49 protein-coding genes and 1 riboswitch (2 of these 50 running past the window's edge) are annotated in these 55,912 nt (G+C 68.5%); of the genes, 28 read left to right on the plus strand and 21 right to left on the minus strand.

The features are described from left to right. Positions 1 to 308: the end of a tripartite tricarboxylate transporter substrate binding protein gene (locus tag IB269_RS04745; protein WP_013801717.1), read on the plus strand. It extends 688 nt beyond the left edge of the window; only the last 308 of its 996 coding nucleotides appear in the window; the start codon falls outside the window, past its left edge; it ends in the stop codon at positions 306 to 308. 25 nt (positions 309 to 333) lie between these two features. Here IB269_RS04745 and IB269_RS04750 read toward each other — a convergent pair whose 3' ends face one another. Then, on the minus strand, positions 334 to 1,965 hold the full coding sequence (locus IB269_RS04750; protein WP_043822809.1) for a gamma-glutamyltransferase family protein: 1,632 nt from the start codon (positions 1,963 to 1,965) through the stop codon (positions 334 to 336). A gap of 13 nt (positions 1,966 to 1,978) precedes the next feature. Further along, complete coding sequence (locus tag IB269_RS04755; RefSeq protein ID WP_013801719.1) at positions 1,979 to 2,968, minus strand: Bug family tripartite tricarboxylate transporter substrate binding protein; 990 nt, start codon at positions 2,966 to 2,968, stop codon at positions 1,979 to 1,981. Between the two features lie 132 nt (positions 2,969 to 3,100). On the opposite strand from IB269_RS04755, the gene IB269_RS04760 reads away from it, so the two are divergent. Then, positions 3,101 to 3,985, plus strand: a complete 885-nt coding sequence (locus IB269_RS04760; RefSeq protein ID WP_043822811.1) for a LysR family transcriptional regulator — start codon at positions 3,101 to 3,103, stop codon at positions 3,983 to 3,985. A gap of 36 nt (positions 3,986 to 4,021) precedes the next feature. On the opposite strand, the gene IB269_RS04765 is transcribed toward IB269_RS04760, so the two are convergent. Further along, positions 4,022 to 4,405, minus strand: a complete 384-nt coding sequence (locus IB269_RS04765) for a tautomerase family protein (RefSeq protein ID WP_034395446.1) — start codon at positions 4,403 to 4,405, stop codon at positions 4,022 to 4,024. Between the two features lie 110 nt (positions 4,406 to 4,515). On the opposite strand from IB269_RS04765, the gene IB269_RS04770 reads away from it, so the two are divergent. The 3 genes from IB269_RS04770 (at position 4,516) to IB269_RS04780 (ending at position 7,820) form a co-directional block, all read left to right on the plus strand. Beyond that, a complete protein-coding gene (locus IB269_RS04770; RefSeq protein WP_192366508.1) occupies positions 4,516 to 5,373 on the plus strand; it encodes a LysR family transcriptional regulator in 858 nt (285 codons plus the stop codon). 411 nt (positions 5,374 to 5,784) lie between these two features. Next, entirely contained in the window at positions 5,785 to 6,639 is an 855-nt protein-coding gene (locus IB269_RS04775) for an RNA ligase family protein (protein WP_012206358.1), read from the plus strand. Between the two features lie 35 nt (positions 6,640 to 6,674). Further along, positions 6,675 to 7,820, plus strand: a complete 1,146-nt coding sequence (locus IB269_RS04780) for an AAA family ATPase (RefSeq protein WP_192366509.1) — start codon at positions 6,675 to 6,677, stop codon at positions 7,818 to 7,820. 31 nt (positions 7,821 to 7,851) lie between these two features. Here IB269_RS04780 and IB269_RS04785 read toward each other — a convergent pair whose 3' ends face one another. After that, positions 7,852 to 8,835, minus strand: coding sequence for a Bug family tripartite tricarboxylate transporter substrate binding protein (locus tag IB269_RS04785; protein ID WP_192366510.1), 984 nt, complete (start codon positions 8,833 to 8,835; stop codon positions 7,852 to 7,854). Between the two features lie 57 nt (positions 8,836 to 8,892). Beyond that, entirely contained in the window at positions 8,893 to 9,897 is a 1,005-nt protein-coding gene (locus tag IB269_RS04790; protein WP_192366511.1) for a Bug family tripartite tricarboxylate transporter substrate binding protein, read from the minus strand. A gap of 97 nt (positions 9,898 to 9,994) precedes the next feature. Here IB269_RS04790 and IB269_RS04795 point away from each other — a divergent pair, with 97 nt between their 5' ends. The 4 genes from IB269_RS04795 to IB269_RS04810 are packed head-to-tail and all read left to right on the plus strand — an operon-like array spanning position 9,995 to position 15,470. After that, entirely contained in the window at positions 9,995 to 12,610 is a 2,616-nt protein-coding gene (locus IB269_RS04795; protein ID WP_192366512.1) for an aconitate hydratase AcnA, read from the plus strand. A 25-nt stretch (positions 12,611 to 12,635) separates the two neighbouring features. Beyond that, positions 12,636 to 13,601, plus strand: a complete 966-nt coding sequence (locus IB269_RS04800) for a GntR family transcriptional regulator (RefSeq protein WP_192366513.1) — start codon at positions 12,636 to 12,638, stop codon at positions 13,599 to 13,601. Between the two features lie 19 nt (positions 13,602 to 13,620). After that, entirely contained in the window at positions 13,621 to 14,364 is a 744-nt protein-coding gene (locus IB269_RS04805; protein WP_012206352.1) for an ABC transporter substrate-binding protein, read from the plus strand. Beyond that, positions 14,361 to 15,470 (plus strand): lactonase family protein, encoded by a 1,110-nt coding sequence (locus tag IB269_RS04810; protein ID WP_192366514.1) that lies wholly within the window; start codon positions 14,361 to 14,363, stop codon positions 15,468 to 15,470. Before IB269_RS04805 ends, IB269_RS04810 begins: the two co-directional genes overlap by 4 nt. 27 nt (positions 15,471 to 15,497) lie before the next feature. Here IB269_RS04810 and IB269_RS04815 read toward each other — a convergent pair whose 3' ends face one another. After that, complete coding sequence (locus IB269_RS04815; RefSeq protein WP_063325958.1) at positions 15,498 to 16,664, minus strand: metallophosphoesterase; 1,167 nt, start codon at positions 16,662 to 16,664, stop codon at positions 15,498 to 15,500. A gap of 214 nt (positions 16,665 to 16,878) precedes the next feature. Between IB269_RS04815 and hrpA the strand changes: the two genes are divergently transcribed. The 4 genes from hrpA (at position 16,879) to IB269_RS04835 (ending at position 23,344) form a co-directional block, all read left to right on the plus strand. Next, complete coding sequence (hrpA, locus tag IB269_RS04820; protein WP_192366515.1) at positions 16,879 to 20,958, plus strand: ATP-dependent RNA helicase HrpA; 4,080 nt, start codon at positions 16,879 to 16,881, stop codon at positions 20,956 to 20,958. A gap of 265 nt (positions 20,959 to 21,223) precedes the next feature. After that, positions 21,224 to 21,874, plus strand: a complete 651-nt coding sequence (locus tag IB269_RS04825; protein ID WP_192366516.1) for a cysteine hydrolase family protein — start codon at positions 21,224 to 21,226, stop codon at positions 21,872 to 21,874. A gap of 61 nt (positions 21,875 to 21,935) precedes the next feature. Continuing rightward, positions 21,936 to 22,838 carry a LysR family transcriptional regulator gene (locus IB269_RS04830; RefSeq protein WP_192366517.1) on the plus strand — a complete coding sequence of 301 codons (903 nt, stop codon included), beginning with the start codon at positions 21,936 to 21,938 and terminating at the stop codon, positions 22,836 to 22,838. A 2-nt stretch (positions 22,839 to 22,840) separates the two neighbouring features. After that, positions 22,841 to 23,344 (plus strand): hypothetical protein, encoded by a 504-nt coding sequence (locus IB269_RS04835; RefSeq protein WP_065345108.1) that lies wholly within the window; start codon positions 22,841 to 22,843, stop codon positions 23,342 to 23,344. A 1-nt stretch (position 23,345) separates the two neighbouring features. Here IB269_RS04835 and IB269_RS04840 read toward each other — a convergent pair whose 3' ends face one another. Then, on the minus strand, positions 23,346 to 23,867 hold the full coding sequence (locus IB269_RS04840) for a pyridoxamine 5'-phosphate oxidase family protein (protein WP_192366909.1): 522 nt from the start codon (positions 23,865 to 23,867) through the stop codon (positions 23,346 to 23,348). A 254-nt stretch (positions 23,868 to 24,121) separates the two neighbouring features. Between IB269_RS04840 and IB269_RS04845 the strand changes: the two genes are divergently transcribed. The 4 genes from IB269_RS04845 to IB269_RS04860 all read left to right on the plus strand — a co-directional run bounded on the left by IB269_RS04845 (position 24,122) and on the right by IB269_RS04860 (position 27,436). Then, positions 24,122 to 25,819 carry a long-chain fatty acid--CoA ligase gene (locus IB269_RS04845; RefSeq protein ID WP_192366518.1) on the plus strand — a complete coding sequence of 566 codons (1,698 nt, stop codon included), beginning with the start codon at positions 24,122 to 24,124 and terminating at the stop codon, positions 25,817 to 25,819. Between the two features lie 24 nt (positions 25,820 to 25,843). Beyond that, on the plus strand, positions 25,844 to 26,269 hold the full coding sequence (locus IB269_RS04850; RefSeq protein ID WP_225613955.1) for a GNAT family N-acetyltransferase: 426 nt from the start codon (positions 25,844 to 25,846) through the stop codon (positions 26,267 to 26,269). 61 nt (positions 26,270 to 26,330) lie between these two features. Next, positions 26,331 to 27,134 (plus strand): class D beta-lactamase, encoded by an 804-nt coding sequence (gene blaOXA / locus IB269_RS04855; RefSeq protein WP_192366519.1) that lies wholly within the window; start codon positions 26,331 to 26,333, stop codon positions 27,132 to 27,134. Between the two features lie 83 nt (positions 27,135 to 27,217). After that, the gene (locus IB269_RS04860) at positions 27,218 to 27,436 is read left to right on the plus strand and encodes a hypothetical protein (protein WP_013801743.1); all 219 of its coding nucleotides are present in this window, start codon (positions 27,218 to 27,220) and stop codon (positions 27,434 to 27,436) included. Positions 27,437 to 27,509: 73 nt separating this feature from the next. On the opposite strand, the gene IB269_RS04865 is transcribed toward IB269_RS04860, so the two are convergent. From IB269_RS04865 to IB269_RS04905, 9 genes are all read right to left on the minus strand, one after another. After that, positions 27,510 to 29,159 (minus strand): PepSY-associated TM helix domain-containing protein, encoded by a 1,650-nt coding sequence (locus tag IB269_RS04865; RefSeq protein ID WP_192366520.1) that lies wholly within the window; start codon positions 29,157 to 29,159, stop codon positions 27,510 to 27,512. Continuing rightward, positions 29,156 to 29,494: a hypothetical protein gene (locus IB269_RS04870; protein ID WP_192366521.1), complete on the minus strand. Its 339-nt coding sequence runs from the start codon at positions 29,492 to 29,494 to the stop codon at positions 29,156 to 29,158. Before IB269_RS04870 ends, IB269_RS04865 begins: the two co-directional genes overlap by 4 nt. After that, positions 29,475 to 29,747 (minus strand): hypothetical protein, encoded by a 273-nt coding sequence (locus tag IB269_RS04875; RefSeq protein ID WP_013801746.1) that lies wholly within the window; start codon positions 29,745 to 29,747, stop codon positions 29,475 to 29,477. Before IB269_RS04875 ends, IB269_RS04870 begins: the two co-directional genes overlap by 20 nt. A 79-nt stretch (positions 29,748 to 29,826) precedes the next feature. Beyond that, entirely contained in the window at positions 29,827 to 31,992 is a 2,166-nt protein-coding gene (locus IB269_RS04880) for a TonB-dependent receptor (RefSeq protein ID WP_192366522.1), read from the minus strand. A 213-nt stretch (positions 31,993 to 32,205) separates the two neighbouring features. Continuing rightward, complete coding sequence (locus IB269_RS04885; protein WP_192366523.1) at positions 32,206 to 33,105, minus strand: NAD(P)/FAD-dependent oxidoreductase; 900 nt, start codon at positions 33,103 to 33,105, stop codon at positions 32,206 to 32,208. Then, positions 33,092 to 33,577, minus strand: a complete 486-nt coding sequence (locus IB269_RS04890; RefSeq protein ID WP_063325713.1) for an Rrf2 family transcriptional regulator — start codon at positions 33,575 to 33,577, stop codon at positions 33,092 to 33,094. The genes IB269_RS04885 and IB269_RS04890 overlap by 14 nt, the downstream gene beginning before the upstream one ends. 66 nt (positions 33,578 to 33,643) lie before the next feature. Continuing rightward, positions 33,644 to 34,636 (minus strand): tripartite tricarboxylate transporter substrate-binding protein, encoded by a 993-nt coding sequence (locus tag IB269_RS04895; RefSeq protein WP_034395494.1) that lies wholly within the window; start codon positions 34,634 to 34,636, stop codon positions 33,644 to 33,646. Positions 34,637 to 34,685: 49 nt separating this feature from the next. Beyond that, entirely contained in the window at positions 34,686 to 35,834 is a 1,149-nt protein-coding gene (locus IB269_RS04900; RefSeq protein WP_123695144.1) for a porin, read from the minus strand. A gap of 183 nt (positions 35,835 to 36,017) precedes the next feature. Further along, entirely contained in the window at positions 36,018 to 37,727 is a 1,710-nt protein-coding gene (locus tag IB269_RS04905; RefSeq protein WP_192366524.1) for a tannase/feruloyl esterase family alpha/beta hydrolase, read from the minus strand. Positions 37,728 to 37,922: 195 nt separating this feature from the next. Here IB269_RS04905 and IB269_RS04910 point away from each other — a divergent pair, with 195 nt between their 5' ends. Further along, complete coding sequence (locus IB269_RS04910) at positions 37,923 to 38,810, plus strand: 4-hydroxyphenyl-beta-ketoacyl-CoA hydrolase (RefSeq protein WP_013801753.1); 888 nt, start codon at positions 37,923 to 37,925, stop codon at positions 38,808 to 38,810. 6 nt (positions 38,811 to 38,816) lie between these two features. Here the strand turns inward: IB269_RS04910 and IB269_RS04915 are convergent, their stop codons facing one another. Together IB269_RS04915 and IB269_RS04920 are read right to left on the minus strand one after the other, a co-directional pair. Next, positions 38,817 to 39,317: a MarR family winged helix-turn-helix transcriptional regulator gene (locus tag IB269_RS04915; RefSeq protein WP_012206335.1), complete on the minus strand. Its 501-nt coding sequence runs from the start codon at positions 39,315 to 39,317 to the stop codon at positions 38,817 to 38,819. 81 nt (positions 39,318 to 39,398) lie between these two features. Continuing rightward, entirely contained in the window at positions 39,399 to 39,695 is a 297-nt protein-coding gene (locus IB269_RS04920) for a zf-TFIIB domain-containing protein (RefSeq protein WP_065345116.1), read from the minus strand. 358 nt (positions 39,696 to 40,053) lie between these two features. Between IB269_RS04920 and IB269_RS04925 the strand changes: the two genes are divergently transcribed. From IB269_RS04925 to IB269_RS04970, 10 genes are all read left to right on the plus strand, one after another. Then, positions 40,054 to 41,883, plus strand: coding sequence for a CocE/NonD family hydrolase (locus tag IB269_RS04925; protein ID WP_192366525.1), 1,830 nt, complete (start codon positions 40,054 to 40,056; stop codon positions 41,881 to 41,883). Between the two features lie 51 nt (positions 41,884 to 41,934). Next, positions 41,935 to 42,561 carry a TetR/AcrR family transcriptional regulator gene (locus tag IB269_RS04930; protein ID WP_063325956.1) on the plus strand — a complete coding sequence of 209 codons (627 nt, stop codon included), beginning with the start codon at positions 41,935 to 41,937 and terminating at the stop codon, positions 42,559 to 42,561. Next, a complete protein-coding gene (locus IB269_RS04935; protein ID WP_192366526.1) occupies positions 42,558 to 43,607 on the plus strand; it encodes a DUF418 domain-containing protein in 1,050 nt (349 codons plus the stop codon). The genes IB269_RS04930 and IB269_RS04935 overlap by 4 nt, the downstream gene beginning before the upstream one ends. Before the next feature lie 100 nt (positions 43,608 to 43,707). Further along, positions 43,708 to 45,456, plus strand: coding sequence for a YncE family protein (locus IB269_RS04940; protein WP_192366527.1), 1,749 nt, complete (start codon positions 43,708 to 43,710; stop codon positions 45,454 to 45,456). 28 nt (positions 45,457 to 45,484) lie between these two features. Further along, a riboswitch (TPP riboswitch) is annotated at positions 45,485 to 45,576 on the plus strand. Between the two features lie 67 nt (positions 45,577 to 45,643). Continuing rightward, positions 45,644 to 46,762, plus strand: a complete 1,119-nt coding sequence (locus IB269_RS04945) for a hypothetical protein (protein WP_016453240.1) — start codon at positions 45,644 to 45,646, stop codon at positions 46,760 to 46,762. After that, positions 46,759 to 48,255 (plus strand): acyl-CoA reductase, encoded by a 1,497-nt coding sequence (locus IB269_RS04950; RefSeq protein ID WP_192366528.1) that lies wholly within the window; start codon positions 46,759 to 46,761, stop codon positions 48,253 to 48,255. Before IB269_RS04945 ends, IB269_RS04950 begins: the two co-directional genes overlap by 4 nt. Before the next feature lie 35 nt (positions 48,256 to 48,290). Then, positions 48,291 to 49,067 carry an ABC transporter ATP-binding protein gene (locus IB269_RS04955; RefSeq protein ID WP_192366911.1) on the plus strand — a complete coding sequence of 259 codons (777 nt, stop codon included), beginning with the start codon at positions 48,291 to 48,293 and terminating at the stop codon, positions 49,065 to 49,067. Next, positions 49,064 to 49,825: an ABC transporter permease gene (locus IB269_RS04960; RefSeq protein ID WP_016450562.1), complete on the plus strand. Its 762-nt coding sequence runs from the start codon at positions 49,064 to 49,066 to the stop codon at positions 49,823 to 49,825. Before IB269_RS04955 ends, IB269_RS04960 begins: the two co-directional genes overlap by 4 nt. A gap of 38 nt (positions 49,826 to 49,863) precedes the next feature. Further along, complete coding sequence (locus IB269_RS04965) at positions 49,864 to 50,874, plus strand: ABC transporter substrate-binding protein (protein ID WP_126312081.1); 1,011 nt, start codon at positions 49,864 to 49,866, stop codon at positions 50,872 to 50,874. A gap of 1 nt (position 50,875) precedes the next feature. Next, a complete protein-coding gene (locus IB269_RS04970) occupies positions 50,876 to 51,673 on the plus strand; it encodes an SDR family oxidoreductase (RefSeq protein WP_192366529.1) in 798 nt (265 codons plus the stop codon). Positions 51,674 to 51,680: 7 nt separating this feature from the next. Here the strand turns inward: IB269_RS04970 and IB269_RS04975 are convergent, their stop codons facing one another. From IB269_RS04975 to IB269_RS04985, 3 genes are all read right to left on the minus strand, one after another. Continuing rightward, positions 51,681 to 53,429, minus strand: a complete 1,749-nt coding sequence (locus tag IB269_RS04975; RefSeq protein ID WP_192366530.1) for a methyl-accepting chemotaxis protein — start codon at positions 53,427 to 53,429, stop codon at positions 51,681 to 51,683. A 69-nt stretch (positions 53,430 to 53,498) separates the two neighbouring features. Further along, positions 53,499 to 54,983, minus strand: coding sequence for a helix-turn-helix domain-containing protein (locus tag IB269_RS04980; RefSeq protein ID WP_225613956.1), 1,485 nt, complete (start codon positions 54,981 to 54,983; stop codon positions 53,499 to 53,501). 308 nt (positions 54,984 to 55,291) lie between these two features. Continuing rightward, a protein-coding gene (locus tag IB269_RS04985) for a porin (protein ID WP_192366531.1) crosses the window boundary here: on the minus strand, positions 55,292 to 55,912 show its 3' portion. The gene runs 465 nt beyond the window's last position; 621 of the gene's 1,086 nt are visible here — the last part of the coding sequence; the start codon falls outside the window, past its right edge — the gene reads right to left on this strand; the stop codon is at positions 55,292 to 55,294.

The raw sequence follows: 55,912 nt of genomic DNA on the forward strand, positions 1-55,912 counted from the left end.
TCGTGCTGGGGCCGCGCGCCGGGGGCGGGCTGGCCGATGTGCCCGACCTGGCCCAGCTGGGCCTGCCGGTGTTCGATGCCACCACCTTCGTGGGCGTGTTCGCGCCCAAGGGTGCGCCCACGGCCAGCGTGGACAGCCTGTATGGCTGGATCTCCCAGTCTGTGGCCGACCCGGAGTTCAGCCGCCTGATCCGCGAGCTGGGCAGCGAGCCCTTCCCGGCCAGCGCGGCCGTGCTGCAGCGCCTGGTCAGCGAAGAGGCCGCGCTGGCGGCGCGGCTGACCCGGCAGGGGCGTCTGCGCGCGGAGTAGCCGCCGCGCGCACTTTCCCTTTCCTCTAGTACCCGGCCGCCAGCCCGTCGCGGCGCGGGTCGCTGGCGATCTGGTAGCCCTCCACGGCGGGATCGCCCATGCGCCAGATGAACTGGCCGGCGCCGAAGTCCTGGTAGGGGTCGTGGATGACCTCCACCTGGTGGCCCAGCGCCTGCAGGCCGGCGATGGTGGCCGGCTCCATGCCGCCTTCCACGTTGATGGCCAGGCCTTCGTTGACGCGCCAGCGCGGCGCATCGCAGGCCGCCTGGGGCGACTGGCGGTAGTCCAGCATGCGCACCACAGTCTGCATGTGGCCCTGGGGCTGCATGTTGCCGCCCATGACGCCGAAGCTCATCACGGGCTGGCCGTCGCGGGTCAGGAAGGCCGGAATGATGGTGTGGAAGGGGCGCTTGCCCGGGCCCACCAGGTTGGCGCGGTTGGGGTGCTGGGGGTCGGTGCCGAAGCCGTGGCCGCGGTTTTGCAGGCTGATGCCGAAGGTCGGCTCCACCACGCCAGAGCCAAAGCCCGAGAAGTTGCTCTGGATGAAGCTGACCATCATGCCGTTCTCGTCGGCCGCAGTCAGGTAGATGGTGCCGCCGCGCACGGGGTTGCCGGCCTTGAAGTCCTGCGCACGGCGCGGATCGATGAGCCTGGCGCGCGAGGCCAGGTAGGCGTCGTCGAGCATCTGTGCGGGCGTCACCTCCATGTCCGCGTCGGCCACGTAGCGGTAGATGTCGGCAAAGGCCAGCTTCATGGCCTCGATCTGCAGATGCTGGGAGGCCACGCCATCCACGGGCAGGCTGGCCAGGTCGAAGTTGGACAGAATGCCCAGCGCGATCTGCGCGGCAATGCCTTGCCCGCCCGGCGGGATCTCGTGCAGCGTGTGGCCGCGGTAGTCCTTGGCCAGCGGCTGCACCCATTGCACCTCGTGCGCGGCCATGTCGGCCATGCCCAGGCAGCCGCCGTGCTGCTGCACGAACGAGGTCACGGCCCGGGCAATCTCGCCTTCATAAAAGGCCTTGCCGCGCGTGGCGCCAATGGCGCGCAGGGCGCGCGCTGCGGCGGGAAAGCGGAACAGCTCGCCCACTTCCGGCGCGCGGCCTCGGGGCAGGAAGCTTTCCCTGAACCCCGGCTGCGACTGCAGCTCGGGCGCGCCTGCGGCCCATTTCTGCTGGACCACGGGCGGCACCAGGTAGCCGCGCTCGGCGATCTCGGCGGCCGGCTCCATCAGCGCGTCAAAGGGCAGCTTGCCGAAGCGCTCGTGCAGGGCCACCCAGGCGCTGACGGCGCCCGGCACGGTGATGGAGTCCACGCCCCGGCGCGGCGGCTTGTCCTGGCGGCCATAGCGCTGGTGGAAGTACTCGGGCGCCCAGCCCTGCGGCGCGCGGCCGCTGGCGTTGAGCCCGTGCAGCTCCTTGCCATCCCAGAGGATGCAGAAGGCGTCCGAGCCCAGGCCGTTGCTCACCGGCTCGACGATGGTCATGGCCGCCGCCGCCGCAATGGCCGCGTCCACCGCGTTGCCGCCTGCCCACAGCATGCGCAGGCCGGCCTGCGCCGCCAGCGGGTGGGAGGTGGACACGGCATTGCGCGCGAACACGGGCACCCGCCTGGAGTCGTAGGGGTTGCCGGGAGTGAAGGGAGAGGAAGAGGCGTGCATGAAAGAACCTGCCTCAGTCGGCGGTGATGCCCATGGTCTTCACGTCACGGCTCCAGCGTGTCAGCTCGCGGTCGATCTGCTGCTTGAAGGACTTGGGGTCGCTGGTCTCGGGGTCCAGGCCCTGGGCCTCGAACTGGGCCTGCACTTCGGGGCGCTCCATGATCTTGCGCACTTCCTGGGCCAGCCGCTCGACGATGGCCGGGTCCGTGCCGCCCGTGGTGAACAGGCCGTACCAGGACGTGAAGGCATAGCCGGGCAGGCCGGCCTCGGCGACTGTGGGCACGTTGGGCAGGTTCTTGACGCGCTGCTTCGTGGTCACGGCCAGGATGCGGGTCTGGCCGGTCTTGGCCGAGGTGATGGCGGGCGGAATGCCCGAGAAAATGGCCTGCACCTGGCCGCCCGATACATCGGTGATGGCCGGGCCATTGCCTCGGTAGGGCACGTGAACCAGGTTCACGCCGGCCTGCTGCGCGAACAGCGCGCCGGCCAGGTGCAGGGTGGAGCCGTTGCCCGACGATGCGTAGTTGATGCTGCCCGGTGCCTTGCGCGCGGCCTCGATCATTTCCTGCACCGTCTTGTAGGGCAGGGCGGCGTTCACCAGCAGCGCGTTGCCGGACTCGGCCACCAGGGTGATGGGCTCCAGGTCCTTGCGCGGGTCGAACGACAGCTTCTTGGCCAGCACGGGCGCCACGGTGTTGCTGCCGATGGAGCCCAGCAGCAGCGTGTAGCCGTTCTTGGGCGCCTTGGCCACCACTTCGCTGGCGATCAGGCCGCCCGCGCCGCCGCGATTCTCCACCACCACGCTCTGGCCCAGGCGCTGCTGCAGCTCCTTGGCCAGGATGCGGGCCACGATGTCGTTGGCGCCGCCGGCGGCAAAGCCCACCATGATCTTCAGCGGCTGCGAGGGCCAGGCATCGGCGGCGGGCGCGGCCCAGCCGGGCGTGGCGCAGGTCAACAGGGCGGCGCAGCAGACAAGCAGGCGGCGGGACACGGGTGCAGGCATGGAGATCTCCAGAAATCCGGGAAGTGGGAGGTTGCGATCAGGACGATCGGCTATCGGTTGCCAGCGATTTTGATGATAGAAACTGTTTGGTGAAAGCTGGAATTTCTTACGAATCTTGAAAGCAAAACTTTTATGCCAAGCCTGCGCATTCTTCGCACTTTTCTGGCCGTGGCGGCCGAGGGCTCCTTCACCGCCGCCGGACAGCGCGTGGCGCTGACCCAGGTGGCCGTGGGGCTGCAGATGCGCACGCTGGAAAACGACCTCAAGCGCAAGTTGTTCGCGCGCCAGGGCAAGCTGGTCACGCTCAACGAGCAGGGCCGGGCGCTGGTGCCCATTGCCACCCAGCTGGTGGCGCTGTACGAGCAGGCCAAGCACGGCACGCGGGCCGACGCACCGCTGGCCGGCACCGTGCAGTTCGGCTCCATCGTCTCGGCGCTGAGCCAGCTGGTGCGCGCCACGCTGGAGCTCAAGCGCCACCATCCGGCGGTGGACCTGCATGTGGTCTCGGGCAAGTCCAACCGGCTGATCGCCCAAGTGGAGAACCATGAGCTGGACGCGGCCGTGGTGGTCTACAACCCGGCCATCAAGCGCCCCTCGCTGGTCTGGACGCCGCTGTATGCCGAGCCCATGGTGCTGCTGGCGCCGCGCGCCGCCCGGCCCGCGGCGCCCGCCGACATGGTGGAGCGCTATCCCTTCATCCGCTTCGACCGCACCGAGCACACGGGCGAGCTGGTGGAGCGCACGCTGCGCCGCCTGCGTGCCAAGCCCCAGGAGTTCCTGGAGCTCAACTCCATCGAGACCATCGTGGAGCTGGTGCGCGACGGCATGGGCGTGGCCATGTTGCCCAATCTGGCGCGGCATGGCTGGGAGGGCGACCCGCGCCTGCGCGTGCTGCCCATTGCCCAGACCGCCGAGAGCCGGCAGATCGCCCTGGTGCAGCTGCGCACGGCGGCGCGCGCCGAGATCATCACCGCTGTGGGCCAGCAATTCGTGGCGGCGCTGGCGGTGCCGGCCTGAGCGCGGCGCTGTGGGTGTTGTGCCGATCTGCGTGTCTTAAGTTGCGTATTGCGCGAGCCCGTGGCCCATGGACCAGTTCTCCTTGTCCACCTCGACCAGGTTGACGAACACGTCCTCGGGCCGCAGGCCGGGGCTTTCGACCAGCAGCTCGGCGATGCGGCTGAACAGCGCCTTCTTCTGCTCCAGGCTGCGGGTGTTGCTGACCGTGAGCTGCACCAGCACCAGATCGTCGCTGCGCGCCACGCCCAGGTAGGAGGCGCCGTAGCGGAAGTTGTCGCCGTCATGCTCGGTGATGGTCATGAACTGGTCGTCCTCCGGCACGTTGAAGGTCTCGCGCATGGCGCGGTAGAGGCTGTCGCAGATGGCCTGGCGGTAGGCGGGGGACTTGCCGGCGCGCATGTTGATCCGGGTCATGGGCATGGTGTGGCTCCGTTGAGTTGCGTTGCTTTGCGTTGTGGGAGCCTCGAAGGTAGGTCGTCCCAGATATTTTGAAAAGCCATGATTGCTGATATCAGTAATAATGGATTGAAATGATTCAACGACCTCTGGACCTGGATGCCGTGCAAGGCTTCGTGCACATCGCGGAGCTGGGCAGCTTCACGCGCGCGGCCGAAGCCATGCAGACCACGCAGGCCGCCGTCAGCCTCAAGCTCAAGCGGCTGGAGCAGCGGCTGGGCTGCCGGCTGGTCGAGCGCACGCCGCGCCATGTGCAGCTGTCGGCGCTGGGCGCCGACTTCCTGCCCCATGCGCGCGAACTGCTGCAGGCCCATGAGCGCGCACTGGCGCTGGCCGTCAGCACGCGCCAGCGGCTGACCATCGGCATCAGCGACCACGTGGCCGGTCCGGAGCTGCCGGCCCTGATTGCCCGCATGAATGCGCAGGACCCGCAACTGCTGATCGACATCCGCATCGCATCGTCCGGCCCGCTGCTGCAGGGGTTTGACCGGCGCGAGTACGACACGGTGATCGTTCGCACGCATGCCGGGCGTGACGACGGCGAGCTGCTGGCCGAGGAGCCCTTCGGCTGGTTTGCCGCGCCCGGCTGGCAGCACCGCGCGGGCGAGCCCCTGCCGCTGGCCACGCTGGCCGAGCCCTGCGGCGTGCGCGCCATGGCCGGGCAGCTGCTGGATACGGCGCGCATGCCGTGGACCGAGGTGTTCGTGGGCGGCGGCGTGGCCGCTGTCTCGGCCGCCGTCATGGCGGGGCTGGGCGTGGCCGCGCTGGCGCCGCGCATGCTGGCCCTGGGCGCCGTGGACGTGGGCCCGCGCCTGGGCCTGCCCACGCTGCCGCGCCTGCCCGTGCTGCTGCATACCCGCGTGCGCGAAGGCCGGCCGCGCGCGGCGCTGGATGCGCTGGGCGCCGCCTTCAAGTCCGCCGTGCGTGGCTAGCAGCCAACAATCGGCCCGGCATGGCGCGCAGCCGCTTGTGCCTGCGGGGCAACGGGCGATAGACTCGCACCCCTCCCATCCACCCTCACCCTTTCGAGGTGCACCATGCCCCGCCGCACAGCTTCCTGCTGAACGACTTCGTCACACGCTGATCCTGGCCTTGCCACGGATGTCTTTTGCGTGTGCGCTGCGGTGCGTGGCCTTTTGAGGGCTTGCGGCTGACCGTCCGGTTTGCGGACGGCCCCGACAGTCCTGCCATCTTCCCCTTCGACAGCCTGCCGGCCCGGCCACCACGGGCCAGGCCGCGCTGTCGCTGCATCCCCTGCATTGCGGCGCCTGGCGTCGTCGTCGGCTTTTCCCGCTCCACGGCATGTCGCCGTGGGGTGCTGCATCGTTTTCGGAAAGCACGACATGACCCCATCCATTGCCCAAGGCGCTCATTTTCTTTCGAGCGTCGAGATCCTCAAATACCCCCGCACGCCGCACCTGCGCGGCTCGCGCCTGCAGTCCGGTGACCAGGACGACGCCGTGCCCTATGAGCGGCTGGCCGGCCGGCACATCGTCGTCGAGGAAAAACTCGACGGCGCCAACGCCGCGCTGAGCTTTGCCGGCGACGGCCAGTTGCTGCTGCAGTCGCGCGGCCACTACCTGGACAGCGAGCGGCCCGGCGGGCGCGAGCGCCAGTTCAACCTCTTCAAGCAATGGGCCCAGGCCCATGAGGGCGCGCTGCTGTCCCTGCTGGACGACCGCTACCAGGTGTTCGGCGAGTGGATGTACGCCAAGCACTCGCTGTTCTACGACGCTCTGCCGCACTGGTTCTGCGAGTTCGACATCTGGGACCGCTCGGCGCAGTGCTTCCTGGACACACCGCGCCGCCATGCCCTGCTGGCCGGCGTGCCCGTGGTCTCGGTGCCTGTGCTCTACAGCGGGGCGGCGCCCCGGCGCATGCAGGACCTGCTGGCGCTGCTGGCCCCCTCGCTGGGCCGCAGCGCGCGCTGGCGCCAGGCCTTCGAGCAGGTGGTGGCCCGCCAGAAGCTGGACCTGCCGCTGTGCTGGCGGCAGACCGACGGCTCCGAGCTGGCCGAGGGCCTCTACCTCAAGGTGGAGGAGGACGGCCAGACCGTGGCGCGCTACAAGTTCGTGCGGCCGGACTTCGTGCAGGTCATCCTCGACTCGGGCTCGCACCACAGCGAGCGGCCCATCGTCCCCAACGGGCTGCGCGAAGGCGCAGACATCTTTGCGGCCGATATTTCAAAAAGCTGGTGAGGCCTGCAGCGCAGACCCATCGCAAGGAGATTTCCATGACGAACTGGAAACAGATCCAGTCCCTGGTGCCGCAGCCCGGCGCCGACCCCGACTTCGCGGCCTGCCTGGCCGCCTTCCCCCAGCTGGAGCAGGCCAAAACCACGCCGCAGGACCCCGTCTATCACGCCGAAGGCGATGTCTGGACACACACGCAGATGGTGGTGCGCGAACTGCTGGCCGACCCCGGCCATGCGGCGCTCACCGCCACCGAGCGCGAGACGGTCTTCCTGGCCGCTCTGCTGCACGACGTGGCCAAGTGCTCGACCACCGTGGTGGGCGAGGACGGCCGCATCGGCCAGCCCGGCCATTCGCGCCGGGGTGCGCTGGATGCGCGGCTCATGCTCTGGGAAGCCGGCGCGCCCGTGGACCAGCGCGAAGCCATCTGCCGGCTGATCGCCGTGCACCAGGTGCCGTTCTTCGCCTTTGCCGATTCGCGGCGCGGCCACTCGCCCGAGTTCATCGTGCGCGAGCTGTCCTGGCAGGTGGACCTGCACCTGCTCACCCTGCTGGCGCGGGCCGACATGCGCGGTCGCATCTGCCCGGACATTGCGTCCGTGCTGGTCAACATCGAACTGGTGCGCGAGTTCGCGCTGGAGGAGGGCTGCCTGCGCACGCCACGCCGCTTTGCCTCGGCCGAGACGGCGGTGCGCTACTTCCGCGGCGCGCAGCTGCATCCCGACTATGCGCTGCACGAGCAAACCGGCTCGCGCGCCATCGTCATGTGCGGCCTGCCGGCCAGCGGCAAGAACACCTGGGTGGCCGCCCACCATGGCGACCTGCCCGTGGTCTCCTTCGACGATGCGCGTACGGAGCTGGGCCTGCGCCACGGCCAGAACGAGGGCGCGGCCGCCCACCATGCCGTGGACAAGGCCAAGGCCCTGCTGCGCGCGGGCCAGCCCTTTGTCTGGAATGCCACCCACCTGTCGCGCCAGATGCGCGGCAAGACCGTGGACCTGTGCCTGGCCTACGGCGCTCGCGTGGAGCTCGTGCACCTGGAAGCCAGCCGCCCCACCCTGCTGGCCCGCAACCGCGCGCGCGACACCACGCTGACCAACGCGGCCCTGCTCAGCCTGCTGCAGCGCTGGGATGTGCCTTTGCCTACCGAGGCGCATGCGCTGTCGTTGCTGGTCAATGAGGGGTAGGTCGGGGGTGGGGGGAGGTCCCGCCTTTCGCTCAGTCCCTTCGGATTCCGCGCTCCTTCACCAGCCGGCCCCACTTGGCGGCTTCGCTGTCGATGAAGGCGGCGAACTCCTGGCTGCTGCCGCCGCCGAACTCGTTGCCCTGGGAGACGATGCGTTCCCGGACTTCCGGATGGTCCATGGCCTTGGCGAACGCCTTGTGGAGCCGGGCCACGATCTCGGGCGGCGTGCCTTTGGGCGCCACATAGCCCATCCAGTTGGAGACGGTGACCTGGGGGAAGCCGGACTCGGCGAAGGTGGGCACGTCAGGGAGCATGGCCAGGCGCTGTGCCGAGGTCACACCCAGCGCGCGGATCTTGCGCGCCTGTATGGAGGGCGCGGCCGCACCGGTCTGCTCGAACATCAGGTCCACCTGTCCCGACAGCAGGGCGGTGGCGGCGGGACCACCGCCCTTGAAGGGCACGCCAACCATGTCCAGGCCTGCCGCCGCCTCGAAAAGCTCGGCCGAGAGATGGTGCGCGCCACCCGGCCCTGCATTGGCGATGTTCAGCTGCCCCGGCCTGTCCTTGGCGGCCGTCACCACATCGGCCACGCTGCGATAGGGCTTGTCGGCGGGCGTGACCAGCACCAGCGGGCTTTTCTCCAGCAGGATGATGGGGACAAAGGTCTTGGGATCGAAGTTGAGCTTGGGATAGATCCAGGGATTGACGGCCAGCGGCCCGAAGCTGCCCATGGCGATGGTGTAGCCGTCGGCTGCGGCGCGGCCCACGAACTCCATTCCGATGTTGCCGCTGGCGCCGGGCTTGTTGTCCACGATCACGGGCTGGCCCAGTATCTGCGCCAGCTGCCTGGCCACGAGCCGGGTCTTGACGTCGGTGTTTCCGCCGGCCGCGAAGGGCACGACGATGGTGACGGCGCGGACCGGGTAGCCGTCGGGGGCGGTCTGGGATCGGGCCGTGGCCGAAGCCAGGACCAGGATGGCGGCGGCCGTGGCGGCCAGCGCGGGATGAAGCTGCATGTCGTCTCCTGTGGTTTTCTGAAGGGAAAGGCAAATGCCGGGAAAGGGCGCGCGCCCTCACTCGGCCACGATGCGGGCCGAAGTCACGATGGCGGCGTACCTGGCGGTCTCGGCGGCGATGAAATCCCTGAACTGCTGCTGGGACATGGGGGCGGGCTCGCCGCCCAGTTCGCGCAGGCGCTGCGCCAGCGCGGGATCCTTGAGCGCATTGACCACCGCCGCATGCAACCGCGCCTGGACGGCCGGCGGCGTGGAGGCGGGCGCGAAGAGGCCGAACCAGTTGTCCAGGTCGTAGGAGGCCAGGCCCGTGGACTCGGCAATGGCGGCAATGCCGGGGGCGAAGCTGGCGCGCTGCGCTGAAGTCACCGCCAGCGCCTTGACACGGCCGCTCTTGATGAAGGGCGCGGCCCCCGCGTAGCTGACGAAGGCCAGTTCGACCACGCCCGAGGACACGTCCACCAGCTGGTTGGCCGCGCCCCGGTAGGGCACGTGGTTCAGCCGAATGCCGGCCAGCGACTGCAGCAGCTCGCCATTGAGGTGCTGGGGATTGCCCACGCCGCTGGTGGCGTAGCCGAGCTTGCCGGGGCTGGCCTTGGCCAGGCGCACCAGTTCATCGATGTTGCCGGCCGGCAGGCCGGGCGAGGCCACCAGCACGTTGGGCACGCGCGTGACCAGGGTCAGGGGCGCCAGGTCGCGGGACGGCTGGTAGGGCATGCGGCCCTGGTGCACCAGCGGGGCGATGGCGGTTTCGCCGGCCGAGCCCAGCAGCAGCGTGTGGCCGTCGCCCGCCGCGCGTGCCACGGCCCCTGCGCCCAGCATGCCGCTGGCGCCGGGCCTGTTGTCCACCACCACCGGCTGCTTGAGCGTCACGCGCAGCCGCTCGGCCAGCAGCCGGGCCATGGCGTCGACACCGCCACCTGCCGTGAAGGGAACCACGAGAGTGATGCTGCGCTGCGGCGCGTCCTGGGCCGCAGCGGGCAGGCTGCCGATGAGGCTGATGAGGCCGGCGAGCAGCGCGGTGCCCAGGCTGCGCAGCAAGCTGCGGCGGGAGGGAGCGGACATGTCAAAACTCCTTGGCGGCCTTTTGGCCGGGGTTTCAGGGAAAGCGAGATGAGGCGTTTGATTGCATTTTAGAAATTCAAAATGCAAAATATCAGCTATGGAAAACACCGAGAACCCCTTTTCCCGCGTCCTTGAACTGGACGGAGTCCGCTACCACGCCGCCGATGTGCCTGGCGTGCTGGGCGAGTGCCTGCCGCGCCTGCCCGTGGTGCTCAGGTTGTTGCTGGAGAACGTGCTGCGCCACATGGAGGGGCAGGAAAGGGACGCTGCCGTGGCTGCCCTGCGGGCCTGGCTGGATCACGGCAGCAGCGAGGCCGAGATCGCCTTCCAGCCGGGCCGCGTGCTCATGCACGACACCACCAGCACGCCGGCGCTGGTCGACATCGCAGCCATGCGTGATGCCCTGCACGAAGAGGGCGTGGATCCGGCCGTGCTCAATCCGGTGCTGCCCGTCGATGTGTCGGTGGACCACTCGCTGGCCGTGGAGGCCTATGCAGCGCCGGGCGCCGCCCAGGCCAACCTGGAGCACGAGATACGGCGCAATGCCGAGCGCTACCGCTTCCTGCGCTGGGCCTCCAGGGCCCTGGCCCATGTGACCATCCACCCGCCCGGCACGGGGATCATGCACACCATCAACCTGGAGCAGCTGGCCACCGTGGTGGCTACCGAGGAGCGCGGCGGCAGGCTCTGGGCCGTGCCCGACATGATGCTGGGCACGGACAGCCACACACCCATGGTCAACGGCATCGGCGTGCTGGGCTGGGGCGTTGGCGGGCTGGAGGCGCAGACCGTGATGTTCGGCATGCCCACCATGCTGCGCATCCCCGACGTCATCGGCGTGCGGCTGACCGGCGCGCTGCGCCCCGGCGTGCAGGCCAGCGACCTGGCCCTGGTCGCCACCCAGCGGCTGCGCGCCCTGGGCGTGGCCGGCGAGTTCGTCGAGTACTTCGGCCCCGGCGTGTCCACGCTGACGGCGGGCCAGCGCAGCGTGGTGGCCAACATGGCGCCCGAGTACGGCGCCACCACGGGCTACTTCGCGGTCGATGGCCAGACGCTTGACTACCTGCGCGCCACGGGCCGCAGCCCACAGCGCGTCGCCCTGGTCGAGGCCTATATGCGTGCCCAGGGCCTGTGGTTCGATCCGCAGGCCCAGCCGCGCTACACACGCCAGATCGAGATCGACCTGGACACCGTGGGCTGGCACATTGCCGGTCCGCGCCGCCCGCAGGACCTGCTGGACTATGGCGACAGCGCCCGCGCGCTGCAGGCCGTGGGCTTTGTTGCGTCCGGCGCGAAGGCCGGGCTGCCGCGCCATGCCGTGGCGCTGGCCGCCATCACCAGCTGCACCAACACCTCGGATCCCGCGCTGCTGGTCGCCGCCGGGCTGGTGGCGCGCAAGGCGCGGGCGCTGGGGCTGAAGGTCCCCGCATGGGTCAAGACCTCGCTGGCACCGGGCTCGCCGGCGGCTGCCTCCTATCTGGCGCGCGCCGGGCTGCTGCAGGATCTGGAGGCCGTGGGCTTCGGCATCGTGGGCTACGGCTGCACCACCTGCATCGGCAACCCCGGCCCGCTGACGGAGCCGGTGCGCCAGGCCCAGCGCGCCGGCCAGGCCAAGGCCGTGGCCATTTTGTCGGGCAACCGGAATTTCCCGGGCCGCGTGCATCCGGACATCGAGCTGAGCTTCATCATGTCGCCGTCCCTGGTCATCGCCTTCGGCCTGGCCGGCGACGCGGCCCGCAACCTGCGCCTGGAGCCCGTGCAGCACCTGGCCGATGGCCGGCCCGTGTTCCTGGCCGACCTCATGCCCACCCGCGAGGAAGTCCAGGCGGCGCTGGCGCTGGGCCTGCACCCGCAGGACTTCGGCCGCGACTTCGCGCGGGCCACGCTCAACCCGGCCTGGCATGCGCTGAAGGCGCCCGAGGGGCCGTTGTTTCCCTGGGACGCGCGGTCCACCGCGCTGCGCCGCCCGCCCTTTGCGGCGCTGTCCGAGGGCAGCCAGCTGGGCCGCTACCAGGCCCACCCGCTGCTGGTGGTGGGCGACGACATCACCACGGACCATATCTCGCCGGCCAGCGCCATCCCGCCCGACAGCCTGGTGGCCGATTTCCTGGTGGAGCGCGGCGACGACCGGGGTGATCTCAACGTCTTCGCGTCGCGGCGCGGCAACTGGGAGGTGATGGTGCGGGCGGCCTTTCACAGCAAGACGCTGAAGAACCTGCTGGCGCCCGGTGCCCCCGTGGCCCATGGCCTGCATGCGCCATCGGGCGAGATCGCGCCGCTGTGGGACATCGCGCAGCGCTACCGCAAGGCTGGCCAGTCCGTGGTGCTGGTGGCCGGCGAGCGCTACGGCACGGGCTCCTCGCGCGACTGGGCCGCCAAGGGCCAGCGCCTGCTGGGCATACGTGCCGTGCTGGCCCTGAGCTTCGAGCGCATCCACCGCTCCAACCTCATCGGCATGGGCATCGTGCCGCTGCGCTTGCCTGCGGGCATGGGGCCGCAGGAACTGGCGCTGCAGCCGGGCGACCGTATCGAGATCGATGCACCGTCCGACGCCCTGGCGCCGCGCTGCGCCGTGCCCGTGCGCATACTGCGCGGCGATGGCAGCGTGCAGGCGCTGCAGGCCACGGCCGCCGTGGAGACGCAGCTGGAGGCCGGGCTGCTGCGCAGCGGCGGCGTGATTCCTTCCATCCTGCGGCAGGCGGCCGGGCGCTGATGTGGCATGGCATGACAATGGGGGCATGAAGACCTCCACCCAGCTGTGCTCGCAAATCCTGGCACTGGCCCGTTCCGAACAATGGGACAGCGGAACCCACCTGGCCGCCCAGGGCCTGGCCGACCGGCTGCGCGTCTCCCGCCAGCCCGTCAACGAGGCCTTGCAGCAGCTGGAAGAGCAGGGTGTGGTGCGGCGCGAGCGCAACCGGGGGTTTTTCCTGGCCTTGCCGCATGACCGGATTCCGGCCGAACTGCTGGCCGAGGCGGCGGCCGGCGACCAGGACCTGACCGAAGCCATCTACTTTCGCATCGCCGAGGACCGGCTGCGCGCCAGCCTGCCCGAATCCGTCACCGAGGCCGCGCTGCGCACGCGCTACGGCCTGAGCAAGGCCCAGCTGGCGGCCGTGCTCAACCGCATCTCGCAGGAGGGCTGGATCGAGCGCAAGCCCGGTTACGGCTGGACCTTTGCGGCCATGCTGACCACGCCCGACAGCCTGCTGCAGTCCTACCGCCTGCGTATGGCGCTGGAGCCGGCCGCGCTGCTGGAGCCCGGCTACCGGCTGGACCGCGCCGTGCTGCAACGCTGCCGCGCGGCCGAAATCCACTTGCTCGAAGGCGGCATCGCCACCGACCCGGCCGACCGCATCCACGACCGGGGGGTGAACTTCCACGAGTCCCTGGTCGAGGCCTCGGGCAACGTGTTCTTCATCGACACCATCCGCCGCGTCAACCGCGTGCGGCGCCTGCTGTCCTACCGCTCCATGCAGGACCGGGCGCGCTACCGCGAGCACTGCGAGCAGCATCTGAACATCCTGGAACTGCTGGGGCGCGAGCGCAACGAAGAAGCCTCCCTCGCCATGCGCGAGCACCTGGCGAGCACCTTGCGCAACCTGGCCAGCATCAGCGATCTCCTCGGTCCCGGCGCAGCGTCCCCGGAACCTTCGCGTACCCCTTCGCGTACCTCTTCCACGCCCCGGCGGGCATCCCGTTGACCCTTGAAGCGAGCCATCCATGAACCTTTCCTCCCAGCTGCTGTCCACCCTCGCGCCGCTTGGCCGCATCCGCGCCTCCATCAACACCGGCAATCCCATCCTTGCGCGGCTGCAGGCCGATGGCCAGCCCGCAGGCGTGTCCATCGACCTGGCCCGGCGCCTTGCGCAGCAGCTGGGGCTGGAGCTGGAACTGGTGGTCTTCGATACGGCCGCCAAGTCGGTGGATGCCGTCACGCGCGAGGAGGCCGACTTCGGCTTCTTTGCCGTGGACCCCGTGCGCGGCGCGGGCATCGGCTTTACCGCGCCCTATGTGCTGATCGAGGGCAGCTACCTGGTGCGCCAGGATTCGCCGCTGACCGACAACGCCCAGGTGGACCGGGCCGGCCACACCGTGGTGGTCGGCAAGGGCAGCGCCTATGACCTGTACCTGAGCCGCGAGCTCAAGCATGCGCAGATAGAGCGCGCCGTGTCCTCGCCCGCCGTGGTGCAGACCTTTGTGGAATCGACGGCCGACGTGGCCGCAGGCGTCAAGCAGCAATTGGAGGCCGATGCCGCACGCCTGCCCGGCCTGCGCCTGCTGCCGGGCCGCTTCATGGTGATCCAGCAGGCCATGGGCCTGCCCAAGGGGAGGGGCGATGAGGCCCTGCGCGTGCTGGCGGCCTTTGTGGAGGAGGCCAAGGCTTGCGGCTTTGTGGCCGAGGCGCTGCAGCGCCATGGCATTCAGGGCGCGGCCGTCGCACCGCTGGCGGGCGCATCGGCATGAGCACCTCAGCGTCGCGCCCCCTGTACGCCTACGTGGGTTCGCGCACCACGCGCGAGCGCGACGCACGTGGCGAGGGCATCACCGTCTATCGCGTGGACGAAGCCACGGGCGGCCTGCAGCATCTGCAGACCGTGGACGGGCTTGCCAACCCCTCGTTCCTGGCGCTCGATGCAGCCGGCACCCGGCTCTACACCGTGCATGGCGATGGCCATGAGGTCAGCGTCTTCGCACGCGATGCCGCAACGGGCCGCCTGGCGTTGCTGCAGACCCGGGACTGCGGCGGGCGCAACCCGGTGCACCTGGCCATCGCCCCGGGCGGACGGCAGCTGGTGGTCTCCGACCATCTGGGCGAGCCGGCTGCCAGCGACGGCCACCGGGGGTATGGCGGGCCAGGCGGTACGCTGGCCGTGATGCCGATCGCACCGGACGGGCGCCTGGGCTCCGTGCAGCAGCGGCTTGCGCTACCGGGCCAACCCGGGCCGCATCGCAAGGAGCAGCCGTTTGCCAAGCCGCACTTCAACCCCTTCTCGCCGGACGGGCGCTTCGTGCTGGTCCCTGACAAGGGGCAGGACCGGATCTTCATCTTCGCCTTCGAGCACGGGCGGCTGGTGCCTGCGCCCCAGCCCTGGCTGGACTGCCGCGAAGGCTCGGGCCCGCGGCATATCGCCTTCCATCCTGCGCTGGCCTGCGCCTATGTGGTCAACGAACTGGACAACACCGTGCTCACCTGCCGCTTCGATGCGGCCACGGGGGCACTGCAGGGCTTGCAGATCCTGTCCACCCTGCCGGAGGGCTTTGTGGGCAACAGCCGGGCGGCGGGCATCGAGGTCTTGCGCGACGGCCGGCAGGTGCTGGTGTCCAATCGCGGCGCTGACGGCATTGCGGTCTTCGATGTCGATCCTTTGACGGGGCTGCTGCACACCAGTGGCGGCTTCGCCTCGGGCGGGCGCACGCCGCGCTTTTTCACGTCCTCGCCCGACGGGCGCCTGCTCTATGTGCTCAACGAGGACAGCGACAGCATCGTCTGCCATGCCCGGGATGACGCCTGGCGCCCGCTGGCCAGCACCCACTGCGCCAGCCCGGTGTGCATGGTGTTCGCGCGGTAGCCGTCCACGCCGCCCTCCGGGGCAGGATCAGGCGCCGCGCAGCACCAGCAGGTCGATGCTGGCCGGCACGCCCAGGCGCACGGCAAAGCCGGCCCACAGGCCTGCGCCGGCGCTGACGAAGAGCTTCATGGCGCCGACCTCGTACTCGCCGCGCACAAAGCCGTCGTTGGCGGGCGCCACCAGCCATTGGTCCATGCCCAGGATCAGGCCGCCGTGCGTATGGCCCGACAGCTGCAGGCCCACGCCGTGGGCAGCGTTGTCGCGGGCGGTCTTGGGCTGGTGGGCCAGCAGCAGGTGGTATTGCGCGCCGGCCTCTTTGGCCTGGCGGGCCACGGTGTCGATGTCGGGCGGCACGCCTTCGGCCACGGAGGGGTCGGTGTTCTGGCGCGACAGGCGGCCATAGGCCGGATCGCCGATGCCCGACAGCGCCAGGCGCGCGCCTTGCACATCGATCAGCTGCATGCGGTTTTCCAGCAGGTTCAGGCCCAGGCGTCGGAATTCGGCCATCCAGGCGTCGTAGCCGCTGTAGTACTCATGGTTGCCGGGCGCCGCCCACACGCCGTAGCGTGCCTTGAGCTGCGCCAGCGGCGCGACGTTGGCGCGGCCGCTGTCCACGTCGCCGTCCACCATGTCGCCGGGCAGCACGATGAGGTCGGGCCGCGCCTCGAGCGTGCGGTCCACGATGGTCTGCACATAGCGCGCGTTGTTGATGGGGCTGGCGTGGATGTCGGCCAGCACGGCCACGCGCAGGCCTTCCAGGCCGGTGGGCAGGCCGGGCAGGCGCAGCGTGCGTTCGTGCACCTCGGGGGGGCGCAGCGCATTGGCCACGCCCCAGGCCGACAGCAGGCCCGCCAGGGCCAGTGCGCCGGCCGTGAGCAGCGGCGCGTGCAGGCGCTGCTTCCAGTCCTCGCGCCGGGCCACGGCGGCCAGCGCCCAGAGGCCGTCGCGCAGCACGATGAAGACGGCCAGCATCAGCAGCAGGGCCAGCACCCAGCCGCCCGGCACCTGCAGATAGGCCAGCGTGCGGTACTCGACTGTGCCCTCGCGCAGCAGCACCAGCAGCAGGGCGGGCGTGCAGCCCAGGGCCGCCGTGGCGACGGCCGCCATCAGGCGTGCGCGGCGCGGCATCAGGCGGACGGGCCACCACAGCCACAGGGCCAATAGCGGAATGACGAGGGCGGCAAGAGAAACCATGGGGAGCAGATCGAGGAAGGCGGGTGAGGCGGCCAGCGCCGGGAGCGGGCGGCAAGACGAGCGCCGATTGTGCGCAATGCCATGCATGCCGCTGGCCTGACTTGGCGAAGGCCCTGGCATGCGGGGGTTTTCATGCGGGCGGCACAGGGCAGGCGTATGGAAATCTGCAGCCGCGTGGCGCCGCCGGCATGGCGCGGGGATAATCCAGCCCCTTATGCCTTTGAAGATCAGCTTCCCTGAATCCCTGCCCGTATCCGCCCGCCGTGAGGAAATCATGGAGGCCATGGACCGGCACCAGGTCATCATCGTGTGCGGCGAGACGGGCTCGGGCAAGACCACGCAGCTGCCCAAGATCGCGCTGGCGCTGGGCCGGGGCAAGGTCAACGCCACGCCCGACGACAAGGGCCAGGTGCGCGGCCACCTGATCGGCCACACGCAGCCGCGCCGCATTGCCGCCAGCTCGGTGGCCAAGCGCATTGCCGAGGAACTGAACACGCCGCTGGGCGATGTGGTGGGCTACAAGGTGCGCTTCCAGGACCGGCTGTCCAAGGACGCCTCGGTCAAGCTGATGACGGACGGCATCCTGCTGGCCGAGACGCAGACCGATCCGCTGCTCAAGGCCTACGACACCCTCATCATCGACGAGGCCCACGAGCGCAGCCTCAACATCGACTTCCTGCTGGGCTACATCAAGCAGATCCTGCCCCGGCGCCCCGACCTCAAGGTGGTGGTGACATCGGCCACCATCGATGCCGAGCGGTTCTCCAGGCACTTCGAAGGCCCCAAGGGGCCTGCGCCGGTGATCATGGTCTCGGGCCGCACCTACCCCGTGGAGATGCGCTGGCGCCCCTTCGAGGAAAAGCGCGACCACGACCTCAACGATGCCATTGCCGAAGGCGTGGACGAGCTGTGGTCTGGCGGCGTCAGCGGCGACATCCTGGTGTTCCTGCCCGGCGAGCGCGAGATCCGCGAGGCGGCCGACCACCTGCGCAAGCACCTGGCACAGCAGCCCGTGCTGCGCCATGCCGAGGTGCTGCCGCTGTTCTCGCGCCTGTCGCAGGCCGAGCAGGACCGCATCTTCGACAGCCACACGGGCCGGCGCATCGTGCTGGCCACTAACGTGGCCGAGACCTCGCTGACCGTGCCCGGCATCCGCTATGTGATCGATGCGGGCACGGCGCGCGTCAAGCGCTATTCCTTCCGCAGCAAGGTCGAGCAGCTGCTGGTCGAGCCCATCAGCCAGGCCGCGGCCAACCAGCGCGCGGGCCGTTGCGGCCGCGTGGCCAACGGCATCTGCATCCGCCTGTACGACGAGGCGGACTTCGGCACGCGCGCTCGCTTCACCGACCCTGAAATCCTGCGCTCCTCGCTGGCCGGCGTCATCCTGCGCATGAAGTCGCTGGGCCTGGGCGACGTGGTGAATTTCCCCTTCCTCGAAGCGCCCTCGGGCCGCGCCATTGCCGACGGCTACCAATTGCTGGGCGAGCTGGGCGCCGTGGACGAGCGCGGCGAGCTGCTGCCCATGGGCCGCGAGCTGTCGCGCCTGCCGCTGGACCCGCGCGTGGGCCGCATGATCCTGGAGGCGCGCACGCGCGGCGCCGTGGCCGAGGTGCTGGTCATTGCCTCCGCTCTGTCCGTGCAGGACGTGCGCGACCGGCCGCTGGAGGCCCAGCAGCAGGCCGACCAGCAGCACGCCAAGTTCGACGACGAGAAAAGCGAATTCAGCGGCTACCTGCGCCTGTGGAAATGGCTGCAGGATGCGCGCGGCGGCAAGGTGGTGGCCAAGAGCCGCAAGGAAATGGCCACGGCCCAGGCGCCTGCCGCCAAGCCATCGACGCGCAATGCCGCCTTCCTGCCCGTGGCCCAGCGCAGCGGCGGGCAGAGCGTGGCCGCCCCGGCGGCCGAGGCGCTGGCGGCCTTCCATCCGCAGGACACCGGTCCCGGCACGGATGACGAGCCCTCGCACAAGCTCAGCAACCGCCAGTGGGAGCAACTGCTGCGCCAGAACTTCATCAACATCCGCCGCGTGCGCGAATGGCGCGACATCCACTCGCAGCTGCTGACCGTGGTCAACGAGCACAAGTGGAAGATCAACACCGAGGCCGCAGGCTACGACGCCGTGCACCTGTCCATGCTGTCCGGCCTGCTGGGCAACCTGGGCTACAAGGGCGATGAAAGCGACGCCTACCTGGGCGCGCGCGGCATCCGCTTCTACCCGCACCCGGGCGCCCACCTGTCCAAGAAACCCGGGCGCTGGATCGTTGCGGCCGAGTTGGTGGAGACCTCGCGCCTGTACGGCCGGGGCATCGCCGCCATCGATCCGCAGTGGCTGGAGGAAGTCGGCGCCCACCTGCTCAAGAAGCAGCTGCTCGATCCGCACTGGTCCAAGAACCAGGCCGATGTGGTGGCGCTGGAGCGCGCCACGCTCTACGGCCTGGTGGTCTACAACGGCCGCCGCATGAGCTATGGCCGCATCGATCCGCAGTCCGCGCGCGAGATCTTCATCCGCCAGGCCCTGGTGGAGGGGCAGTGGGATACGCGCTGGCACTTCCTGCCCGCCAACCTCAAGCTGGTGCGCAAGGTCGAGGAGCTGGAGCACAAGAGCCGCCGCCAGGACGTGCTGGTCGATGACGAGCTGATCTACGCCTTCTACGACCAGCAGATCCCCAAGGACGTGTTCAGCGGCGCCACCTTCGACCATTGGTTTCGCGAGGCGGCCAAGGAAAACGCCGACCTGCTGCGCCTGTCGCGCGACGAGCTGATGCGCCACGAGGCGGCCGGCATCACCACCCAGGCCTTTCCCAAGGTGGTCAAGCTCGGCGGCGTGGACTGCACGGCCAGCTACCTGCACAGCCCCGGCGACGCGCGCGACGGCATCACCGTCACCGTGCCGCTGTTCGTGCTCAACCAGGTCAGCGACGAGCGCGTGGAATGGCTGGTGCCCGGCATGCTCAAGGACAAGCTCCAGGCCCTGCTCAAGAGCCTGCCGCAGCGCCCGCGCAGCCGCTTCGTGCCCCTGCCCGAAAGCGCCCAGCGCCTGGCCGAACTCTTCACCACGCCCGAGCGCTGGGGCCAGGGATCGCTCATTGATGCCCTGCTCAAGCAGGTGCGCGACGAGACCTCGCTGGACGTCAAGCGCGCCGACTTCAAGCTGGACATGCTCAGCCCGCACCTGTTCATGAACTTCCGCATCACGGACGAGCATGGACGCCAGCTGGGCCAGGGCCGCAACCTGGGCGCGCTCAAGGCCGAACTGGGCGCCAAGGCGCGCGGCGCCTTCCAGGCGCTGGCCGCGCTGAAGGTGGCTTCGGCCACGGAGGCCCCTGCACCCGCTGCCAACGCCGCCACCGCGCCCGAAACCGGCAGGAAGCCTGCGCCCGCTGCCAAGGCGGAAAAGCCCGACCAGGCCACGCCTGCCAGGAATGCCAAGCCCAGCCAGCCCGCCGACAGCCGCTACAAGGAATGGAGCTTTGGCGAGCTGCCCGAGCTGATGGAGATCGGCCGGGGCGGGCAGACGCTGATCGGCTTCCCTGCGCTCATCGACCATGGCGATGCCGTCGGCATCGAGGTCTTCGACGAGCCCGAGGTTGCGGCCGCACGCCACCGCGTGGGCCTGCGCCGCCTGTTCGCGCTGCAGATCCGCGACGCGCTCAAGTACCTGGAAAAGAACATTCCAGACCTGCAGAAGATGGCCGTCGCCTACATGCCGCTGGGCACGCAGGAGGAACTGCGCGAGCAGATCATCGACGTGGCCATAGACCGCGCCTTCCTGCAGGAGCCGCTGCCCACCAACGACGCGCAGTTCAAGCAGCGCGTGCAGGACGGACGCGGCCGGCTGACGCTGATCGCCAACGAGGTGGCGCGCATGGCCTCCACCATCCTGGTCGAGTACGCGGCGGCGCAGCGCAAGATCAAGGACACCAAGAACGCGCCTGACGCCACGGCCGACGCCGCCCAGCAACTGCAGCGCCTGGTGCCCAAGAACTTCATCGCGGCCGCGCCCTGGACCCAGCTGCAGCACTACGCGCGCTACCTCAAGGCCATCACCAGCCGGCTGGACAAATACCGCGCCGACCCTGCGCGCGACGCCAGCCGCCTGACCGAGCTGCGCCCGCTGGAGCAGCGCTACTGGCGCCTGGTGGCTGAGCGCAAGGGCCACATCGATGCGCGCATGCAGGAGTACCGCTGGATGCTGGAGGAGCTGCGCGTGAGCTTCTTCGCCCAGGAGCTGCGCACGCCGTACCCGGTCAGCATCAAGCGGCTGGACAAGGTCTGGCAGCAGCTGCAGAACTAGCGCCGTGCCGGCCTGCGGCCCTTTCTTGAGCGGGAGGGCCGCAGGCCATGTTTCAATGCGGCATCGCCACCTTCCCGGCACGCGGCCGGTTGGAGCGATGCAAGGCCCAAGGCCGTATGCGCCATCACAGAGATGGGGCATTTTTCAAAGCACGGGCGATCTGTGCAGAACCTGCACAGATGCTGGCCGCTCCATGGCGTTGCGGCGGGGCCTGTGCGTTTCTAGACTGCAGGCATCAACCACTTCCCGTTTTCAGGAGCACTGCATGTCACTCGCAGAACAGGCCAGCCAGGCCACCCAATCCACCAGCCATCCCACCCTCCGCGCCCTGTCCGGCGCGCCGGGGCGCAGCCAGTTGCCACGGGGTGCCACGGCGCTGCTGGTCATCGACTTCCAGAACGAGTACTTCAGCGGCCGCCTGCCCATCCCGCGCGGCCCGCAGGTCCTGGAGCAGGCCCGGCGCCTGCTGCAATGGGCCGATGCCGGGCAGGTTGCCGTGTTCCACATCCAGCACATTGCCCCTGAAGGTGCGCCCGTGTTCGCCGTCAATGGCAGCGCCGTCCAGTTCCACCCCGGCCTGCAGCCGCGCGCGGGCGACACCGTGGTGCAAAAGCGCAGCGTCAGCGCCTTCGTCGGCACCGACCTGGCCGACCAGTTGCGCGCGCGTGGCATCACCACCTTGGTCATCTGCGGCCTCATGACCCACGCCTGCGTGGCCGGCGCCGCACGCGATGCCGCGCCGCTGGGCTTCGAGGTCATCGTGGCCAGTGATGCCGTGGCCACACGTGCCATCACGCGCAGCAATGGCGAATCCGTGGACGCCGACAGCCTGCACCGTGCCGCGCTGGCCGAGATCGAGGATGTGTTTGGCGATGTGCTGTCCACGGACGGCATCCTGGAGCTGGCGCTGCGCTGAGCGGGCTGGGCGGCATCGGCGGTCCATGCTCCACAATTCCCGCCAAAGGAGTGCATGAGCAATGGACAGATGGCAAGCCATGCGGGTGTTCTGCGGCGTGGTGGACGCGCAGGGTTTCACGGCGGCCCAGGACCGGCTGGGCATGACGCATTCCACGGCGTCGCGCTATGTCAAATGGCTGGAGTCGGAGCTGGGCACGCAACTGCTGCAGCGCAATTCGCGCGGGCTGAGCCTGACCGATGCGGGGCGCAGCTACTACCTCAGTTGTGTGCAGTTGCTGGAGCAGCTCGATGCGGCCGAGGCCGCACTGGCGCAGCGCCGTGCGCGCGTGGCGGGCGTGCTGCGCATCACGCTGCCGCTGGCCGTGGGCGCCATCGAGCTGGGCGACTGGCTGCCCGAGTTCGAGCAGCAATTCCCGGATCTGGAGCTGCAGCTGCTGTGCACCGACCGGCTGGTGGACCTGGTGGCCGAGGGCGTGGATGCGGCCGTGCGCATCAGCCGCCAATTGCCGGACAGCGGGCTGCAGGCGCGGCTGCTCACGCATTCGCCGCTGGTGCTGGTGGCGTCGCCCGCCTACCTGATGCGCCAGGGCGTGGTGCAGGCGCCCGAGCAATTGGCCGAGCACCGCGCCCTGGCCTTTGCGGCGGGCCCGGCCCCATTGCGCTGGAGCGTGGTTTCCGGGCAGGGCGCCGTGACCGAGGTGCAGCCGCACACGGCGCTGCGCACCGATTCGGTGGCCACCATCTTCGAGGCTGCACGCGCAGGCCGGGGCATTGCGGCGCTGACCTGGCATACCGTGCGCTCGGCCGTGGAGCGCGGCCAGCTGGTGCGGGTGCTGCCCTGTTTTCATCTGGGGCAGTACAGCTACCACGCGCTGTATCCGCGCACGCGGCATCTGCGCCCGGCCGTGCGCGCGTTTGTGGATTTCATGGCGCGGCGCTATCGGCAGGGGCCGGGCGGCTGAGCATGGTCTTCTGGAGCCGGCCACTGGATGCGCAGGAGCAGGCCTTTGTGCGCACGCATTTCGGCGCCTCGCTCGATGCGCTGCTGCCGCGCCTGCGCCTGTACCAGCGGCGCCTGGGCGATACGCGCAGGGCGCTGTCCATGAATGGCGGGCGCATCTTCATGCCGCGCGCCTTCTTCACGCAGTCCGATCCGCGCCAGCCGCTGCGCCTGTCGCATCCGCAGATCGCAGGCATCTTTGCCCATGAGCTGCTGCACCAGTGGCAGCGCCTGCAGGGCATGCCTGTCACGCGGCAGGCCGCCTGGCTGCAGTTCAAGGCGCTGTGCACGCGCAGCGATCCGTATGCCTATGAGCGCTGCGATGATCCCCGGCGCATGCTGCAGCGCTTTGTCCATGCCCAGGTGGAGCAGCAAGGCCAGATGTGGGAGGACCATGTGCGCGCCTGCGTGGCGGGGCAGGGCGATGCGGCGGGCGCCCTGATCGCGGCCCACGTGCGGGGCGCGTGAGTCAGCTGGGCTGGATGCTCAGTGCTTCGATCAGGTCATGGGCCGACACATCGCGCGCCGCGCCAAAGCCCGCCACGTGCCGGGCGATGGATGGCGTGATGCAGACAAAGCGGAAGTCGCCCAGATCGGTCATGAACGCGGCTTCGGGGAAGCGCAGCACATAGCTGTCGCGCGCGCCATCGGCCAGCACGCTGCCGGGCGGCGGTGTGCTGGCCACGCCTTCAATGGCCACACGCTCCAGTGCATGCACGCCCTCGCCGTCCATTTCGGCCGCGCATACCAGCAGGCTGACGGCCGGGTGCAGCTCCATGGCCCGCGTGTGCGCTGCCAGTGCGCTGACGTGCAGCACAAAGCAGGCAAACTGCGCATTCCAGGCCCAGGGCACCATGGACAGGCGGGGAGCGGGCAGTGCATCGCCAGCCCCGGGGGCAGGGGAGTCGGCGGGCTGGGTGGCCAGGGCTGCGCTGCGGTGGCGGGCCAGCAGGTCGCGCAGCGACAGCTGCAGGCGGGACAGGTGGGGCATGGCGGGCGTGGAGGGCGTGGCGGGCATGGCGCCATCGTACCTGTGGCGTACCTGTGGCGTGCCCGTGGCCGGCTTGCGAAAGCACAAGGCGAGTTGCGGTGGCATCGGTATGCCATGGGCGCTCAAGCGTCACTTTGGCGACGATCTCCTGGGGCCTTCCCCAATGCCGGGAAGCGGGTGTGGGCCTAGCCTCGCTGGCAAGGCGGATTGCCGCCGTCCCTTCCACTCACCGACACTTCAAAGCCCATCCACCCATGCCCTCCCAGCCCGCGCACCACGCTTTCTGGCCCAGCCGCCTGCCCCATTCCATCACCGTGCCCGCCACCAGCGTCTGGGACAACCTGGCCGTCAATGCGCGACGCTACCCGGACAAGGCAGCCATCCGCTACTTCGGCAGCTCCATCAGCTACCGCGAGCTGTGCGAGGGCACGGAGCGCATGGCGGCCTACCTGCACAGCCTGGGCGTGCAGCGCGGCGACCGCGTGATCCTGCTGATGCAGAACACGCCGCAGCTCATCCTGGCGCACTACGCCATCTTCCGCGCCAATGCGGTGGTGGTGCCGGTCAATCCCATGAACATGGCCGAGGAGCTCAGGCACTACATCACCGACGCCGACGCCAAGGTCGCCATCACCACGGCCGACCTGGCCCCCGAACTGGCCAAGGCCAGCAATGCGCTGGCTTCTGGCCAGCGGCTGGAGCACCTGGTCGTCACCCAGTTCACGGACGCCTTCGATGCCGGGGTGCAGGGCGACGACGCCCCGCCCGTGCAGTGGCACGACTGGCTGCTCACCCGGCGTGAGCCGGCCGTGCTCGATGGCGGCAGCGTCCACACCTGGCAGCAGGCCCTGGCCTGCACCGAAGCCGCGCCGCCCCATGTGGTGGGCCGCGACGACATGGCCGTGCTGCCCTACACCAGCGGCACCACGGGCCACCCCAAGGGCTGCATGCACCCGCACCGCTCCATCAATCACAACGCCGTGGCGGGCAGCTACTGGGGCAGCGGCACCAGCGAGACCGTGGTCCTGGCCGTCGTGCCCATGTTCCACATCACGGGCATGGTCTCGGTGCTGCACACGGCCATCTTCGTGGGCGCCACCCTGGTCGTCATGCCGCGCTGGGACCGCGAGCTGGCGGGGCGGCTGATCTCTCGCTACCAGGTCACCAGCTGGACCAACATCCCCACCATGGTCATCGACCTGCTGGGCAGCCCCAACTTTGCGCAATTCGACCTCACCAGCCTCAAGTACATCGGCGGCGGCGGTGCGGCCATGCCACAGGCCGTGGCCCAGCGCCTGCTGGAGCAATACGGCCTGCGCTTCAGCGAGGGCTACGGCCTGACCGAGACGGCCGCGCCCACGCACAGCAACCCGTTCGAGCATCCCAAGCAGCAATGCCTGGGCATTCCCTTCATGAGCACCGAGGCGCGTGTCATCGACCCCGAAACCGGCGCCGATGTCCCGCAGGGCGAGCAGGGCGAAATCGTCGTCCACGGCCCCGAGGTCTTCGACGGCTACTGGAAGCGACCCGACGCCACGGCCCAGGTCTTCATGGAGATCGACGGCAAGCGGTTCTTTCGCACCGGCGACCTGGGCCACGTGGACGAGGACGGCTACTACTTCATCACCGACCGCCTCAAGCGCATGATCAACGCCAGCGGCTTCAAGGTCTGGCCGGCCGAGGTCGAATCGCTGATGTTCCGCCACCCCGCCATCCAGGAAGCCTGCGTGATCTCCACGCGCGACGCCTACCGCGGCGAGTCGGTGAAGGCCGTCGTCGTGCTGCGCGCCGGCAAGGAAGACACCACGGCCGAGGACATCATCCAGTGGTGCCGCGAGAACATGGCCGTCTACAAGGCGCCCAAGATCGTGCAGTTCGTCAAGGCCCTGCCCAAGAGCGGCAGCGGCAAGGTGATGTGGCGGCAGCTGCAGGAGGCGGAGGCCCAGGCCTAGGAGCAGTCACAGTCCACAGGCACAATGTCCGGGACCATGGTCTGCGACTTGCCCCTGATCCGCCGCTACGCCCCAGCCGACCTGCGGGGTGCCTATGAACTGCTCATTTCCAATGGCTGGGGCCATCGCATCGCCAGCCAGGACTATCTGGAGCGCCTCATCGGTGCGTCCCAGGCCGTGGAGGTGGCTGTGGCGGGCAACCAGGTGGTGGGTTTTGCGCGCGCCATCACGGACGGGCTGTCCAATGGATACCTGTCCATGGTGGTGGTTGCCCCCGGTTACCGGGGGCAGGGCACGGGGCGAAGGCTGGTCGAGGCCGTGACGGGTGCCGATCCCGGGATCACCTGGGTGCTGCGGGCCGGCCGTGAACAGGCCCCGCAGTTCTTTGCCAGGCTGGGCTTTGTCGCATCCGAAGAGGCGATGGAGCGCCGACGGGCTCGCGGCACATGACGGATTTCCAGTGCCACAGCCCGTCTATCATCGCGCGCCAGTCCTCATGAAACATTGATCAATGCGCCGATTCGTTCCCGTGGCTGCCGCAATGGTGGCCGTGGCCTTTTTCTGCATTCCGGCCACCGCGCACGAACTGTGCACCCTCGTCGCCGACGCCGACACGGGCCAGTCCCTGGTGCACAGCGGCCCGGCCTGTGCCGAGCGCGTCACGCCGGCCTCCACCTTCAAGATCGCCATCAGCCTGATGGGCTATGACGCCGGCATCCTGCAGGACGAATCCCGGCCCGCGTGGCCGTACCAACCGGAGTATCCGGACTGGGGCGGCGATGCCTGGCGGCGCGAGATCACGCCCCAGGCTTGGATGAAGGACTCGGTGTTCTGGTACTCGCAGCAGGTGGCGCGGGAGCTGGGCCAGCAGCGGTTTGGCGCCTACGTGAGGGCCTTCCAGTACGGCAACGAGGATGTCTCCGCCGTTGCCGTGGCCCATGCCGGCCACAACGGCGCGTGGGTGGTTTCCTCGCTGCGCATCTCGGCGGCCGAGCAGGTGGCCTTCATGCGCAAGATCGTGCGCCGGGAACTGTCTGTGAGCAGTCAGGCCATCGACATGACTGCGCGCATCACCCGGCACCCCGTGCCTGTGGACGGCTGGACCGTGCATGGCAAGACCGGCACCGGGTCGCCCGGCAGCGACAACCGCTACGATGCCAGCCGGGCCTACGGCTGGTATGTGGGCTGGGCCACCAAGGACCAGCGCAGGCTGGTGTTCGCCACGCTGATCCAGGATGAGCAGGCCCAAAAGCCCAATGCCGGCCTGCGCGCACGCGATGCCCTGCTGCAGCGACTGCCTGCCGCGGACCGCTGACAATGCACGGGCGTTTTCCTTTCCGCACCTCGCCCACACATCTCCCGCACATCTCCCGCACAAGAGCGACAGACCGACACCCGATGAAGACCATTGACGAAATGCTGAACCTGGACCTGCTCACCCCCGAGCAGCACGTTGAGATCAGCGACTGGATTGCCCGCGCGAACTCCCCCGAGGAAATACTGCAGATGCCCGCCCCTCTTTGGCAGGCAGTGGAGCGGGCCAGCGAAGCCATGGGCGTCAATGCCGATCTTCTGCGGCCGCCCTCGCTGGATGCGGGCGGCGCCATTTTCGGATAGACCCAGCAGCGGGGATGGGCCGGCCCACCAGGCAACCGGCCCACCTGCGCACTCCCATGGCGTGCCGGCCAGGTCAGCTGGCCGGTGCCGGTGAGTCCTTGGTGTCCCGATGCGCCGGCTTGTCGCGCGGCGCGGACCACACACTGTCCTGCGGGCCACTGCGCGTGCGCCGTGCCGTGGCACGCGCCATCCAGGCCAGGGCCAGCACGCCGGCCACGGCCGTCAGGTCCAGGCCGATCAGCGAGGTGTCCACCCACGCGCCGGTGCCTGGCGCCAGCCAGCCCACCAGCGATGACAGCGCGATCGCGGCCGTGCAGGCGGCGGCCAGCCACAGCAAGGCCGGGGCCGCGCGCGCTGCGCCGCGCACGAAGGCCCAGGCCATGCTGGTGAAGAACACGGCGTAGTAGATGCCCATGTGCCATGCGGCCAGGTCATCGACGCGGCCCGGCAGCCACTTGGCGGCGGCAATGGTGGCGGAAATGCCGGCCACGCAGCCCAGGCAGACGCCGACGGTAGCCGAGGCCATGAGGGCCGTGTCGCGCCGCTGCACGGGCAAGTCTGCGCCCTTGCGCTGGGCCTTGCGCCGCGTCTCCACCCACAGCAGATTGCCGCCGTAGAACAGCCACGCGCCGGCCAGGCCCAGCAGGAAGTACAGCCACCAGACCGCGAGTCCGCCGAAGGAGGCCATGTGCAGCGCGAAGAAGCTGCTGATGAACAGGTTGGGCGTGCTCTGCCCGCCCGGGAGGTAGTCGGCCGAGATCAGCTTGCCGCTGTAGGGATCGAGCATGGCAAAGCCGCCCACGGCGCGCGGCGATACGGCCTGGGGATTCCTGCCCCAGACGCGCACGGTGGGCTTGGGGCCGGTGACCTGGGCGTACTGCAGTCTTTCGGGCTCGAAGCCGGGCGCGGCCGCCCTGACGATCTCCACCAGTCGGGAGGGCGCGAGCATGTCGGCCGGATTGCGTGGCGGCGCGTCCGGGGCCTTGCTCGAGGGACGCGCAAAGGTCTGGGCCCATTGGCCTTCGTGGATCAGCCTGTCCTGCACGTCGAAGATCTGGTCGTGGTAGGCGAAGACCACGGCGCTCAGGGCCATGACGATGTGAAAGGGCAGGCTGACGATGCCCACCACGTTGTGCGCGTCCAGCCACATGCGCTTGAGGTTCCTGCCCACGCGCAGGGCGAAGAAGTCCTTGACGAGCGAGGGCAGCAGGATCACCACGCCCGACACCAGGGCCAGGAAGTACAGGGCCGAGATTGCGCCCATGATCCAGCGGTTGGGGTCCGAGTCCACGGGCAGGCCGACCACGCGGTGCAGCACGTCGATGAACTCCACCAGGCGGGACGGGCGCTGCTCGCTGATCTGCACGCTGCCGTCGGCCGACAACTGGGCCGTGTAGTGGCGTACGGCGCTTTCGTCATGGTCGTCGGCCTTGGGATCGCGCACCTGCCATTGCAGGCGCGGTATGGCGTTGTCGCCCTGCAGCTGCACGATGGCGCCGCGCGCGGCCGCCGGCGTGCTGGCCAGGGTCCGGGCGATCAGCGGCTGCACCTCGTCCATGGGCACGGCCTGCACCACGGCGGCCGGCGGCGTGGACCATCGCCGGATGGGTTCCTTGAACACCGTCAGCGCACCCGCGTAGAAGGCGATGAACAAGGCCATGCCGCTGAGGATGCCCGTCCAGGTGTGTACGGATTTGTAGATGCGGATGTAGTCGGCTCTCATGACAGGCCTCCTGCGCTGCTGTGCATTGCCGCGCGCACCAGCCACCAGGCGGCCAGGGCCAGCGCGTTGGCCCCGCCCAGCCAGGCCCAGGCGCGCAGGCCGCTGGAGAAGAAATACACCAGGGACTGCACCAGCAGCCAGACCGGCGGCACCAGCCACATGACCAGCTGCCCGCTCACCGCCAGCGGCATGCCGTGCAGCAAGGCGGCCAGCAGGCCACTGGCGCTGATCGCCAGGCCCGGCCCCAGCAGCAGGCCGGCCAGGGTCTTGGAGATCCAGTCCGGCCGGATGGGGGCCGGCTTGCGCGGGCGGACCTCAGGGTGTGCGTCGGCCATGGAACAGCGCTCCGATATAGGGCAGCAGGGCGAAGGCCAGCATCAGCAGGGTGAGCCAGGTGAACGTGGCGGCCAGCGTCCGCATGTCCTGGGCGAATGCCAGCCAGCCCGCTGCGAGCAGGCCGCCACCGGCCAGGAGGGCAGGCCGGCGCGGCCAGGCGGCCGCCCATAGCCGCTGGTTGGGCGAGGCGGCGTAGATGCACAGGCAGGCCAGCGAGGTGGCAAGCAGGCCGGCGACGGTGAAGAACGGCATGGAAATTCGATCGTGGGAAGCAAAAGACCCGGCGGGACACATGCGCCCCGCCGGGTGGCCCGCGCAGTGCGTCAGGCGGTCAGAACGACACGGTGGCCGACAGCCGGAAGGTGCGCGGTGCGCCGGGCATGACGAAGCCGTCGGTGAACATGCCGATCCAGTAGTTCTTGTCCGTCACGTTCTCCACGCTGGCATTGAAGCGCACGGGCGTGGCGCCGAACCTGGTCTCGTACTTGGCCATCAGGTCGAAGCGGTTCCAGGCCGGGGCGCGCAGCTTGTTGCCGGAGTCCACCCACTGCGAGCCGGTGTACAGCACGCGGCCGCCGACCGACAGGCCCTGCACGGGCGTTTCCCAGTCGATGCCGATGCGCGCGCGCAGCTTGGGCACGCCGTAGTTTTCACGGCCGGAGTTGATCTGGCGTGACTTGATGTACTCCACCCCGCCCAGCAGCGACAGCGTCTGCGTGAGCTTGCCGAAGGCGCTCCACTCCAGGCCCTTGAGGCGCTGCTCGCCATCGAGCACCTGGGCATTGCCGCTGTTGGTGATGATGGACGGCTTTTCGATGCGGAAGGCGCTCAGCGTGTGCGTGGTCTGGCCCGCCTGCAGCTTCACGCCCACCTCGCCCTGCTTGGTCTGCATGGGCGCCAGGGTCTCGCCGGTGTTGGCAAAGCCCGCGCCCACGGTGCGGCCGGGCTCCAGGCCTTCGGTGTAGTTGGCGTACAGCGAGACGTTGTCGCCCCAGGGCCGCACGACCAGGCCGGCCATGGGCGAGACGCGGCTCTTGCTGTAGTTGGACGACACGCCGTTGACCAGCGGCGTCTTCACCGTCTGGTGGCGTGCGCCCAGCGTCAGCAGCACCTTGTCGTTGGCGAAGCTCATCACGTCGGCCAGGGCCAGCGAGCGGAATTCGTTCTCTGTGGTGTAGCCCTTCCACTGCGGCGCGCCCGGGAAGGTGGGCGTCGTCGGCTCGTACATGTTGGTGGTGTAGCAGTAGTTGCAGGCCGTGTTGTAGGTGCCTTCCTTGTGCTTGAGGATGTTGAACGACAGTTGCAGACGGTGCTGCACGCTGCCCGTGCTCAGCTTGCCGATGACGCCGGCCTCGGCCGTGCGACGCTCGGATTCGGTATGCACGTTGTAGATGGCGCCGCGCGTGGTGCCGTCCAGGCCCGTGACGATGGCGCGGGTGCCGAACAGCAGGCCCTTGCCCTGCGCCTCGGAGGCGCCGAAGGCGAAATAGCCCTGCCAGTTCTGCGTGAAGTCCACCTCGGCACGCGCCAGCAGGCCGCTGTTGTCGTATTGGCCGTGGGTGCCGCGGAACATGTTCACGTCGCCGCCGGGCGGTGCCAGCAGCCGGCCCACGCCGGGGATGGCCGCGCTGCCCAGGAAGCTGAACATGCCCGGGCTGCCGCCGTCGATCTTGGTGATGCTGTTGTACAGGTCCAGCGAGAAGCGGGCCCTGTCGCCCAGGTAGTCCAGGCCCAGGGCGCCCACGCGGCGCTTCTGGCTCTCATCCTTGGCACCCATGTCGCCCGAGCCGTAGACGCCGTTGAAGCGCAGGCCCAGCCGCTGCTCGGGGCCGAAGCGCCTGCCCACGTCGGCATGCATCTGCAGGTAGGAGTCCGAGACGTAGGTGGCCGTCAGGTCCGCCATGGGCTGGGCCAGCGCGCGCTTGGTGACCATGTTGACGGAGCCGGCCACGCTGGCCAGCGGCGGCATGCCGGACAGCAGCACGTTGGGGCCGCGCATCACCTCCACGCGCTCGAACATCTCGATGGGCACCGAATTGGCCGGCGCCACGCCGTACAGGCCGTTGGTGGCGATGTCCATGGCCGTCACATCCAGGCCGCGCAGGTTGAAGTTCTGCAGCAGGTGTCCCTTGTTGGTGGTGAAGACCACGGCCGCATCGTTTTCCAGCACATCCTGCAGCGACAGGGCGGACCAGTCCTCGGCCAGCTCGCGGGTGTAGGCGTTGACATGCACCGGCGCGTCCACGATGGAGGTGGCGCCCAGAATGCCCAGGCGTGCACCCTTGGCGGCCTTGCGCCCCGGTGCCAGCGTGGGCAGGTCCTCGCGCTCGTACTTGTCGCGCACGTCGATCTGCGACAGCGTCGGCGTCGGCGTCGGCGTCGTTGCGGTCGGCGCCTGCGCTGCATCCTGTGCGATCGCCGTGGACCCGGCGCCGGCGGCCAGCATGGCCAGAACAATGGAGTTGAACCGCAGCGCGCGGCCGTTGGTGGTGTGCATGGACTGGACTCTTGATGTTGTAGATGTCAATGAGAATCAGTCTTAATTATATTTACGTATTTAGTTAGCATGGGAAGTTGTTGTATCCACGCATCGTCCGGCGGGCAGTTGATCTGCGTCCACGCACGGGCCCAAGGCCCGCCGCCATCACGACCCCATCACGACCCCATCACGACCCCATCACCACCCCATCACCACCCCATCACCACCCCATCACCACCCCATCATCGACCGGTGCGCGCCAATGCCCGCCATGGCGCCATCGCTCACCGCCATGGCCACGTTGCCGGCCGCGCGGGCCGCGTCGCCACAGGCGAACACGTTGGGGACGCTGGTCGCCTGGCCTTCCGCGACCTTGATGAAGGTGCCCATGGGGCCCTCTTCCAGGGTGCAGCCCAGCTGTTCGGCCACGGGGCTGGCGATGCGGGTGCGCGGCTGGGTGAACAGGCCATCCATGACCAGGCGGCGGCCGTCCTGCAGCAGCACGTCGGCCCGGCCTTCCAGGCGGGCGATGGGCGTGGTCTCCACCTGGGTGCCCCGGCGCGCAAGGGTGGAAAGTTCTTCGGCGCCGGGCGTGTAGGCGCCGTTGAGCAGCAGTGTGGTCTGGCCCCAGTCGGGCAGCATGACGGCGTGATGGTGGGCCAGGGCCGAGCTGGCGATGATGCCGATGCGGCCCGCATTCATCTCGTAGCCGTGGCAGTACGGGCAGTGAAAGACGCTGCGGCCCCAGCGCTCGGCCAGTCCCGGCACGGGCGGCAGGCTGTCATGCACGCCCAGCGCCAGGACGAGGCGGGCAGCGCTGATGGCCGTGCCCGCTGCATGGAACTCCAGCCGGCCATCGGGCGCCACGCGGGCGTCCTCGGCCGTGCCGTCCAGCCACTGCACGGTGGGATAGGCCATCAGCTGCTGCCGGGCCTGGGCGGCGATCTGGGCGGGGGCCACGCCATCCTGGGTGAGAAAGCCGTGCGATGTCTCGCCGGCCTGGTCCACGAAGCGGTTGCGCCGCAGTCCGGCATCGACCACCAGCACCTGGCGGCGCGCACGCGCCAGTTGCAGCGCGGCGGACAGGCCGGCATAGCTGCCGCCGATGACGGCGAAATCAACGTGTTTCATGCGAGTGCTCCTGCAGTTGGTGCCAACCCTGGCCGCCTGCTGCGCGATGGCGGGCCAGGCGGGCGTGGAAGTCATGGGACAGGGCAGCCAGCGTCACCGTGCCCAGGCGTGCAAGCAGGGCGGCCTCGGCCTGCTGCACCGCGTTGCTCAGGGCTTCGTTCACGGCCTGGGCGACCAGGCATTCGGGCCGGTCCTCCCTGAAGCCCAGCGCCACCAGGCCGGGCGCGCCCAGGGCCTCATGCACGTCGCGCAGCGTGGTGCGGTCCAGTTCGCAAGAAAGCACCCAGCCCCCGCCATGGCCCTTGGCGGAGGTGACAAGGCCTGCATCGCGCAGGCCCGACATCAACCGGCGCAGCACGACCGGGTTGGTCTGCAGCGCGGCGGCGAGCATGTCGGAGGTGGCAGGTCCATCGCCCTCGGCCATATGCAGCAGCACATGGAGGACGTCCGAGAATTGGCTGTTCTGTTTCATGCAACATTATTTGTTGCATGAGTGTGGCCTTGTCCCGTGAAGGGGAATGGGCCTGCCGCCGACTGATCAGGACTCGCCCGTGAACCCGATCTGCTTGACCAGCGAACTCCAGCGCTCGAACTCGGCCTGCTGGTCGGCCGCCATCTCCTGCTGCGTGCTGCCGCGCGCCAGCAGGCCCAGGGCGGCCAGCCCGTCGATCACGGCCTTGTCCTTGAGCGCGGCCGTGATGGCCGCATTGGCGTTGGCAATGGTGGTGGCCGGGGTCTTGGCGGGAGCGTAGAAGCCGAACCATTCCTCCACCGTGACATCGGGAAAGCCCAGTTCGGTAAAGGTGGGCACGTCGGGCAGGAAGGGCGAGCGCTGCTTGCCCGAAGTGGCCAGCACGCGCAGGCGGCCGGCCTTCAGGTATTGCAGGTAGTCGCCGCTGGGGTTCATGGTGGCCGCGACCTGGCCGCCCACCAGGTCGGTGATGCTGGGCACGGTGCCGCGATAGGGCGCGTGCTTGAGTTCCACCCCCGAGCGCAGGCTCAGCAGCGCGCCCAGCAGGTGCGGCATGGAGCCCGCGCCCGGCGAGCCGAAGTTGGCCCGGTCGGGGTGGGCCTTGGCCCAGGCCAGGAAGTCCTTGAGGGTCTTGACCTCGGCCGGCACGGCAGGCCCCACGGCCAGGCCGTGGTAGATGACGGCGCCGATGGAGACGGGGATCGCATCCTCGGGCTTGTAGGTCAGCTTGGGGTAGATGTGCGGGTAGACCGAGAAGGCCGACACGGGCGCCAGCGCCAGCACCGAGCCGTTGGGCGGGGCGTTCTTCAGGGCCTCCACCGCGATGCGGCCACCGGCGCCGGGCTTGTTTTCCACAAAGCCCGGCCCTTTGCTGTAGGGCGTGCCGCCCAGCCGCTCGGCCACGCGGCGGGCCACGCTGTCGCCCGAGCTGCCTGCCGGAAAGCCGTACATGATCTTGACCTGGTCCAGTGCCTGGGCCAGGGCCTGCAGTGGCGACAGCGACCCCAGGGCGGCGGCGCTGCCCAGGGCCTGGACGAAATGACGGCGATGCATCTGCATGGATGTCTCCTGGTGAAATCGAAAAAAGGAAAAGCTGGAAAGAACGGGCTCAGAACATGTGGCGGATGCCGACGTTGATGCCGGTCTGCGAGCGGCCCGGCGCGGTGTTGCTGCCCGGGGCGCCGCCGCTGACCGAGACGGTGGCCAGGCGGTCGTTGCGGATGTGGCCGAGCTGGGTGTAGACCGCCGTGCGCTTGGACAGGTTGTAGATGGCGCGTGCCACCAGCAGGTCGGAGTCGTAGCCCGAGACGCCGCGGTAGCGCAGCGTCAGCCACTGGGTTTCGAGCACCAGCGCCTCGGTGACCGGGTACGAGGCGCCCACATACCAGAGGTTGCTGCGCGGCTTGACGGCGTCGCCATCGTTGTCGCGGCGCAGCAGGCCGCCGCCGACCTTCACGCCGGCCAGCTTGAAGTAGCCGCCCAGGTGCAGGCGCTCGTCATGCTTGGCGCTGGAGGTCATGCCGCCGAACACCGGGTCGGTGGACGAGGCCGGCGTGCGGCCGTTTTGCTGCTCGTAGCCCAGCGCCAGGCCCCAGACGGGCGTGTCGTACTTGGCGTACAGCGACCACTGGCGGCAGGCCTGCGTGTCCGATCCGCTCTCGCCCGGGCAGTTGGTGCCTGCCGGGCTGGGGCCTGCGTTGACGGCATCGCGCCCGAAGCTGTAGCCCGCGCCCAGCGCCAGCCCGCCGAAGTTGCCGCGCCAGGCCAGCATGTTGTCGGCGCGCGAGTTGGGGATGTAGGCGTCCAGCGAGCCCATGGCGAAGACGGCCGGGCCGATGATGTCCGAATCGAGCAGTGACCAGAACAGCATGGAGTTCTGGCGGCCCATGGTCAGGCTGCCCCAGTTGCCGCCCAGTCCCACCCAGCTTTGGCGCCCAAAGCCGCGCCCGCCCTGGTTGAAGGTGCCCTGGTCGGGCGCAAAGCCCGACTCCAGCGTGTAGATGGCCTTGAGGCCGCCGCCCAGGTCCTCGCTGCCGCGCAGGCCCCAGCGCGAGGGCACCAGGCTGGTGGTCGATGGCATGCGGCTGAGACCGCCGCCCGCCGCCACATTGTTCACGTGCTCCACGCCCACATCGACGATGCCGTAGAGCGTGACGCTGGAGGTGCCTTGCGCGAAGGCGCCGAAGCTGGTGCTGGAGCCGGCCAGGGCCAGCACGGCGGCGGCCGCCAGGGTCAGCGGGGAAGGGGTTTTTTGCATGGTGATGTCTCCTCTGGTTTGAAAAATCGTTGCCGTCTTGGCGTGGGTGTCCGCACGCCTTTTCTCGGGCGCAGCGGGGCCCGGCCCCGCCGGGGGCGGGACTGCGGACAAGGGGTGGATGAGGGCGGAAGGGGACGGGCCGTTCAGGAGACCGTTCAGGCACCGCCCGCCGTCACGGCACGGTCAGCGGCAGCTGAAGCTGGCAGCGCTTTCCATGTCGCCGCTGCCGTTGTAGTGGGCGGCCAGCGGATGGGGGCACAGCGGCCGGGTGCGCGTGGGCGACCAGGTGGCGGGCAGGTCGGCGTTGACGCCGCCCGCATTGCCCGCGCCGCGCGCACTGGCGATCACGCGGTCTGGCGCCTGGCCTTTCTCCACCCAGGCCACGAGGGAGCTGAGCATGTCGAACTGCTCGGTGGCCGGGCCGCCGCTGCAGTGGTTCATGCCGGGCACCAGGTACAGGCGGGCGAAGTCGGCGGCGTCGCCATGGTTGCGGCGCAGCGTGTCGTACCACTGCACGGTGTCGTCGCTGGAGAAGATGGGATCGGCCGTGCCGTGGTAGACCATGAGCTTGGCGCCCCGGTTGCGCAGCACGGGCAGCTTGCCGTAGTCGGGCGGGAGCATGAAGGACAGCGCGTTTTCGGTGTACAGCGCCGTCGTGGCCTGGACCTTGGCCAGCATGCTGTCCACGCTGCCTGTCAGCGCGAACTGCGGGCCGTTGAAGCTGGCCGGGCTCTCCGGTGGCGCCTGCCAGACCAGGCCCACGGCGCCGGTGTCCAGGTTCAGCGAGTTGGAGAATTTCCAGCCGGCCCAGCCGGCCGTATCCAGCCCTGCGTCATACGGGAAGCTGCTGTAGATGCGGCTGCCGCCGCTGGTGGTGGCGCCCTTGAACAGGCCGGCAATGGTGCTCTTTTGCTCGGCGCTGAGGCAACTGCCGTCGCGCGCGCCGCCGCAGGTGGGCACGTCGCGCGCCAGGTCGAAGCTTGCCTGGCAGGCTGCGCCGGCCTGCACCATGCCGTCGGTGGCGCCGTCCAGCGCATCGCACCGGGCCAGCACGGCCTGGCTGACCAGGCGGCGCTCGGCCTGGGTGAAGCCCGTGCCCAGGTCGGCGGGCGTGGTGGCCAGCTTCGCATAGCCCTGGGCGCCGGCAATGTTGGCAATGGCCGCCAGCGGCAGGCGCGTGCCGGGGTTGCCGGCAATGATGCCGTCGTACTGGTCTGCATAGCGAGAGGCCGCCACCATGGCGTGGCGCCCGCCGTTGGAGCAGCCGCCCAGGTAGGAGCGGTCCGGGCCCTTGCCATAGGCCGTCTGCAGCGCGCTGCGCGCCATGGGCGTGAGCTTGCCCACGGCCTGGTAGCCGTAGTCCAGCCGCGCCTGCGGGTCCAGGCCGAAGAAGGGGCCCAGGCTGCCTGCATGCCCGGCGTCGGAACTGAGCACGGCAAAGCCCATCTGCAGCGCGTTGCCCAGCGGCCCGCCGCCCAGTGCGCCCACGGCCGTGCTCACGCTGCCGTCCAGGCCGCCGTTGGCCTGGTAGAAAAAGCGCCCGTTCCAGTCGCGCGGCAGGCGCATCTCGAATCCCACGGCGTAGTTCTGGCCATCGACGGTGCTGACGCGCTCGTGCATGCGGCCGGTCACGCGGCAGTGCTCGGCAATGGGCTTGCCTGCCACCGTCAGCGTGCCGGCGGCCACGGTCTCGGCGGCGGTGATGCGGGTGTTGGGGAAGGATATTTTCGCGGCCAGGTCCGTGCACGACAGCAGCGTGGCGGGGCGGGCCTCGGCGAGCTGCGCGATGCCGTCGCTCGAGCCGCCGCAGGCGGCCAGCAGCAGGGCGGGAAGGGCGGCGGCCAGCGTGGCCGGCAAGGCGCGGGAACGGGTCTTGTGGATCTTTCTGTCCATGTCTGTCTCCTCGGAAGGTGGTGTGAAGCCTCAGCGCGAAACCGTTGCGTGGCAGCCGTTGCCCGCATCCGCATCGCTTTCTGATGGCCGCGATTTTGGTTATATTTAATAACCAATTCAAGCGGCCTTTGCGAATTTCTTATTGGGACTTCCCCTTGATGCCGGGGCAGGCAGCAGGCCACACAGGAGACAGACATGGACCACGAAAAACTGATTGCCATCGACATCCACACGCATGCCGAGGTGAGCTGCTGGAACCCGTTCGACAACTACGGCGAGGAGTACGACCGCGCCGCCGACAAGTACTTCGGCAACGGCCGGCGCCCGACCATTGCCGAGACCGTGGCCTATTACCGTGAGCGCAACCTGGGCCTGGTGATGTTCACGGTGGACAGCGAGTCGCAGCTGGGCCGGCGCCGCATTCCCAACGAGGAGATCGCCGAGGCCGCGCGGGCCAACAGCGACATGATGGTGGCCTTCGCCAGCATCGATCCGCACAAGGGTCGCATGGGTGCGCGCGAGGCGCGGCGGCTGATCGAGGAAGAGGGCGTCAGGGGCTTCAAGTTCCACCCCACGGTGCAGGGCTTCCATCCCTACGACCGCATGGCCTGGCCGATCTACGAGGTGGTGGCCGAGTACCAACTGCCGGCCATCTTCCACACGGGCCACAGCGGCATTGGCAGCGGCATGCGCTGCGGCGGCGGCCTGCGCCTGGCCTACAGCAACCCCATGCACCTGGACGACGTGGCCATCGACTTTCCCGATATGCAGATCGTGATGGCCCACCCCAGCTTTCCCTGGCAGGACGAGGCCCTGTCCGTGGCCCTGCACAAGCCCAATGTCTGGATCGATCTGTCGGGCTGGAGCCCCAAGTACTTTCCCCGGCAGCTGGTGCAGTACGCCAACACCCTGCTCAAGGACCGCGTGCTCTTCGGCAGCGACTATCCGCTGATCACGCCCGAGCGCTGGATGAAGGATTTCCAGGAAGCCGGCTTCAAGCCCGAGGTGATGCCCGGCATCCTCAAGGGCAACGCGGTGCGGCTGCTGGGGCTGGAGCAGCCGGCAGCGGAGAAGGCGGACTGAGCGCGCTCAGTTGTAGATCTTCTGCAGCAGCTGGATCAGCGTCCTGCGCTCGGCGTCGGTCAGGCGGTAGGTGGCATCCAGTTCCAATTCCGCCGCCGTTCTTTCCGCCCGGGCCGTGAGCTCGGCGCCGGCCGGCGTCAGGTGCACGCCCACGGCGCGGCGGTCGGTGGGGTGGGTGCGCCGCTCGATCAGCTTGCGGCGCTCCAGCGCTGCGATGAGGCCCACCAGGTTGGGCGGCATCACATCCAGCGCCGCGCACAGCTGGCGCGAGGTGATGCCGGGGTTGTGGGACACCAGGGAGAGCACGGAGAACTCCACCATCTTGAGATCGTGGGTGGCCATGCGCTCCACGAACACTTCGATGATGGACAGCGAGGCACGCCGGGCGTTGTAGCCCACGAGGGTGTGCAGGAAGGAGGCGTCGATGGACGGTCCCGGCGCTGCAGTGCTGGACGGGGCCGTGTTCTCTTCGGCAGGAGCGGGCTTGGGTGTGCGGGCGCGGGGCATGGGGACAAGGAACTGAAAGCCGAATCATAGTGGGGCGCGGCTGCCATGTCCCGATGCCGGCGCAGCGGACTTGCCCTGGTGCTAGAAGTCGAAAAGATCGGAGAGAAAGCCTTCGCGCTTCTTGCGGCGGTAACCATCGTGGCTGGAGTGCTCGCGCCGGTCATGGGATCCGTCAGGGCCCGCGCGCCGTTCCTGCGGGCGTTCATAGGCTGCTGGCGAGGCGGGCACGGAGGGTGCCTGGGCAGCGGAGCGCTCGATGAGCTTGTCCAGCTCTCCGCGGTCCAGCCAGACTCCGCGGCATTGGGGGCAGTAGTCGATCTCTATGTTCTGGCGCTCGGAGATGATGAGCGTGGCATCTCGGCAGGCGGGACATTGCATGACAGTTTCACCTTTGCCTGTTCAGGCAGTGGCTCCATCGGCAACGATGGAGTGTGGGCCGGGCTGTTATGCGTTGAGGTCTCCAGCGAAGGCCGTTCGACTGCGGGGGCGATGGATAGTTCCGTCGCTCCAAGCGCCATCACCATCTCGTGCCAGTCCATGCCGCCGTGGCCCGGGGCCGAAGGCCGTGGCGACTGGCCGCGTTTGCCTTCAGCCTGTCTTCAGGCGCGCTTCAGCGCCCCTTCATCCCCCCTTCAGCCCCCCTTCAGCCTGCGCGTGCGCCATGCGCCCGGACGGTCCTACATTGCGGCCTGCCCCCTTGCGGGCATGTCTGCATCAGCAACCAGGAGGACCATCCATGATGACTTTTCGCCATTCCCGCGCGTGGCTCGGCGCGGCCGGCATCGCCACCCTTGCCCTGGGCCTCGCGGCCTGCGGCGGGGGCTCTTCGGGCAGCACCAACCCCGGGCCGCGCATCTGGGGCTACATCCAGCTGCCTGACGGCAACAAGATGCGCTATTCGGTGGTCTTTCCCAAGGGGCCGGGGCCGTTTCCCGTGCTGATGGAGTATGACGGCTACGGATCGGGCTCGGTCACGGAACAGACCACCCAGGAATGGACCAAGGAAGGCTATGCCGTGATGGGCCTGAACGTGCCCGGCACGGGCTGCTCCACGGGCGAGAACCAGTGGGCCGACGCCTCCGTGGGCGCGGCCGGGGCGCACGCGGTGGAGTGGGCTGCGCGCCAGGCGTGGTCCACGGGCAAGGTGGGCATGGTGGGCTATTCGTATTCGGGCTACGACCAGCTGTGGGTGGCGGCCCAGCGTCCGCCCAGCCTCAAGGCGATCGCGCCGGGCAAGAACGTGGCCGATCCCTACCGCGACGTGGCCTATCCGGGCGGCATCCAGAACATTGGCTTTCCCGCCAACTGGTGGCGGCAGTTCCCCGCGATATGGCGCAAGGCCGCCGACGATGCCAGGGCGCTGGACGGCGATACCGGATGCGCCCAGGTCGTGGAGGACAACATCCGCAAGATCCAGCGCCCCGACCTGGACATGGCGCGCTGGCTGGACGAGGACCGCTTCTTCGGCGCCCGCTACGCGCTCAAAAGCGCCATGAACTCCACGCACCGCATCGACATCCCCACGCTGGGCACCCAGTCCTGGCAGGACGAGCAGGTGGGCACCCGCATGGGCTACTACGAGGACAGCATCGCCCCGGACAAGATGTGGCTGATCAGCTCCAACGGCGACCACCACACCGACAACGCCCCCTTTCTGCGCGAGACCATGAAGCGCTTTTACGCGCGCTTTCTCAAGGGCGAGAGCAATGGCTTCGAGCACACGCCGCGCGTGCTGCTGGCGCAGGAAATGCAGTGGATGAACGGTGGGGGCGACTATGGGCAGCTGCGCCCCTCGGCCGTGGCCAGCTTTGACCGGCTGCCCGTGCGCGTCACGCCCATGACGCTGTGGCTGCAGCCTGGCGGCGGGCTGGGCGATGCGCCGCCGCAGGCCGAGCGCCAGTCGGCCAGCTACCGCTACCCGCTGCCGGGCGCCGAGGCCAACCATCCCGACGCGGACACCGAGTCCGGCGCGGGCCAATGGACTGCCAGCCCCGCCGGGCAGGGCCTGCTGCGCTTCACCACGGCCCCGCTGCCGCGCGCGCTGAGCTTTTATGGCGAGGCCTCGCTGGACCTGTGGCTCAGCGCCACTGCCGGCGACACCGATGTGCAGGTCACCGTCTCGGAGGTGCGTCCCGACGGCCAGGAGATGTTCGTGCAGCGCGGCTGGCTGCGTGCTTCCATGCGTGCGCTGGACGGCCAGCGCTCCACCGCCTTGCGGCCCTGGGGCGATTTCACCGAGGCCGCCGTGCGCCCGCTGCGCCCCGGCGAGCCCACGCTGATGCGCGTGGAAATCCAGAAATTCGCCCATGTGTTCCGCGCGGGCTCCAGCCTGCGCGTGACCCTGGACACGCCTTCGCAGACCGGGTACTGGGCCTTCGACCATCTGTCCACGCCTTCGACCAACACCGTCTGGCTGGACCGCAGCCGGCCGTCGAAGATCGTGCTGGGCCACATCGCCTATGCCCATGAGCGGCAGCTGCCGGACTGCCGGCGCATGCTGCGCCAGCCCTGCAGGCCCAACGAGGAGGCCGTTCCTTCGGGCGTGGGCCCCCTGCCGCCGCTGTGATTTCATGCCCCGGTGTTGACTATGAATGAACGTTCGTTCATCATTCGGGGCATGAAAAAGAAAGAAGACATCAGCGAGCGCCGGGCTGTCATCGTGGAGGCCGCCCTGCAGTGCTTCGTGGAGCGCGGCTTTCACTGCACCAGCATGCGCGACATCGCGCAGGCTGCCTCGGTGAGCCTGGGCAATCTGTACAACCACTTCGACAGCAAGCAGGCCTTGATTGCCGAGGTCGCCACGCAGGAGCAGACCGAGCTGCTGCCCTTGCTGCAGGCGCTGGAGCGGGCCGCAGCCCCTTCGCTGCCTGTGGTGGCGCAATTCCTGGCCGCCTACCAGGCGCTGTGCCGCCAGCGGGAATGGGCCGTGCTCAGCGCCGAATGCCTGTCCGAGATCGCGCGTTCGCCCGGGCTGGCGCCGGCCTTCGAGGCCAACCGCAGGCGCATGCTCGACGGCCTGGCAGGCTTCATGGAGCGTGGGGCGCAGCAGGGCCTCTTGCGGCCCGCCGTGCCCGTGCGCCTGGCCGCGCAACTGCTGCTGGATGCCGTGGAAAGCGATGCGCTGCGCTTTGCGCTGGCGGTGACGCCGCAAGAAGACGCGGGGGCGGATGAAGGGGTCGATGTGCTGCATCCCGCCTTGCTGGCCTGCCTTCTTGGAGGCGAGGCACGGGGGGACGCGACATGAGGCACGCCACCGGCAGGGGCGCCCGCCTGGCGGGGCTGGACCTGGCGCGCTATCTGGCGCTGGCAGGCATGGTGTTCGTCAACTTCAAGCAGGCCATGCATCCCGCGCTGCAGGAGCCTGGCTGGCTGCTGTCGTTCTTCCATTTTCTGGAGGGCAAGGCCTCGGCCACCTTCGTGGTGCTGGCGGGACTGGGCCTGGTGCTGGCCACGCGCTCGCTGGAGCCGGCCACGGCGCGCCTCTGGACGCTGCGCCGCGCGCTGTTCCTGCTGGTGGCCGGTGGCATGAACCTGCTGATCTTTCCGGCCGACATCATTCACTACTACGCGGTGTATTTCGTGCTGGCCATCGCCTGGCTGCAGGCCGGCGCACGGGCACTGCTGGCCGGCATGGCGGCCGTGGCCGTGCTCTCCGCCTGGGCCTTGCTGCAGCTGGACTACAGCCAGGGCTGGGACTGGGCGAGCCTGTCCTACCAGGGCCTGTGGGAGCCGGCCGGCTTTGCGCGCAACCTGCTGTTCAACGGCTTCCATCCGGTGCTGCCCTGGTTTGCGTTCTTCCTCTGCGGCATGCTGCTGGCGCGCCAGCCGCTGGCCGAGCCGCGCGTGCAATGGACCTTGGTGGCTGCGGGTGGCGTGATGGTGGGCGCGGCCTGCGCCGTCTCGGCACTTGCGGTACAGAGTGAATGGGCTCCCTGGCTGGCCACCGGCCCCATGCCGCCCGGCCCGGCCTACCTGCTGATGGGCCTGGGCTGCGCCAGCATTGCCATCGGCGCCTGCCTGCGGCTGGCCGACCGCTGGCCCGCCGGACCGTGGCGCGGCCTGCTGCCGGCCGGGCGCATGACGCTGACCCTGTATCTGGCACACATCCTCATCGGCATGGGCCTGCTGGAGGCCCTGGGCGCGCTGGACGGATCACGCAGCCTGCGCGAAGTGGCCGTGGCCGCCGCGCTGTACGTGATCATCGCCAGCCTGGCCGCCTGGGCCTGGAGCAAGAAGGTGGCGCAGGGGCCCGTGGAGTGGGTGATGCGACGGCTGACGGCACTGGATTGATCCACAGTCTGGAAATTGCGCTCGAATGAAGTCACCGTCTTGATGGCCACAATGCCTTGATTGTCTACACTTGCCCCCATTCAAAAATGGGGGAGATTCAATGGCTGAGGCGGTTTACAAGAAATGGCTCAGGGCTGTGATCGGGCTGCAATGCCTGTTGATCCTGGCCTTTGTCTTTCGGGGTTGGCTGTTGCCCGACCCATTGGGCCCCAGGCTTCCCTCAATCCAAGGCAATACAGTGTGGATTCAAAGCCATGGCGCTTTGCATCAGTTTGATCGGCAGGGCACACGCCTGCAGCGTCTGGAGTTGGCGCAATTGGGTTTGACCCCATCGGTCAGCAGCCTTCAGTTCATTGGCGAGAAGACGCTTTGGGCGCATGACCAGGGAAGTGTGCATCGCTGCGATCTGGCAATGCAGCGCTGCGTGGCGCTGGATCTGCCCGATTTGTCCACACGCGGTGGCTATCGCTGGATGCGGGTAACGGCCGATGAAGCGCAGATTGTGGTCTCCGACGCATCCAATCACCGCGTTCTCGTTTACCAGCGCGACGCCGCTTCCAGTGCAGCGCAAGCCTATGTGCTGCTCAAGACCTACAGCGAAGGCCTGCGCTTTCCGAATCAGACGCTGCAGGTAGGCGAGCGTATGTGGGTGGCCAATACCAACCGCCATCAGATTGCGCAAATCGATACGGCACAGAGCACCCAGGCCGCGCCTGCCGTATTTCCCGTGGAATATGCGGGCCTGCGTTCCGGGCGCCGCTTCCCGTTCGCCATGCAGCTGGATGGCCAGCAGCGTCTATGGGTGCTGGTGGCAGACTCGAGCATGCGGGGAGCAGATCTGCTGTTGATGGATTCCCAGTTGAGGCCTGAACGGGTGATGCCGCTTTCGCCCGACCAGGACCCGAACGCCATCGCCATGGTGGGTCAGGAGTTGTTGCTGCCGGACATGACCCAATTCACCGTCCATCGCGTGGATCTGGACGGCCGCGTGCTGGAGCCTTTCGGGGATGCTCCATTCCGCGGCGAGCTGGCGTCTGCCCGCTCGTCCTATGAATGGGGCAGGCGGTTGCCTTCGTTCCTGCTGGGCAGCATCGGGGTATTGATGGCTCTGGGACTGTGGCTTGCCTGGAAGGCGGGGGAATTGCGCCAATTGGGCGGCAAGCGCTGGCAGGAAGTGGGCGACACCGAAGCCTCCAGCGCGGTCGTGGTTTCCTCACCGTCCCAGCACGCCGCGCAGGCTTCTCAAGCCTCGGAAGGAAAGCCGCTGGTCACTTCGGTCACGGCGCTTGCGGGCAGCACCGTGAAGCGCAGGCGTGCGCTTGCCATGGTTGGCGTTCTGCATTGCCTGGTTGCAGGGGGGATGGTCTACTGGTTCTTGCCGCTTTTGCACCAGCGCGACTGCGGTCCGGACAAATCGTGCGATCCAACGGGCATGCTCGGTGTCCTGCTGGTGCTTTTGGCCGTGTTGCCGCTGTGTTTGTATGCATGGCTCTGGCGCAAGCTCAAGCAGCTGGAGACCATGCGCATAGCCACGGACGGGCATCGGATCGCGGTACGCATGGCACGCAGGACCCGAAAATTCGATGCCAGTCGCGTCACCTGCACGCGCCAGCATCTGTGGATGGGCCTTCGCGCCATTCCCCTGCGACTCAATGGCAGTCCCCTGTTCGACGAGGCCGCGTTCAGGCGCGAGATCCTGGCGCGGTTGCCGCAGCTGCAGGTGCGCGATGGCGCCTGGGACTTCGCCGTGGCACGCCACTTCTGGTCCAACAGTGGTGTGCTGGGCAAGGCCTTGGTGCTGCTGTATGTCGCGACCTTGCTGGGTTTTGGGGTTCGCCTGCTGGCCTGACGGGGTTGGCGACCCTGCTGTAAGATAGCCCTCCGCTCCGGGGTGCACGCCAGTGCTGAGATCCACACCCGAGAACTTGAACCGGGTCATTCCGGCGGAAGAAGAGCTTGCACCCCTGCGTGGCCGCCCATGCGCCACGGGCGGGGGAGCCTTCGGAGCATCACGTCCCAGCTCTCGAAGGAATTCCATGGACAAGGCCCGGCCCCAGGCGGCTTCTTTGGTCGCAGACCTGCTTGCATTCATCGCCATGGACGGCTGCACCGACGAGCAGTTCGACGCACTGGCCCTGCGGCTGTTCGCCTACCAATACGAATCGAATGCGCCGTTTCGCAGCTTCTGCCAGCGGCGCGGCGCCACGCTGCGCAATGTGAAGACCTGGAGCGACATTCCCGCCGTGCCCATCGATGCGTTCAAGGCCATGGAGCTGCGCAGCGAGCCGGCCTCGCCCGCGGAGCGCGTGTTCATGACCAGCGGCACCACGGGCCAGGCCAAGGGACTGTCCGCGCGCGGGCGCCACTTCCATCCCGCGCTCGATGTCTACGATGCGTCGATGACGCGCAACTTCGCGCAGCGCTTCATGGCCGGGCACGAGCGCCTGCCCATGGGCATCCTCTTTCCCGACGAGCAGGCCATGCCCAACTCTTCGCTGGCCCACTACCTGGCGCTGGCCAAGACGGAATTCGGCACTCCTGACAGCCGCTACTTCCTCACCCCCGACGGCCTGGACATGCCCGGCCTGTGCGCCGTGCTGGAGGAATCCGAGCGCAGCGGTCGCCCCTATGCGCTGCTGGGCGCCAGCTTCAGCCTGGTGCATGTGATGGATGCGCTGCGCGAGCAGGGCCGCAGCTTTTGCCTGCCGCCAGGCAGCCGCATCCTGGACACGGGCGGCTACAAGGGCCAGTCGCGCGAGCTGCCGCTGGAGGATTTCTACGCCGACCTGTCTCGGTTGCTGGGCGTGCCGCGCAGCCACTGCATCAACATGTACGGCATGACCGAGTTGAGCACGCAGTTCTACGACGACGGCAATGCCACGCTGCCCTCGGTCAAGTCGGGGCCGCACTGGATACGCTCGCGCCTGGTCGAGCCCGTCACCGGCCGCAGCGTGGCGCCCGGCGAGCGCGGCATTCTCGTGCACTGCGACCTGGCCAACTACAACGCGGTCACCACCATCCTCACCGAGGACGTGGGCCTGTGGGCCGGCCATGGCGAGAACAGCGGTTTCCTGTTGCTGGGGCGTGCCGAGGGCGCAGCGGCCAAGGGCTGCTCGCTGGCGGTCGATGAATTCGTGAAGGCCGCTGCTGCATGAACATCGAGCGGATCACGGCCGGCTACCTGCCCGAACTGCCTGGTTTGCGCGAGGCCGAGGTGCAGTGGCATGTGCTGCCCTTCGAACGCGGCGGCGTGCGGCTGGAAGTCTCCGTGCCCCTGCTGACCGGCCCGCAGATGCGTGCGCTGGCAGCCCATGTGCGCCGTGCCGCCGACCGCCACCTCAGGGCCATGCCCGTGGCCGAGATCATCGACGCCATCGACCGCGCCATTGCCCGCCTGCTGGACCGCAGCGATCCCTATCGGCGCCAGGCCGAGACCTGGCTGCCCGTGGTCAGCGGCTATGACGCCGACATGGTGCGCCTGGGGCTGACGGGCTTCTTCAAGACCTTTCGCGCCGCGCAGCTGCGGCGCTTCGTGGCCGAGGACTTTGCCAACCCGGCCGTGCTGGACGGCTTCCAGCCCGCGCCCAAGGGCGGCGCGGTGCGTGCCTTCGGCCCCGACCTGCTGATGCACAGCTGGGCCGGCAATGTGCCTGCGCTGTCCCTGTGGAGCCTGGTCTGCGGCCTGCTGGTCAAGGCGCCCGCCATTGGCAAGCTGGCCAGCGCCGAGCCGCTGTTCGCGGGCTGGTTCGCGCGGCTGCTGGCCGAGGTCCACCCGCCGCTGGCCGATTGTCTGGCCGTGGTGTGGTGGAGCGGTGCGGGGGGTGTGGATGGCGCGGGGGGCGCGGATGGCGTGGATGGCGGTGGTGCCGCCGCGCTCCATGCCGAGGCCGACACCGTGCTCGCCTACGGCGGCAACCAGACGCTGCAGGCACTGCGCCAGCGCCTGCCCGTGACCACGCGCTTTCTGCCACACGGCCACAAGCTGGGCTTTGGCATGGTGGGCACTGCCGCGCTGGACACGCTCAAGGCGCCCGCCGTGGCGCGGCTGGCGGCCTGGGACGTGATGCGCTACGACCAGCAGGGCTGCTACTCGCCCCATGTCTTCTACGTGGAGCGCGGCGCCCCCGTCTCTGCGCGTGCCTTTGCCGACTATCTGGCGGCCGAGCTGGCCAACCTGCAGCGGCGCTTTGCGCGCCGGCCGTTGGAGCTGGAGGAGGGCGCCGCCGTGGCCCGCTGGCAGCAGTCCGTGGAATGGTCGGGCGACGCGCAGCAACTGCTGGGCCCCGTTGACGCGCCCTGGAGCGTGGCGTACAGCGACAGCCTGCAGCCGCTGGCGCCCACGGCCCTGTACCGCACGATTGCCGTGGTGGGCGTGGACCGCCTGGATGACGCCGTGCCCGTGGTGGCCGCGCAGCGCGAATACCTGCAGACGGCCGGCATTGCCGCCTCGCCCGAGCAGCTGTACCGGCTGGCCGGCCTGCTGGGCGCGGCCGGCGTCACGCGCATCAGCGCCATCGGCTCCATGAGCATGCCCGAGGCCGGCTGGCACCATGACGGCCGCTTCAACCTGCTGGACCTGGTGCGCATGACCGAGATCGAGCAATCTGCCGAGGCGGCGGCGCAGCCTTTCGCCCCGTATGCGGATTGACATCCATGCACACCGGCACGACGGGCACAACGGGCATGACGGGCATCACAGACGGGGCTGATGGCATGGCGTTTCTCGATATCGAACAGGTGGTGTTCACCTACCCGGGCCGCCCGCCCGTGGTGGACGGCGTGGACTGGCGCGTGCAGGCCGGTGAGATCCACTGCCTGCTGGGCCGAAGCGGCTGCGGCAAGACCACCTTGCTCAAGCTGGCGGCGGGGCTGCTCAGGCCGCAGTCGGGCCGAATCCTGCTGCGTGGCGCCGAGCTGGCCGAGCCCGGCCCGCAGCTGGGCTTCATGTTCCAGGCGCCCACGCTGCTGGAGTGGCATACGGCGCTGGGCAATGTGCTGCTGCCCGTGTCGCTGCAAAGGCGCCCCGCGCCGCAGGACGAGCAACGCGCCCTGGCGCTGCTGGAGCAGCTGGGCCTGGTCAGCCACGCGCAGCGCCATCCGCGCCATCTCTCGGGCGGGCAGCAAAGCCGCGTGGCGCTGGCACGGGCGCTGGTGCTGGACCCGCCGCTGCTGCTGCTGGACGAGCCCTTTGCCGCGCTGGACGCCATCACGCGCGCCGAGCTGCAGGACGACCTGCTGCGCACCTGCCGCGAGCGCGGCACCACGGTGCTCTTCGTCACCCACGACATCAACGAGGCCGTCTACCTGGGCGACCGCATCGCCCTCATGCACGGCGGGCGCATCGTGGCCGATATGGCGGTCGATCTGCCCGCGCCGCGCACCCAGGCCATGCGCCACGGGCCGGCGTTCAACGAGCACTGCGCCCGCGTGCGCGCAGCCATGGACAGGACGGCGGCATGACGGTGTCCTTGTTCCATGCCCGCCTGCTGGCCGCCGCGCTGGCGCTGGTCCTGCTGGGCCTGTGGGAGCTGCTGGTGCGGCAATGGGGCCTGTCCGCCCTGGTGCTGCCGGCGCCCTCGGCCATTGCGGCATCGCTGTGGACGGGGCTGGCCACGGGCTATTTCTGGCCGCACATCTGGGCGACGCTCCAGGCCCTGCTGCTGGGGCTGGCGGCCGGCAGCGCGATCGGCCTGCTGGCGGGCATGGCCCTGGCTGAATCCGAGCTGCTCGAGCGTGTGCTCAAGCCCTATGTGGTGGTCAGCCAGGTCGTGCCCAAGCTGGCGCTGGCGCCGCTGTTCGTGCTGTGGTTCGGCTTCGGCATGCTGCCCACGGTGCTGATCACGGCGCTGATCTGCTTTTTCCCGCTGATGGAAAACACCTTGACCGGCCTGCGCCAGGTCGATGCCCAGCGGCTGCAGCTGTTTCGCATGCTGGGCGCCACGCGGCTGCAGACGCTGCTGCGCCTGAAGCTGCCCACGGGTCTGCCCGCCATTCTTGCGGGCCTGCGCGTGGCCGTGGTGCTGGCCCTGGTCGGCGCCGTGGTGGCCGAATTCATGGGCGCCAGCCGCGGCCTGGGCGCTGTGGTCATTGCCGCCCAGGGAATGATGGACACCACCCTCATGTTTGCGGCCCTGGTGCTGATCGCCGCCATGGGCCTGCTGCTGTACCAGGCCTGCCTGGTGCTGGAGCGCCGGCTGCTGCGCTCGCGCGCCGCCTGACCATCCTGAACACTTCCGAAACCTTTTCCCCAAGCGCCATGCACACACCGCAATCTCCCTTCCTCACCCGCCGCAGCCTGCTGGGCGCCTCTGCCGGTTTTGCCGGCCTGGCGCTGGCCGGCAATTGCCTGGCCGCTCCTGTGCAAGGCAAGATCCGCCTGGCGGGCTGGAGCAAGCCCATCAGCGAGATCACCAACATCCTGGCCGAGCCCGACAAAGGCTTCTTCAAGGCCCAGGGCGTGGAGCTGGCCTACCTGCCCGGCGCAGGCGGCGGCGACGCCATCCGCAACATGCTCAGCGGCCAGGCCGATGTGGCCTTCACCGATCCCGGCTCCTTCTTCATGGCGCTGGACAAGGGCGAGAAGCTGGTCGCCATCTACGACATCTATCCGCAGAACGTGTTCAACGTGGTCTCGCTCAAGTCGGCCGGCATCCGCAAGCCGGCGGACCTCAAGGGCAAGAAGATCGGCGTCTACAGCCTGTCCAGCGGCACGCGCCAGAACCTGCTGGTGATGCTGCACCAGGCCGGCCTCAAGGAGTCGGACGTGACCATCGTCGTCACCGGCCTGCTCAACTTCGCGCCGCTGATGCAGGGCCAGGTCGATGCCACGGCCGCCACCGACACCGGCCTGGCCGTGGGCCTGCGCAAAGGCATTGGCGAGGTCGATGTGATGCAGGTGCGCGATCACCTGAACATCTCCAGTGACATGTTCGTGGTGCGCGAGGACACGCTGCGCGACAAGAAGGACCTGCTGCGCGCCTTCCTCAAGGGCTACCGCGACAGCGCCGCCTGGATGATGGCCAACCCCGATGAGGCCGCCACGCTGGCCGGCAAGCACGCCATCGACGGCACGCAGCGCGACATCAACCTGGACGTGATCCGCCTGCGCAATGCGTCTTCGCAGCCGCTGCAGGCCGGCAAGCCGCTGGGCAGCTTCGACCTGGCCGCCCTGCAAAAGGGCGCCGACGCCTACCGCGCGCTGGGCATGGTGCAAAGGCAGATCAAGGTGTCCGACGTGGTGGACACCAGCCTGCTGCCCGGGGCCTGAGATGGCACAGCCGTCTTCCCTGGGCCTGCAAGGCAAGGTGGTGCTGGTCACCGGCGCCGGCCGCGGCATAGGCGCTGCCATTGCCATCGCCTTTGCGCGCGAGGGTGCCACCGTGGTGGTCAACCACCTGTCCAACGACGAAGCCGCCGCCCGCACCGTGGCGGCCTGCCAGGCAGCGGGCAAGCAGGCCGGAGGCGATGCCTGGGCCATCAAGGCCGATGTGGGCTCGCAGCCCGCCGTCCAGGCCATGACCGAGGCCATTGCACGCGAGGCGGGCGCCATCGACATCGTGGTCAACAACGCCTTCAAACCCTACGCCTTCGACCCCGAGCGCCGCCGCCTCTTCGACGACCTGCAATGGAGCGACTACCAAGCCCAGTACGACGGTGCCGTGGGCGCGGCCTTCAATGTCTGCCGCGCGGTGCTGCCGCAGATGCGCCAGCGTGCGCGGGGCAGCATCGTCAACATTGCCAGCAATTTGGTGGAGCACCCCGTCGTGCCCTACCACGACTACACCACGGCCAAGGCCTCGCTGGTGGCCTTCAGCCGCAACCTGGCCAGCGAGCTGGGGCCCGTGGGCATACGTGTCAACTGCGTCGCGCCGGGGCTGGTCTATCCCACGCAGGGCACGCAGGACACGCGCGAGTCCTTCCGCGAATCGCTGATGGCCGCCACGCCGCTGCGCCGCTTGGCGAGCCCCGAAGACGTGGCGGGGCCGGTGCTGTTCCTGGCCTCGGAACTGAGCGGCTTCATGACGGGACAGGTACTGTTCGTCGATGGCGGCCTGGTGATGCGTTGAGCCTGTTTTAGAACTGCTCCCACTCCTCCGCCATCTCGGCCGCCGTGGCGCGGCGGGGTGCCGTGGTCCTGGCGGGCAGCGCCACAGGCGCGCTGGAGGCCGCAGCCGTTGCCGCGCGCAAGGGCTTGGCGGGGCGGGGCACGGCAGGGGCCAGCGCGGGAGACGGCCTGGCGGTCTGTGCCCGGGCCTCGCTTTCATCCAGCCGGAACACGCTGACCAGTTGCACCAGTTGCGCCGCCTGCTTGTTCAGGCTGTCGGCAGCGGCGGCGGACTCTTCCACCAGGGAGGCGTTTTGCTGCGTCACCTGGTCGAGCTGCTGCACGGCGTCGCTGACCTGGGTCACGCCCTGGGACTGCTCCTGCGTGGCGGCACCGATGTCGGAGATCAGTTCGGCCACGCGGTGCGTCTGGGTGACGATGTCGTTCATGGTGTTGCCGGCCTCGGCCACCTGGCGGGAGCCGGCGGCGACCTTGCCCACGCTCTCGCTGATCAGGCCCTTGATCTCCTTGGCCGCGTTGGCGCAGCGCTGGGCCAGGGAGCGCACCTCCGAGGCGACCACCGCAAAGCCCTTGCCCTGTTCCCCGGCACGCGCGGCCTCCACGGCGGCGTTGAGCGCGAGGATGTTGGTCTGGAACGCAATGGCGTCGATCACGCCGATGATTTCCTCGATCTTGCGCGAGCTGTGCGTGATGTCCTCCATGGTGCTGACCACGCCATGCACCACCTCGCCGCCGTGCACGGCCGTGGCGCTGGCCGACTGGGCCAGGCCCGAGGCACTGCGCACCGTGTCCACGTTCTGCTGAATGGTGGCGGTCATCTGCTCCATGGAGGCTGCCGTCTCCTCCAGGTTGGCGGCCTGCTCTTCCGTGCGAGCGCTCAGGTCCGCGTTGCCCGAGGCGATCTGGCTGGCGCCCGTGGCAATCGATTCGCTGCTGTGGCGCACCTGGCTGACGATGTCTGCCAGGCTCGCGCGCATGGAGTTCAGCGCAGCCAGCAGGCTGGTGGTGTCACCGGGCCGCAGCGCCACGGCCACCGCCAGGTTGCCCCTGGCGACTTCCTGCGTGATCTGCGCCGCGTAGGCGGGCTCCCCGCCCAGCAGGCCCGTGATGCGCCGCGTGATGGCCCAGCCCACCAGCGCGCCTATGGCCAGTGCGGCCAGCGCCAGGGACAGCATCAGCCGCCCGGCAGCCAGGGATTTGTCCTCGGAGGCCTGCGCCGTTTCCGTGGCACGCACCTGCTGGTGGGCCAGGATGTCATTGATGGAGTTGAAGAACGCGTCCTGGCGTTTGCGGAACTCCCCGCTTTCGCCAAGCATGGCCGAGACGGCCTGCAGATCGTGGCGCGTGGCCGCCTCCATGAATTGGTCGAGCAGCGGCAGATAGGCAATGCGCGCGTTCTTCATGTTGTCGTACAGGGCAACGCCCTGCGGTGTGCTCAGGCCTTCGCGGAATTTCTCCATCAGCTGGCTGATCTTCTGGCGCTGTGCATCCAGTGCGGCCTTGGCCAGCTTCTTTTCCCCGGCGTCCTCCATCAACGCCATGCTGCGCACGCCGCGAAAGATGAACTCCACCGAGCCCTTGATCTCCACCAGCCGGAGCAGGCTGGTGATCCGCTTGTCGGCCAGGTAGGCCACATCATCGGAGGCCTGTACCAGCTGGGCGCGGCCATACAGCGCAATCGACAGCGCGATGGCAATCAGAATCGAAAATCCCAGACCCAACATGGAGCCCGTCTTCATGTTTTTCAGGTATTTCATGCGTATTCCTTTCAGTATTCAATATGGCTGCGTGCCACGCAATCGGGCCGCATCGCATAAAAATCCGGATCACGCCAATCGATGGTGGCGGACCCAGACAGACGGCGGTATTCCATAATGTCCGGAGAAATCTCTGGAAAATGATGAGAGCGAGGAATAACCAAGCTGCGAGGAAATCTGTCCTATGCTCTGGTCGGTGGTCAGCAGCGATTCGGCCGCAAGATGGATACGGCTTTGCCTTATATACTCGCCGATACTGCACGACCTGCTGTTGCGAAAGGAAACCTCCAATGTGCGCCGGCTGACGCGGCAATGGTCGGCAATGGTCTGGATCGGTAGTTTCTTGTCCAGGTTTTCCTGTATGTATTGGAGGGCGCGCTTGACATAGGCGGGTTCCAGATCGTGCAGCCGTGCCTCGTCCATGGCCGTGAATCTGGATTTCTCCAGATAGGGGCTGATGGCCATGCTCTTGAGCCGCATGATGTTCAGCGCCTTCAGCGTGGACAGGGCGCCTGCAAAATCGCCCTGCGTTTCCTGTATGTGGTACTCGTAGACCAGGGCATTGCGGCACAGGCCCTCGAGCTGGTAGGTCTGGGCCGTGGACTTTGCCAGCATCACCGCCTGCAGGGCCTGGGCATATTGGCGCTTGCTGCAGTGCACCAGTGCGCTGCTCAGCCAGGCCCAGCCGGCAATCGGCGGGTTCTTGATCTGATGGCGGACGCCGATGCGTTCAATGGCACGGATCACGCAAGCGGCTTCGCGGCGACCCGCATCCAGCCCTTTGACCGAGAGCTGCAGCAAATCGCTGTAGGGCCAGGCCAGGCCCGTTGGCAGCTGGCGGCCGACCCGCTCCAGCAGCGCCTGCAGGTCGGCGCTGTCGGGTGCGGCGGCGCCGAGCTGGACCAGGCCTGAATCCGGGGGCGGACCGCACCACAGATTCTGGTGATTCTTGTAGAGATAGATCTTCCACAGAATCTGCGCCCTGGCCCAATTGATCAGGGCGGACAGCCAGGGCGTGACGCCCGGCGCCATCAATGCGAAATCATGGTCCTTGCCTTCGATCAATTGCAAGGCGGTATCGAGCTCGCCCAGCCGGCTGTGCGCCAGCGCCCTCACATAGGTGGCGCAGGCCATGGATTCCGGCTGCAGCAGCGCGGGATTGGCCATTGCCGCAGTGGCCAGTGCAATCGCGTTGCGCTCTTCGCCCAGCTGACAATGGATGAAGGCGGCTGCAATGCGGCATGAGACCACGCGGTCGGGCATGCGGTGCAGCTCGAAAATGGCCTGCGCTTCCTGCACATATCTGAGCACCAGGAGGGGATATATGGAAGGCTCTGGCCATTTGCAGGCCTGTAGCAATTCCTCGGCCCGGCTGATTTTGTTATATCCAGTATCGGCTTGCTGGTGATGGGCGGATATTATTCTCCATAATCTGGATGCGCTCTCATCTTGGTGGCCGTGGATGTGGTGCGTCAAAAGATTGAATGAGTAAGAATTCTTATATGAAAAAATCAATGACCAGGCAGGTGCGATGCATTTTCCCGATGAATGCATCGGCAAGGTGCTTCACAACACCCTCCTGGGGAAACACTGATTGACTGGAAGAATCTTACAGGCCAGATAAACAATTGTTTACATTTGGATTTTATTTTTCTTGCCGGATCACGCAGGCACTTGTCTTTTTGCGAAACTTTCTCTCTTGCAAATCTCCTAATTCGCTGATTGGACAGACTTTTTCTGATTGGAAAAATCCATTCAAATAGGCGAATATTCCCTGGATTTCATGGGGTTGTTACAACGGCCAGACTCCAGCCGGGCCGCCCTGCCGGCATGGCAGGCGCTGGCCGCGCCCGCCCCGGCAATCAGAAGGCGTGCGATATGCCAAGCACCACCGAGCTGGGCCGGCTGCCTGCCTGGACCACCGGCCCCGCATTGCTGGCGGTGTTGATGGTGAAGGCGGCACCCACCTCGTTGTGGATGCGGCCCACGCCCGCATAGAGCTTGGTGCGCTTGGACAGCGAGTGGTCGTAGCGCACGCTCAGCGCACGCGCATCGCTCTGGGCGCGAGCCTGTCCGTGGTAGGCGCCATAGGACAGCAGCCACTGCCCCGCCATGTCCATGGGCACGGTCACGCTGGCCTCGTAGAAACGGCCCTGGCCGCTGGTGTCGGCAGGCAGGTCGTCGCGCCGCGTGGACAGCAGCAGCGCCGCGCGCGCCACGCCGAAGTCATAGGCTGCGCCCAGCAGCGCATAGCGGTCGGTATTCACGGCCGTGGTGCGCCGCTGCATCCACGATGCACCCAGTGCCCAGGGCCCGGCCGCATAGTCCACGGAGCCTCCGTACAGGCTGGCCACGCTGGAGCCCGCCGCCTCGCCGAACGAATACATGCCGCGCACCGTGAAGCCGCCCATGTTCGGCGACTGGTAGCGCAGCGAATTGCTGGCGCGCAGCACCGTGCCGTCGCGGAAATAGTTGGCCGCGTT

Origin of the sequence: Delftia sp. DLF01, from assembly GCF_014852125.1 — a bacterium.
GTDB classification, from domain to species: Bacteria; Pseudomonadota; Gammaproteobacteria; order Burkholderiales; family Burkholderiaceae_C; genus Comamonas; species Comamonas acidovorans.

What these genes read in the sequence shown, in the direction of transcription:
- IB269_RS04930 (WP_063325956.1), top strand. Translation starts at nt 41,935, where the DNA reads ATGAAAAAGAAAGAAGACATCAGCGAGCGCCGGGCTGTCATCGTGGAG.
- IB269_RS04905 (WP_192366524.1), bottom strand. Translation starts at nt 37,727, where the DNA reads ATGGACAGAAAGATCCACAAGACCCGTTCCCGCGCCTTGCCGGCCACG.
- IB269_RS04845 (WP_192366518.1), top strand. Translation starts at nt 24,122, where the DNA reads ATGCCCTCCCAGCCCGCGCACCACGCTTTCTGGCCCAGCCGCCTGCCC.
- IB269_RS04860 (WP_013801743.1), top strand. Translation starts at nt 27,218, where the DNA reads ATGAAGACCATTGACGAAATGCTGAACCTGGACCTGCTCACCCCCGAG.
- IB269_RS04755 (WP_013801719.1), bottom strand. Translation starts at nt 2,968, where the DNA reads ATGCCTGCACCCGTGTCCCGCCGCCTGCTTGTCTGCTGCGCCGCCCTG.
- IB269_RS04945 (WP_016453240.1), top strand. Translation starts at nt 45,644, where the DNA reads ATGGACAAGGCCCGGCCCCAGGCGGCTTCTTTGGTCGCAGACCTGCTT.
- IB269_RS04910 (WP_013801753.1), top strand. Translation starts at nt 37,923, where the DNA reads ATGGACCACGAAAAACTGATTGCCATCGACATCCACACGCATGCCGAG.
- IB269_RS04835 (WP_065345108.1), top strand. Translation starts at nt 22,841, where the DNA reads ATGGTCTTCTGGAGCCGGCCACTGGATGCGCAGGAGCAGGCCTTTGTG.
- IB269_RS04895 (WP_034395494.1), bottom strand. Translation starts at nt 34,636, where the DNA reads ATGCAGATGCATCGCCGTCATTTCGTCCAGGCCCTGGGCAGCGCCGCC.
- IB269_RS04970 (WP_192366529.1), top strand. Translation starts at nt 50,876, where the DNA reads ATGGCACAGCCGTCTTCCCTGGGCCTGCAAGGCAAGGTGGTGCTGGTC.
- IB269_RS04750 (WP_043822809.1), bottom strand. Translation starts at nt 1,965, where the DNA reads ATGCACGCCTCTTCCTCTCCCTTCACTCCCGGCAACCCCTACGACTCC.
- IB269_RS04810 (WP_192366514.1), top strand. Translation starts at nt 14,361, where the DNA reads ATGAGCACCTCAGCGTCGCGCCCCCTGTACGCCTACGTGGGTTCGCGC.
- IB269_RS04785 (WP_192366510.1), bottom strand. Translation starts at nt 8,835, where the DNA reads ATGCAGCTTCATCCCGCGCTGGCCGCCACGGCCGCCGCCATCCTGGTC.
- IB269_RS04775 (WP_012206358.1), top strand. Translation starts at nt 5,785, where the DNA reads ATGACCCCATCCATTGCCCAAGGCGCTCATTTTCTTTCGAGCGTCGAG.
- blaOXA (WP_192366519.1), top strand. Translation starts at nt 26,331, where the DNA reads ATGCGCCGATTCGTTCCCGTGGCTGCCGCAATGGTGGCCGTGGCCTTT.
- IB269_RS04780 (WP_192366509.1), top strand. Translation starts at nt 6,675, where the DNA reads ATGACGAACTGGAAACAGATCCAGTCCCTGGTGCCGCAGCCCGGCGCC.
- IB269_RS04770 (WP_192366508.1), top strand. Translation starts at nt 4,516, where the DNA reads ATGATTCAACGACCTCTGGACCTGGATGCCGTGCAAGGCTTCGTGCAC.
- IB269_RS04815 (WP_063325958.1), bottom strand. Translation starts at nt 16,664, where the DNA reads ATGGTTTCTCTTGCCGCCCTCGTCATTCCGCTATTGGCCCTGTGGCTG.
- IB269_RS04760 (WP_043822811.1), top strand. Translation starts at nt 3,101, where the DNA reads ATGCCAAGCCTGCGCATTCTTCGCACTTTTCTGGCCGTGGCGGCCGAG.
- IB269_RS04850 (WP_225613955.1), top strand. Translation starts at nt 25,844, where the DNA reads ATGTCCGGGACCATGGTCTGCGACTTGCCCCTGATCCGCCGCTACGCC.
- IB269_RS04805 (WP_012206352.1), top strand. Translation starts at nt 13,621, where the DNA reads ATGAACCTTTCCTCCCAGCTGCTGTCCACCCTCGCGCCGCTTGGCCGC.
- IB269_RS04980 (WP_225613956.1), bottom strand. Translation starts at nt 54,983, where the DNA reads ATGCATTCATCGGGAAAATGCATCGCACCTGCCTGGTCATTGATTTTT.
- IB269_RS04960 (WP_016450562.1), top strand. Translation starts at nt 49,064, where the DNA reads ATGACGGTGTCCTTGTTCCATGCCCGCCTGCTGGCCGCCGCGCTGGCG.
- IB269_RS04900 (WP_123695144.1), bottom strand. Translation starts at nt 35,834, where the DNA reads ATGCAAAAAACCCCTTCCCCGCTGACCCTGGCGGCCGCCGCCGTGCTG.
- IB269_RS04875 (WP_013801746.1), bottom strand. Translation starts at nt 29,747, where the DNA reads ATGCCGTTCTTCACCGTCGCCGGCCTGCTTGCCACCTCGCTGGCCTGC.
- IB269_RS04795 (WP_192366512.1), top strand. Translation starts at nt 9,995, where the DNA reads ATGGAAAACACCGAGAACCCCTTTTCCCGCGTCCTTGAACTGGACGGA.
- IB269_RS04975 (WP_192366530.1), bottom strand. Translation starts at nt 53,429, where the DNA reads ATGAAATACCTGAAAAACATGAAGACGGGCTCCATGTTGGGTCTGGGA.
- IB269_RS04800 (WP_192366513.1), top strand. Translation starts at nt 12,636, where the DNA reads ATGAAGACCTCCACCCAGCTGTGCTCGCAAATCCTGGCACTGGCCCGT.
- IB269_RS04950 (WP_192366528.1), top strand. Translation starts at nt 46,759, where the DNA reads ATGAACATCGAGCGGATCACGGCCGGCTACCTGCCCGAACTGCCTGGT.
- IB269_RS04925 (WP_192366525.1), top strand. Translation starts at nt 40,054, where the DNA reads ATGATGACTTTTCGCCATTCCCGCGCGTGGCTCGGCGCGGCCGGCATC.
- IB269_RS04870 (WP_192366521.1), bottom strand. Translation starts at nt 29,494, where the DNA reads ATGGCCGACGCACACCCTGAGGTCCGCCCGCGCAAGCCGGCCCCCATC.
- hrpA (WP_192366515.1), top strand. Translation starts at nt 16,879, where the DNA reads ATGCCTTTGAAGATCAGCTTCCCTGAATCCCTGCCCGTATCCGCCCGC.
- IB269_RS04935 (WP_192366526.1), top strand. Translation starts at nt 42,558, where the DNA reads ATGAGGCACGCCACCGGCAGGGGCGCCCGCCTGGCGGGGCTGGACCTG.
- IB269_RS04940 (WP_192366527.1), top strand. Translation starts at nt 43,708, where the DNA reads ATGGCTGAGGCGGTTTACAAGAAATGGCTCAGGGCTGTGATCGGGCTG.
- IB269_RS04880 (WP_192366522.1), bottom strand. Translation starts at nt 31,992, where the DNA reads ATGCACACCACCAACGGCCGCGCGCTGCGGTTCAACTCCATTGTTCTG.
- IB269_RS04790 (WP_192366511.1), bottom strand. Translation starts at nt 9,897, where the DNA reads ATGTCCGCTCCCTCCCGCCGCAGCTTGCTGCGCAGCCTGGGCACCGCG.
- IB269_RS04915 (WP_012206335.1), bottom strand. Translation starts at nt 39,317, where the DNA reads ATGCCCCGCGCCCGCACACCCAAGCCCGCTCCTGCCGAAGAGAACACG.
- IB269_RS04830 (WP_192366517.1), top strand. Translation starts at nt 21,936, where the DNA reads ATGGACAGATGGCAAGCCATGCGGGTGTTCTGCGGCGTGGTGGACGCG.
- IB269_RS04865 (WP_192366520.1), bottom strand. Translation starts at nt 29,159, where the DNA reads ATGAGAGCCGACTACATCCGCATCTACAAATCCGTACACACCTGGACG.
- IB269_RS04955 (WP_192366911.1), top strand. Translation starts at nt 48,291, where the DNA reads ATGACGGGCATCACAGACGGGGCTGATGGCATGGCGTTTCTCGATATC.
- IB269_RS04765 (WP_034395446.1), bottom strand. Translation starts at nt 4,405, where the DNA reads ATGCCCATGACCCGGATCAACATGCGCGCCGGCAAGTCCCCCGCCTAC.
- IB269_RS04825 (WP_192366516.1), top strand. Translation starts at nt 21,224, where the DNA reads ATGTCACTCGCAGAACAGGCCAGCCAGGCCACCCAATCCACCAGCCAT.
- IB269_RS04920 (WP_065345116.1), bottom strand. Translation starts at nt 39,695, where the DNA reads ATGCAATGTCCCGCCTGCCGAGATGCCACGCTCATCATCTCCGAGCGC.
- IB269_RS04885 (WP_192366523.1), bottom strand. Translation starts at nt 33,105, where the DNA reads ATGAAACACGTTGATTTCGCCGTCATCGGCGGCAGCTATGCCGGCCTG.
- IB269_RS04965 (WP_126312081.1), top strand. Translation starts at nt 49,864, where the DNA reads ATGCACACACCGCAATCTCCCTTCCTCACCCGCCGCAGCCTGCTGGGC.
- IB269_RS04890 (WP_063325713.1), bottom strand. Translation starts at nt 33,577, where the DNA reads ATGAAACAGAACAGCCAATTCTCGGACGTCCTCCATGTGCTGCTGCAT.
- IB269_RS04840 (WP_192366909.1), bottom strand. Translation starts at nt 23,867, where the DNA reads ATGCCCCACCTGTCCCGCCTGCAGCTGTCGCTGCGCGACCTGCTGGCC.